General features: G+C 50.8%; 41 protein-coding genes and 3 pseudogenes. 24 read left to right on the forward strand and 20 right to left on the reverse strand.

Features of this window, described 5'->3' with window-relative positions:
• Positions 1 to 135: 135 nt before the first annotated feature.
• Entirely contained in the window at positions 136 to 417 is a 282-nt protein-coding gene (locus tag A9587_RS19425) for a DUF2574 family protein (protein WP_001516679.1), read from the reverse strand.
• A gap of 263 nt (positions 418 to 680) precedes the next feature.
• Complete coding sequence (gene apbC, locus A9587_RS19430) at positions 681 to 1,790, reverse strand: iron-sulfur cluster carrier protein ApbC (RefSeq protein WP_001005460.1); 1,110 nt, start codon at positions 1,788 to 1,790, stop codon at positions 681 to 683.
• A 132-nt stretch (positions 1,791 to 1,922) separates the two neighbouring features.
• On the opposite strand from apbC, the gene metG reads away from it, so the two are divergent.
• The 11 genes and pseudogenes from metG (at position 1,923) to A9587_RS19480 (ending at position 22,626) form a co-directional block, all read left to right on the forward strand.
• Positions 1,923 to 3,956 (forward strand): methionine--tRNA ligase, encoded by a 2,034-nt coding sequence (metG, locus tag A9587_RS19435; RefSeq protein ID WP_105263665.1) that lies wholly within the window; start codon positions 1,923 to 1,925, stop codon positions 3,954 to 3,956.
• 140 nt (positions 3,957 to 4,096) lie between these two features.
• On the forward strand, positions 4,097 to 7,903 hold the full coding sequence (locus A9587_RS19440; RefSeq protein ID WP_105263666.1) for a DUF4132 domain-containing protein: 3,807 nt from the start codon (positions 4,097 to 4,099) through the stop codon (positions 7,901 to 7,903).
• A gap of 12 nt (positions 7,904 to 7,915) precedes the next feature.
• Positions 7,916 to 8,062, forward strand: a pseudogene (locus tag A9587_RS25710) (WGR domain-containing protein); the annotation flags it as partial.
• A gap of 1,398 nt (positions 8,063 to 9,460) precedes the next feature.
• Positions 9,461 to 10,948 (forward strand): annotated as a pseudogene (locus A9587_RS25715) (DUF4132 domain-containing protein); the annotation flags it as partial.
• Between the two features lie 9 nt (positions 10,949 to 10,957).
• Positions 10,958 to 14,590 (forward strand): DUF4132 domain-containing protein YehI, encoded by a 3,633-nt coding sequence (gene yehI / locus A9587_RS19450; protein ID WP_105263668.1) that lies wholly within the window; start codon positions 10,958 to 10,960, stop codon positions 14,588 to 14,590.
• Positions 14,591 to 14,642: 52 nt separating this feature from the next.
• A complete protein-coding gene (locus tag A9587_RS19455) occupies positions 14,643 to 14,933 on the forward strand; it encodes a hypothetical protein (RefSeq protein WP_038355312.1) in 291 nt (96 codons plus the stop codon).
• A 602-nt stretch (positions 14,934 to 15,535) separates the two neighbouring features.
• Positions 15,536 to 16,624: an ATP-binding protein gene (locus A9587_RS19460; RefSeq protein WP_000107245.1), complete on the forward strand. Its 1,089-nt coding sequence runs from the start codon at positions 15,536 to 15,538 to the stop codon at positions 16,622 to 16,624.
• Positions 16,625 to 16,634: 10 nt separating this feature from the next.
• A complete protein-coding gene (locus tag A9587_RS19465) occupies positions 16,635 to 18,914 on the forward strand; it encodes a DUF5682 family protein (RefSeq protein ID WP_105263669.1) in 2,280 nt (759 codons plus the stop codon).
• Positions 18,907 to 20,043, forward strand: coding sequence for a vWA domain-containing protein (locus A9587_RS19470; protein WP_105263670.1), 1,137 nt, complete (start codon positions 18,907 to 18,909; stop codon positions 20,041 to 20,043). Before A9587_RS19465 ends, A9587_RS19470 begins: the two co-directional genes overlap by 8 nt.
• Positions 20,040 to 22,058: an SWIM zinc finger family protein gene (locus tag A9587_RS19475; protein ID WP_105263671.1), complete on the forward strand. Its 2,019-nt coding sequence runs from the start codon at positions 20,040 to 20,042 to the stop codon at positions 22,056 to 22,058. The genes A9587_RS19470 and A9587_RS19475 overlap by 4 nt, the downstream gene beginning before the upstream one ends.
• A gap of 106 nt (positions 22,059 to 22,164) precedes the next feature.
• Positions 22,165 to 22,626 carry a YehR family lipoprotein gene (locus A9587_RS19480; protein ID WP_001516693.1) on the forward strand — a complete coding sequence of 154 codons (462 nt, stop codon included), beginning with the start codon at positions 22,165 to 22,167 and terminating at the stop codon, positions 22,624 to 22,626.
• 41 nt (positions 22,627 to 22,667) lie between these two features.
• Here the strand turns inward: A9587_RS19480 and A9587_RS19485 are convergent, their stop codons facing one another.
• The 3 genes from A9587_RS19485 to btsS are packed head-to-tail and all read right to left on the reverse strand — an operon-like array spanning position 22,668 to position 25,586.
• Positions 22,668 to 23,138, reverse strand: a complete 471-nt coding sequence (locus A9587_RS19485) for a DUF1456 family protein (RefSeq protein WP_001516694.1) — start codon at positions 23,136 to 23,138, stop codon at positions 22,668 to 22,670.
• Between the two features lie 46 nt (positions 23,139 to 23,184).
• Positions 23,185 to 23,904 carry a two-component system response regulator BtsR gene (btsR, locus tag A9587_RS19490; RefSeq protein ID WP_001516696.1) on the reverse strand — a complete coding sequence of 240 codons (720 nt, stop codon included), beginning with the start codon at positions 23,902 to 23,904 and terminating at the stop codon, positions 23,185 to 23,187.
• On the reverse strand, positions 23,901 to 25,586 hold the full coding sequence (gene btsS / locus A9587_RS19495; protein WP_001516697.1) for a two-component regulatory system sensor histidine kinase BtsS: 1,686 nt from the start codon (positions 25,584 to 25,586) through the stop codon (positions 23,901 to 23,903). Before btsS ends, btsR begins: the two co-directional genes overlap by 4 nt.
• A gap of 225 nt (positions 25,587 to 25,811) precedes the next feature.
• Between btsS and mlrA the strand changes: the two genes are divergently transcribed.
• Both mlrA and A9587_RS19505 read left to right on the forward strand, forming a co-directional pair.
• Positions 25,812 to 26,543: an HTH-type transcriptional regulator MlrA gene (mlrA, locus tag A9587_RS19500; protein ID WP_001240391.1), complete on the forward strand. Its 732-nt coding sequence runs from the start codon at positions 25,812 to 25,814 to the stop codon at positions 26,541 to 26,543.
• A 59-nt stretch (positions 26,544 to 26,602) separates the two neighbouring features.
• Positions 26,603 to 26,710, forward strand: coding sequence for a protein YohO (locus tag A9587_RS19505; protein WP_001216965.1), 108 nt, complete (start codon positions 26,603 to 26,605; stop codon positions 26,708 to 26,710).
• On the opposite strand, the gene A9587_RS19510 is transcribed toward A9587_RS19505, so the two are convergent.
• From A9587_RS19510 to bglX, 5 genes are all read right to left on the reverse strand, one after another.
• Entirely contained in the window at positions 26,691 to 27,422 is a 732-nt protein-coding gene (locus tag A9587_RS19510; RefSeq protein ID WP_001516698.1) for an ABC transporter permease, read from the reverse strand. The genes A9587_RS19505 and A9587_RS19510 overlap by 20 nt on opposite strands.
• 4 nt (positions 27,423 to 27,426) lie before the next feature.
• Positions 27,427 to 28,353 (reverse strand): glycine betaine ABC transporter ATP binding protein YehX, encoded by a 927-nt coding sequence (yehX, locus tag A9587_RS19515; RefSeq protein ID WP_000569388.1) that lies wholly within the window; start codon positions 28,351 to 28,353, stop codon positions 27,427 to 27,429.
• Complete coding sequence (locus tag A9587_RS19520) at positions 28,346 to 29,503, reverse strand: ABC transporter permease (RefSeq protein WP_016248960.1); 1,158 nt, start codon at positions 29,501 to 29,503, stop codon at positions 28,346 to 28,348. Before A9587_RS19520 ends, yehX begins: the two co-directional genes overlap by 8 nt.
• Positions 29,504 to 29,509: 6 nt before the next feature.
• Positions 29,510 to 30,427, reverse strand: a complete 918-nt coding sequence (osmF, locus tag A9587_RS19525) for a glycine betaine ABC transporter substrate-binding protein OsmF (RefSeq protein WP_105263672.1) — start codon at positions 30,425 to 30,427, stop codon at positions 29,510 to 29,512.
• Positions 30,428 to 30,681: 254 nt separating this feature from the next.
• Positions 30,682 to 32,979, reverse strand: a complete 2,298-nt coding sequence (bglX, locus tag A9587_RS19535; RefSeq protein WP_105263674.1) for a beta-glucosidase BglX — start codon at positions 32,977 to 32,979, stop codon at positions 30,682 to 30,684.
• 195 nt (positions 32,980 to 33,174) lie between these two features.
• Here bglX and dld point away from each other — a divergent pair, with 195 nt between their 5' ends.
• Complete coding sequence (gene dld, locus A9587_RS19540; protein ID WP_000097358.1) at positions 33,175 to 34,890, forward strand: D-lactate dehydrogenase; 1,716 nt, start codon at positions 33,175 to 33,177, stop codon at positions 34,888 to 34,890.
• Between the two features lie 698 nt (positions 34,891 to 35,588).
• Here the strand turns inward: dld and pbpG are convergent.
• Positions 35,589 to 36,518, reverse strand: a complete 930-nt coding sequence (gene pbpG / locus A9587_RS19545) for a D-alanyl-D-alanine endopeptidase (protein ID WP_038355335.1) — start codon at positions 36,516 to 36,518, stop codon at positions 35,589 to 35,591.
• Between the two features lie 173 nt (positions 36,519 to 36,691).
• Complete coding sequence (locus tag A9587_RS19550) at positions 36,692 to 37,279, reverse strand: Yip1 family protein (protein ID WP_010379386.1); 588 nt, start codon at positions 37,277 to 37,279, stop codon at positions 36,692 to 36,694.
• Between the two features lie 169 nt (positions 37,280 to 37,448).
• Here A9587_RS19550 and A9587_RS19555 point away from each other — a divergent pair, with 169 nt between their 5' ends.
• Complete coding sequence (locus tag A9587_RS19555) at positions 37,449 to 38,018, forward strand: DedA family protein (protein WP_105263650.1); 570 nt, start codon at positions 37,449 to 37,451, stop codon at positions 38,016 to 38,018.
• 26 nt (positions 38,019 to 38,044) lie between these two features.
• Here A9587_RS19555 and mdtQ read toward each other — a convergent pair whose 3' ends face one another.
• Positions 38,045 to 39,484, reverse strand: a complete 1,440-nt coding sequence (gene mdtQ / locus A9587_RS19560) for a multidrug resistance outer membrane protein MdtQ (protein WP_105263649.1) — start codon at positions 39,482 to 39,484, stop codon at positions 38,045 to 38,047.
• 223 nt (positions 39,485 to 39,707) lie between these two features.
• On the opposite strand from mdtQ, the gene yohP reads away from it, so the two are divergent.
• Positions 39,708 to 39,791: a small membrane protein YohP gene (gene yohP, locus A9587_RS25155; RefSeq protein WP_000691708.1), complete on the forward strand. Its 84-nt coding sequence runs from the start codon at positions 39,708 to 39,710 to the stop codon at positions 39,789 to 39,791.
• A 180-nt stretch (positions 39,792 to 39,971) separates the two neighbouring features.
• Here yohP and dusC read toward each other — a convergent pair whose 3' ends face one another.
• Positions 39,972 to 40,919, reverse strand: a complete 948-nt coding sequence (gene dusC / locus A9587_RS19575; protein ID WP_105263648.1) for a tRNA dihydrouridine(16) synthase DusC — start codon at positions 40,917 to 40,919, stop codon at positions 39,972 to 39,974.
• Between the two features lie 273 nt (positions 40,920 to 41,192).
• Here dusC and A9587_RS19580 point away from each other — a divergent pair, with 273 nt between their 5' ends.
• From A9587_RS19580 to preA, 7 genes are all read left to right on the forward strand, one after another.
• Positions 41,193 to 41,591: a CidA/LrgA family protein gene (locus A9587_RS19580; protein ID WP_001516704.1), complete on the forward strand. Its 399-nt coding sequence runs from the start codon at positions 41,193 to 41,195 to the stop codon at positions 41,589 to 41,591.
• On the forward strand, positions 41,588 to 42,283 hold the full coding sequence (locus tag A9587_RS19585; protein WP_105263647.1) for a CidB/LrgB family autolysis modulator: 696 nt from the start codon (positions 41,588 to 41,590) through the stop codon (positions 42,281 to 42,283). Before A9587_RS19580 ends, A9587_RS19585 begins: the two co-directional genes overlap by 4 nt.
• Positions 42,284 to 42,412: 129 nt before the next feature.
• Complete coding sequence (cdd, locus tag A9587_RS19590) at positions 42,413 to 43,297, forward strand: cytidine deaminase (RefSeq protein WP_000553575.1); 885 nt, start codon at positions 42,413 to 42,415, stop codon at positions 43,295 to 43,297.
• A gap of 195 nt (positions 43,298 to 43,492) precedes the next feature.
• A complete protein-coding gene (gene sanA / locus A9587_RS19595; RefSeq protein WP_000920076.1) occupies positions 43,493 to 44,212 on the forward strand; it encodes an outer membrane permeability protein SanA in 720 nt (239 codons plus the stop codon).
• A gap of 2 nt (positions 44,213 to 44,214) precedes the next feature.
• Positions 44,215 to 44,454: a DUF2542 family protein gene (locus A9587_RS19600; protein WP_001516705.1), complete on the forward strand. Its 240-nt coding sequence runs from the start codon at positions 44,215 to 44,217 to the stop codon at positions 44,452 to 44,454.
• 196 nt (positions 44,455 to 44,650) lie between these two features.
• On the forward strand, positions 44,651 to 45,889 hold the full coding sequence (locus tag A9587_RS19605) for an NAD(P)-dependent oxidoreductase (RefSeq protein WP_105263646.1): 1,239 nt from the start codon (positions 44,651 to 44,653) through the stop codon (positions 45,887 to 45,889).
• Positions 45,883 to 47,118, forward strand: a complete 1,236-nt coding sequence (gene preA, locus A9587_RS19610; RefSeq protein WP_000956081.1) for an NAD-dependent dihydropyrimidine dehydrogenase subunit PreA — start codon at positions 45,883 to 45,885, stop codon at positions 47,116 to 47,118. Before A9587_RS19605 ends, preA begins: the two co-directional genes overlap by 7 nt.
• 104 nt (positions 47,119 to 47,222) lie before the next feature.
• Here the strand turns inward: preA and mglC are convergent, their stop codons facing one another.
• From mglC to folE, 6 genes are all read right to left on the reverse strand, one after another.
• Positions 47,223 to 48,233: a galactose/methyl galactoside ABC transporter permease MglC gene (gene mglC / locus A9587_RS19615; RefSeq protein WP_105263645.1), complete on the reverse strand. Its 1,011-nt coding sequence runs from the start codon at positions 48,231 to 48,233 to the stop codon at positions 47,223 to 47,225.
• Between the two features lie 15 nt (positions 48,234 to 48,248).
• Positions 48,249 to 49,769, reverse strand: a complete 1,521-nt coding sequence (mglA, locus tag A9587_RS19620; RefSeq protein WP_000255047.1) for a galactose/methyl galactoside ABC transporter ATP-binding protein MglA — start codon at positions 49,767 to 49,769, stop codon at positions 48,249 to 48,251.
• 60 nt (positions 49,770 to 49,829) lie between these two features.
• Positions 49,830 to 50,828 carry a galactose/glucose ABC transporter substrate-binding protein MglB gene (gene mglB / locus A9587_RS19625; RefSeq protein ID WP_105263644.1) on the reverse strand — a complete coding sequence of 333 codons (999 nt, stop codon included), beginning with the start codon at positions 50,826 to 50,828 and terminating at the stop codon, positions 49,830 to 49,832.
• Between the two features lie 278 nt (positions 50,829 to 51,106).
• Positions 51,107 to 52,147 carry an HTH-type transcriptional regulator GalS gene (gene galS, locus A9587_RS19630; protein WP_016248965.1) on the reverse strand — a complete coding sequence of 347 codons (1,041 nt, stop codon included), beginning with the start codon at positions 52,145 to 52,147 and terminating at the stop codon, positions 51,107 to 51,109.
• 141 nt (positions 52,148 to 52,288) lie between these two features.
• A complete protein-coding gene (gene yeiB / locus A9587_RS19640) occupies positions 52,289 to 53,446 on the reverse strand; it encodes a DUF418 domain-containing protein YeiB (protein ID WP_105263642.1) in 1,158 nt (385 codons plus the stop codon).
• Between the two features lie 16 nt (positions 53,447 to 53,462).
• On the reverse strand, positions 53,463 to 54,131 hold the full coding sequence (gene folE, locus A9587_RS19645; protein WP_001139613.1) for a GTP cyclohydrolase I FolE: 669 nt from the start codon (positions 54,129 to 54,131) through the stop codon (positions 53,463 to 53,465).
• Positions 54,132 to 54,388: 257 nt separating this feature from the next.
• Between folE and A9587_RS19655 the strand changes: the two are divergent.
• Positions 54,389 to 54,507: pseudogene (locus A9587_RS19655) on the forward strand (S-formylglutathione hydrolase); the annotation flags it as partial.

Here is a 54,507-nt window from a genome sequence, read left to right on the forward strand (position 1 = left end):
GTATTAAATATTTATCAAATCTATTAATTAATACGAATTACTGTAGCTGTCATTTTTAATATCAATAAAAAAGCTGAAATCATTCACATGAATGATTTCAGCTTTCTAAACTCTTTAACCCCGATATTGTCAGATTTAATCGTAGCGATTTAAAACGATTTGCCGTTTGTTCCCATTACCCGCAGCAACCAGCTCTGTCGTGACGCCTTTTACCGGTGAAGAAATCCGATGGCGGGAATCAACGCTTTGCAATACCTGACCGCAATGCTGTTGGGGCTGGCTATTAACAATATCCATACTGCATGTCGGGGGGCTGATCCTGCCATTGATAGTTAATGTGGCGGTATCTGATGAAAACGCGGGAGACGCCAATCCATAGGCGAGAAAAATAATTCCTGACAGCCAATACTTATTCATTGAACGTTATCCCTGTAGTAAAGGTTATGCCTGGATAGATTGAGTGCATAACAAACTATAGCTGTACATCCACTACACAGCCACGAAGGATGGTAAATGGGCATTGCCTGCACGATCAATCTACTTTGTTCAGTTTCGGACGAAGATCCGCAGAATATTCGCAGCATTAAAAAAGCTGTTCATTATAGCTGCAAAAATAAATACACCGCATCAATGTAACATTGCTGCGGTGTATGAAGTGTACCCAGAAAGGTTAATACGCGTTAGACTGCGCGGAAGGAGATCTCGCCAGGAATAACTTCTCCCTGCCAGTAGAGCTGGGCAGCAACGCGGTCAGCCAGTTGACGATAGATAGCGGTAAATTCGCTCTCTGGACGGCTGATAACGGTCGGTGTGCCTTTGTCGAGGTCTTCACGCAGGCTAATGTGCAACGGCATCTGACCCAGCAACTGCGTGTGATATTTCTCAGCCAGTTTCTCTGCACCACCGGTGCCAAAAATCGGCTCGTGGTGACCACAATTACTGCAGATATGCACGCTCATGTTCTCGACAATGCCCAGTACCGGCACTTCGACTTTCTCGAACATTACAATGCCTTTTTTCGCATCAATCAATGCGATGTCTTGCGGCGTAGTGACCACTACAGCACCGGTCACTGGAATATTCTGCGCCAGTGTCAATTGAATATCACCGGTGCCTGGCGGCATATCAAGCACCAGATAGTCCAGATCGGGCCATAAGGTTTCTTGCAACATTTGCATCAGCGCCTTGCTGGCCATCGGGCCGCGCCACACCATCGCGTTGTCGTCAGTGACCAGATAACCAATCGAGTTGGTTGCCAGACCATGAGACATAATCGGCGCCATGTGAGTGCCGTCCGGCGAGGTCGGACGCTGATTTTCTGCCCCCAGCATGGTTGGGATCGACGGGCCATAAATGTCGGCATCCAGAATGCCGACTTTCGCTCCTTCCGCCGCCAGCGCCAGCGCCAGGTTTACCGCCGTGGAGGATTTACCCACACCGCCTTTGCCGGAACTGACCGCGATAATGTTCTTCACGCCGTTAATTCCCGGCTGATTTTTAACGCGTTTCAGCGTGGCAATGCTATGCGACAGTTTCCAGTCGATAGCTTTTGCCCCGGTGATACGCAGCAATTCGGCGCTACATTGCTCTTTTAACTCTTCGAACGCGCTATGCCAGACGAACGGCATAACCAGTTCCACATGCAGCGTGTCGTCCATCCAGGCGACATGATGCAATGCTTTCAGCGTGGTGAGGTTATGCTTCAGGGTTGGGTGCTGAAAATTAGCCAGTGTCCCGGCGACCATTGCGCGCAAGGCTTCTGGTGATTTGGCCTGGGATTGTTCGTTCATCCCGACTCCTTATTTATATAGATAAACCATCAGCTAAATAGTTTACCTGAAGAAAATAGATAAGTACTTACTTAACATTTTCCCATTTGGTACTATCTAACCCCTTTTCACTACTAAGAAGTAATGCCTACTATGACTCAAGTCGCGAAGAAAATTCTGGTGACGTGCGCACTGCCGTACGCTAACGGCTCAATCCACCTCGGCCATATGCTGGAGCACATCCAGGCTGATGTCTGGGTCCGTTACCAGCGAATGCGCGGCCACGAAGTCAACTTCATCTGTGCCGACGATGCGCACGGTACGCCGATCATGCTGAAAGCTCAGCAACTCGGTATCTCCCCGGAGCAGATGATTGGCGAAATGAGTCAGGAGCATCAGACTGATTTCGCAGGCTTTAATATCAGCTATGACAACTATCACTCAACGCACAGCGAAGAGAACCGCCAGTTGTCGGAGCTTATTTACACTCGCCTGAAAGAGAACGGTTTTATTAAAAACCGCACTATCTCTCAGTTGTACGACCCGGAAAAAGGCATGTTCCTGCCGGATCGTTTTGTGAAAGGCACCTGCCCGAAATGTAAAGCGCCAGATCAATACGGCGATAACTGTGAAGTATGCGGTGCGACTTACAGCCCGACTGAACTGATTGAACCGAAATCGGTGGTTTCTGGCGCTACGCCGGTAATGCGTGATTCCGAACACTTCTTCTTTGATCTGCCCTCTTTCAGCGAAATGTTGCAGGCATGGACCCGCAGCGGCGCGTTGCAGGAACAGGTGGCAAACAAAATGCAGGAGTGGTTTGAATCCGGTCTGCAACAGTGGGATATCTCCCGCGACGCGCCTTACTTCGGTTTTGAAATTCCGAACGCGCCGGGTAAATACTTCTATGTCTGGCTGGATGCGCCGATTGGCTACATGGGTTCCTTCAAGAATCTGTGCGACAAGCGCGGCGATACCACCAGCTTCGATGAATACTGGAAGAAAGATTCCACCGCCGAGCTGTACCACTTCATCGGTAAAGATATCGTTTACTTCCACAGCCTGTTCTGGCCAGCCATGCTGGAAGGCAGCAACTTCCGCAAGCCGACCAACCTGTTTGTTCACGGCTATGTGACGGTGAACGGCGCGAAAATGTCGAAGTCTCGCGGCACGTTCATTAAAGCCAGCACCTGGCTGAATCACTTTGACGCTGACAGCCTGCGCTACTACTACACCGCGAAGCTCTCTTCACGCATCGATGATATCGACCTGAACCTGGAAGATTTTGTTCAGCGTGTGAATGCCGATATCGTTAACAAAGTGGTTAACCTGGCCTCCCGTAACGCGGGCTTCATTAACAAGCGTTTTGACGGCGTACTGGCAAGCGAGCTGGCTGACCCGCAGTTGTACAAAACCTTTACCGATGCCGCTGAAGTGATTGGCGAAGCGTGGGAAAGCCGCGAATTTGGTAAAGCTGTGCGCGAAATCATGGCGCTGGCTGACCTGGCTAACCGCTATGTTGACGAGCAGGCTCCGTGGGTGGTGGCGAAACAGGAAGGCCGCGATGCTGACCTGCAGGCGATTTGCTCGATGGGTATTAACCTGTTCCGTGTGCTGATGACGTATCTGAAGCCGGTTCTGCCAAAACTGACCGAGCGTGCAGAAGCATTCCTGAATACGGAACTGACCTGGGATAGTATCCAGCAACCGCTGCTGGCGCATAAAGTGAATCCGTTCAAAGCACTGTATAACCGCATCGACATGAAGCAGGTTGAAGCACTGGTGGAAGCATCCAAAGAAGAAGTGAAAGCCACCGCCGCGCCAGTTACTGGCCCGCTGGCAGACGATCCGATTCAGGAAACCATCACCTTTGATGACTTCGCCAAAGTTGACCTGCGCGTGGCGCTGATCGAAAACGCAGAGTTTGTTGAAGGTTCTGACAAGCTGCTGCGCCTGACGCTGGATCTCGGCGGTGAAAAACGCAATGTCTTCTCCGGCATTCGTTCTGCTTATCCAGACCCACAAGCGTTGATTGGTCGTCACACCATTATGGTGGCTAACCTGGCGCCGCGTAAGATGCGCTTCGGTATCTCCGAAGGCATGGTGATGGCTGCCGGTCCTGGCGGGAAAGATATCTTCCTGTTAAGCCCGGATGCCGGTGCTAAACCGGGTCATCAGGTGAAATAATTCCCCTTCAAGGCGCTGCATCGACAGCGCCTTTTCTTTATAAATTCCTAAAGTTGTTTTCTTGCGATTTCGTCTCTCTCTAACCTGCATAAATACTGTTAGCATCTGTATTCGACTGGATAAAAATACAGGGATGCAGAATGAGACAGTTTATCTATCAGGACGAAAAATCACATAAATTCTGGATGGTGGAGCCGCATGGCAACGAGCTGCATATCAGTTGGGGCAAAGTTGGCACCAACGGACAAAGCCAGATAAAAAACTTTGCGGACGCTGCAGCAGCGGAAAAAGCGGAGCTGAAGCTGATTGCGGAGAAAACGAAAAAAGGCTATGTGGAAGACGCTTCGGCAAATGTGAATCTCCCGCCAGCCACCAAAGCCAGAGTCACTCCTGAAGTTGAAACTCCTCCTGTAAATAAGAATAAATGCCCCTGGCTTGCTGATGATGCGACGATTCCGGTAACTGACGATATTAATCGATTTGCTTTTCCTCATCGCCGCAGGCCGAGAGAAATCGGTTACCTGTATAAAGATGGTGAAATATGGAAGCGCATCGCAGATAACACCAGGGCATATGACCCCGACAACAATTACCGCTCTTATCCTGAAAACTGGCAGCTAGCGTTTGCCGAGTTACAAAGGCGAATTCTGGATAATCAACAAACAGGGAGTGTGCAATCTGATGCTGCATTGCTCTGGAGTTTCTGGAACTCTTACTCTGCAGATGAACTGGTCGATGACTTAGTCATTCGCTGTGGACTGGAAACTACCGTTGAAATCGCTCTTCGTGCTCTTCAACTAAAATATAAACCAGTAAAAACCGACGTCACGACCATAATTCCTCCTGATCTCGAAGCAGAATCGCTACCGAGTTGGCATCAGCGTCTATGCCATTATCTTTCACTCGCTTCAGAAGATGAGTGGCAACGCTGTGTAGATAAAGTACTTACCGCCATTCCCTCACTCTCCCCAGCACGGCAACCTTTTGCGGCGCTACTGATCCCTGAACGACCGGATATCGCCAATGCTATGGCGCTACGTTATGTAGATCAAAACGTTCCGGCAATGACCTGGTTAAGTATGATAGCAAGCGATGACGTTGCCCTGGCTACGCTGGAAAAATATGGTTTCCCTCCACTGTATAATGATTTCCGCAATTATCTGGCTACGTTACTGGCAAATAATGGAGTGCACGGTGTAAGCCGAATTCTTCTCAAGCTACCTGTCGAGTATCCCGTAAAATACACAGACCTTTTCACTCACATACATGCCAACGCTGAAAATCTTGTCAAATGGTTATGGAAAACGAATCACCCGGATGCGATTCAAATTCTGATCCTTGGTGTAATTGGCAAGAAAAAGCACCTGGAATACTTAAGCAAAGCCTGCCAAAAACATCCCGCTGCGGCTATTGCCGCTTATGCAACTTTACTGGCAATACATGAAGATGCACAGTGGCGTAACGCACTTGTCAAACTGATTACCGCCACGCCAGAGTTGGTATGTGACGTTATTCCCTGGGTTAATGCTAAAGCGGCAGGCATATTATCTGAATGTCGTCCGCAACCTGTGACTGATGAATGTGAATATGCCACTGCGGATATGTTGCCGGAGCTGTTTACCGCTCCACCGTGGGTAATAAATAAGAAAAAGAATGCAATACCCGTATTTGATTTACCGGTGCTTCCAGTTCCTGCCGTCACTGATATCACACCAGGAATTACAGAGTTAATCAGTCATACTGACATATCCAGATTCAGTGAAATCGCGAAATTTCAGGCATCACAGCAAACATTATTTACCGATCTGCCACTAATTGAAAAGGAAAGCTGGGAAACGTCTTTCATCCCTTTAACGCCAGAACAGCAAATCCTTTGGCGACTGGGGTTTAAGGAATGGCGCAGAACCGGAGAAGAACAATACGAAAAAAAAATAATGCCACAAAGCGCAGTTGATGCCCTGTTACGTTTCGATTTCCCCGCGCTGAAAGCAGAGTTTGCGCAATACCATAACAAAGGAAGCAGACACTGGCAGTTGTACGCGCTCTGCTTCCTACCCACTCAGCATGCTATTTATTTTCTCAATCAAATAATTAATGAAGAGCAATTCTCCGGCGAGAGAGAAATTCTGGCGATTTTTGGTGACGCGGCCATTCCTGCGTTTATGAAATGTCTGCAACGTAAGCCACAACAGTTGTGGATATTCACCCTTTTCCTGGGCGTCAGCGAATTAGCATTACCGATGGCGCAGCGATTACAGAAAAAAATGTCTGCTGAAGATGCCCGAAAATGGCTGGTTAACTTCCCACGCCATGCAACCGCCGGGCTACTTCCTGTGGCACTGGGCAAACCGTGCAAAAATCAGGAATATGCCCGCCAGGCGCTCCGCCTGCTAGTGAACTTAAACCAGCGGGAAACGATTGAGGAAATCGCCCAGGGGTATAATCAACCTGATGTTTTAGCTGCGCTGGCAACATTATTTGATAGCGACCCGCTGGAAGAATATCCCGCTAAAATCGCCCCACTGCCCGGCTTTTATCAGTTCAGCTTATGGCGCAGACCACGGCTTAAAAGTAACAACCTGCCTCTACCAAATGACGCTATGCGCCACCTCGGCACAATGTTGAGCTTTCCTCGCGACATTACCCCCTACGCTGGGCTGGCGATCATCAAAGAAACCTTCACCCGCGAATCACTGGCTGACTTTGGCTGGGATCTCTACACGGCATGGACAGAAGCTGGCGCACCCGCAAAAGAAAACTGGGCATTTACCTCGCTGGGGATTTTAGGCAATGACGACACCGCGCGTAAACTAACCCCGCTCATCCGCGCCTGGCCGGGTGAATCCCAGCATAAACGGGCAGTATCCGGACTGGATGTGCTAGCCAATATCGGTAGCGATATTGCGCTGATGTTGCTTAATGGTATTGCGCAAAAGATTAAATTCGTTGCATTACAAGAACATGCCAGCGACAAAATCAACATGGTCGCTGAAAATCGCGGACTGACAATGGCCGAACTGGAAGACCGCCTGGCACCGGATTTAGGGCTTGATATCAACGGCTCGCTGACACTGGATTTCGGCTCACGCCAATTCACCGTTGGTTTTGATGAAACCTTAAAACCCGTCGTGCGCGACGAAAACGGCAAAGTTCTGAAAGATTTACCTAAACCCAACCAGAGTGATGATAAAACACTGTCAACTGACGCAGTTATCCTCTTCAAACAGTTGAAAAAAGATGTTCGTGCTATCGCCAGCCAGCAAATTACCCGTCTGGAACAAGCCATGTGCCAGCGCAGACGCTGGACGGCAGAGCAGTTCCGTCTCTTTCTGGTGGAACATCCGCTGATGTGTCACTTAACCCGACGGCTGTTATGGGGAGTATATAACGATGAAAACACCCTTATAGCCTGTTTCCGCGTGGCAGAAGACAGCACCTACAGCGATGCACAAGATGAGCTATTCACGCTGCCAGCAGGAAACATCGGTATTCCGCATGTGCTGGAAATTCCCGCTGAATCCGCCGCTGCATTCAGGCAAATTTACGCTGATTACGAACTGCTTCCCCCCTTCCAACAGCTCGATCGTGGTAGTTATCGTCTTGCTGATAATGAACGTAGCGCCCACGAACTGACGCGCTGGCAAGGACGTCTTTGCCAGGCCGGTCGCATTGTCGGACTGGAACGCCGAGGCTGGCAACGTCTGGAAGAAAGCGGCAGTGTTTATGCGATGCGCAAATCTACTCCTTATGGCGATCTCGAACTTGAAACAGAACCTTTTTCATTGATTTACGGCGAAACGGGATATGGCGACCTGCTACCTGTTGAAAGCGTAAAAATGACTTCACCAGGGGAACGCTACAGTACACAGCCCTCGCTCACGTTCTCCGCGCTTGATGCCATCACCGCCAGCGAACTGATTAACGATATTGAATCACTGTTTGATTAAAAGGACTTTGCAATGAAAACCTATATTTATCAGGACGAAAAATCACATAAATTCTGGGCGGTTGAGCAGCAAGGCAACGAGTTGCATATCAGTTGGGGTAAGGTCGGCACCAACGGGCAAAGCCAGGTCAAAAACTTTGCGGACGCTGCGGCGGCGGAAAAGGCAGAGCTGAAACTGATTGCGGAGAAAACAAAAAAGGGATACGTGGAACAAGCGGAGACAAATGCTAAATTAACAGCGGTGTCAGTGAAAAAAGAATCTGTCGCAGCGAAAAAACAGGAAGACACCATAAATGATCATCAGGTAGCGGCGAACAATTTTCCCTGGTTAGCAGACAACGATCCCATTATTCTTCCCCCAAATATTGCTCGCTATGCTCTCAGCCACCGCCTTTGGCCGGGAGATCCGGTAAAAAAACCAACCCAACCTGAGAAACAAAATTTAATTTCTCGGCTGGCAAATCGAACCTACAACTATTATAAGAATCTGACTTTCGATTACAGCTCATGCTCCGATGAATGGAGTAATGCCATCAGTCAGGCAATCAGCTTAATTAATGCACGAAAGCCTGAGATGTCTGCACGTACTATGGCTGTACTTACCTTACTGGAAATTTGTTTTTGTCAAAGCTGGAATGATGAAACCTCATCCGAGTTGTTGGATGAAATTGTAAGCACCTTCGGTATTGAATACGCAACTGAAACTGTCATCTACTGGTGGCAAATTGATTTCGATTTTGATTATAAAAAGGAACATTTGACCTTCTTTATTAATAATTCAGATTACAGCCAGGATAACTATAGAAGGAATAGAGACAACTTTAGTTTACGTCTGCGTAAACATTTATCGCTGGCTGAAGAGGAAGTCTGGCAAAATTGCATTGCCAAATTACTCGTTGCGTTGCCGCATATATCACTCTATCGCCAGCCGTTAATTGCCATTTTAATACCTGAAATACCCGAAGTGGCCCATGATATCGCACGCCAGTTGCATCAAGTGATGAACATTCCACAACTGGAAATGTTAAAACTTGTAGCGACAGATCCACAAATACTGGAAATATTAGAGCCATATCAGGATACTAATGTATTTGGAAGAAGTTGGTCTGCCACTGTACTGCAAGAACAAGGCATCAAGGCTCTTACTCGCCTGCTTCCCTATGCTGGAGAAGATAATTGCGGTGACGTACTGAAATGTATCAATCATCCGCTGGCTGTTACGGGACTCATAGACGCCGCAGATTATAATAAACGTTGTTATGACCGACTGATAAAAAGTGCCGAAAGTTTTCCTTCTGCCACAATAGCGGCATTAGCCGAAGCATTAATAAAAAATAACGATCAACGTAAACATACTTTGCTGGTTTCACTACTTAATGCAAATCCTTTATTGGTCGAAAAATTAGGCCAATGGCTATCGTCACAAGCTGCGAAATTAGTACATCAATGTCAACAATTGCTGAATAGTCGCGATGAAGATTTCGCAAACTCAGAAATTCTGCCAACGGTGTTAGTCTCGCCGCCGTGGGTGGTTCGAAATAAAAATGACGACAACAGTCCTTTGGCTAAATACCCGGCGAAAATTCCCTCTTTACCGCTATTTTATCAACCTTCGTTATGGACACGCCCGGTACTAAAAAATAGTAGCAAGATATTACCAGATAACGCCCTCCTCCACCTCGGTGAAATGCTTCGCTTCCCTCAGGAAGAAGCACTGTATCCGGGATTATTACAGGTGAAAGATGCCTGTACCCCAGACTCACTGGCTGAATTTGCCTGGGATCTGTTTATCGCCTGGCAGACTGCTGGCGCGCCGTCGAAAGAGAGTTGGGCATTCAGTGCGTTAGGTGTTCTCGGTAACGATGACACCGCCCGCAAACTAACGCCGCTTATTCGCGTCTGGCCTGGCGAATCCCAGCATAAACGCGCCACCGTCGGGCTGGATATTCTCGCCGCTATCGGCAGTGACATTGCCCTGATGCAACTTAACGGTATCGCCCAGAAGCTGAAATTCAAAGCATTGCAGGAGCGGGCAAAAGAAAAAATTGCCAGCATTGCCGAAAGCCGCGAACTGACAGTAGCAGAACTTGAAGACCGGTTAGCCCCGGATTTGGGGCTGGATGATAACGGCTCCCTGCTGCTGGATTTCGGCTCGCGTCAGTTCACCGTCAGCTTTGATGAAACCCTAAAACCGTTTGTGCGCGATGCGTCCGGCAGTCGCCTGAAAGACCTGCCCAAACCGAACAAAAGCGATGATAAAACGCTGGCTGCCGATGCCGTTAACCGCTTTAAACTGCTGAAAAAAGATGCCCGTACCGTCGCCGCTCAACAGGTAGCAAGGCTGGAATCAGCCATGTGCCTGCGCCGCCGCTGGGCAGCGGAAAACTTTCAACTCTTCCTGGTTGAGCATCCGCTGGTTCGCCACCTAACCCGTCGCCTGATTTGGGGCGCGTATAACACCGACAACCAGTTGCAGGCCTGTTTCCGCGTGGCGGAAGATAACAGCTACAGCACCGCTGACGATGATCTCTTCACTCTCCCAGAAGGTGATATAGCGATTGGTATCCCTCACGTTCTGGAAATATCACCGACGGATGTCGCCGCTTTTGGTCAGCTTTTTGCCGACTACGAACTGTTACCGCCATTCCGCCAGCTTGATCGTAACAGTTACACCCTGACAGAAGCCGAACGCAATGCCAGCGAACTGACCCGCTGGACAGGCAGAAAATGCCCGAGCGGTCGGGTGATGGGGCTGGCAAATAAAGGCTGGTTGCGTGGCGAACCGCAGGATGCAGGCTGGATCGGCTGGATGATCAAACCTCTGGGCCGCTGGTCGTTAATCATGGAAATCGATGAAGGTTTTGCTGTAGGCATGTCGCCAGTCGAACTCAGCTCTGAGCAACTCTTAAGCAATTTATGGTTATGGGATGGAAAAGCAGAGAGTTATGGCTGGGGAAGAAATTCTGCACAGGAAGCACTGTTCTCCGTGCTCGATGCCATCACCGCCAGCGAGTTGATTAACGACATCGAAGCACTGTTTGAATAAGGAAAGAACATGAACAAGGAATTACTGTGGCTGGCGGACGACGCGCAACTGGAACTGAAATTTAAAAAAGGCAAAACGCCGCTAAGCCATCGCCGCTGGCCGGGCGAACCGGTGCCCGCTGTCACTGAAAGTCTCATTCAGACATTAGGAGATGAATTACTACAACAAGCAGGCAAGAAGCAAAATATCACCTGGCATTACGATAAATGTTCACTGGAGTGGCAGTCCGCCATCCAGCAGGCGATCAATTTGATTGGTGAGCATAAACCGTCAATCCCAGCCCGCACAATGGCGGCTCTGATCTGTATCGAGAAAAATGATAGCCAGCAATTACTTGATGAAATCGTGCAAAAATATGGGCTGGAATATGCGACGGATGTGGTGATAGCGCGTCAGTTCATTGTACAGAGTTATCATGCTGATCCATCAACAGTGTGTTTAATGACACCGAACGAGAATACGGGCTATGGCTATCGCTCAGAGACTTATAGCAATTTCGATTTTCGTCTGCGTAAACATCTTTCACTGGCAGAGGAAAATTGCTGGCAGCGTTGTGCCGACAAACTCATTGCCGCACTGCCAGAGATCCCCATAGTTCGCCGCCCTTTTATTGCGCTGCTGCTTCCGGAAAAACCAGATATAGCGAATGAGCTTGCCAGCCTTGAAAGCCCATCAACGAGTTTTTACTCAAAGGAGTGGTTAAAGGTCGTTGCTACTGATAATACGGCGGTAAAAAAACTCGAACGATACTGGAGCCTGGACGTATTTAGCGATCGTGAAGCCAGTTATATGTCGCATGAAAACCACTTCGGTTACGCTGCCTGCGCGGCCCTTTTACGCGAACAGGGAATTGCAGCCGTTCCCCGCCTGGCGATGTATGCTCATAAAGAAGGCTGTGGCAGCCTGCTGGTACAAATAAACCACCCGCTGGTCATCCGCATCTTGCTACTGGTGGCTGATAAAAATAAACCCAGCCTGCAGCGTGTTGCCAAATACAGTAAAAATTTCCCCCATGCAACGCTCACTGCACTGGCAGAACTTATCGCGCTGGAAGCACCACCTGCTCGCCCCGGTTATCCGATTATTGAAGACAAAAAACTGCCCGCACAGCAAAAAGCACGTGATCAATACTGGCGTAATCTGTTGCAAACATTGATTACATCGCAGCCACAACTGGCAGATGAAGTGAAGCCCAGGCTAAGTACAAAAGCACAAACCGTGCTGAATAGTTTTTTATCCGTGCCGCCGAAATCTGCCATTGATAGCCCTGATAGCAGTGCTCTGCCTGAAATTTTGGTTTCACCTCCGTGGCGTAGTAAGAAAAAATCGCCGCAACCACGTCTTGATTTGGTTCCGCTCGAATTAACGTCACAAGTCTACTGGCAACCGGGCGAGCAAGAGAGGCTTGCCACCACAGAGTCTGCCCGTTATTTCAGCACGGAATCACTTGCAGAACGCATGGAACGAAAAAGTAGTCGGGTTGTACTACAGGAGCTGGGTTTTGGGGATGATGTATGGCTGTTCCTGAATTATATACTGCCCGGCAAACTGGATGCAGCACGCGAATCATTAGTACTTCAGTGGCATTACTACCAGGGCAGAGTCGAGGAAATCAACAATGGCTGGCATTCTCCGGAAGCAAAATCAGCAGAACAGGCGCTTCGCAGCGGCGACGTTGAAACGTTAATTGACATCTGGGAAAAGGACAATCATTCGCCTTATCATCAGGAAAAGAGTGTCTGGAATCTGTATTTATTGGCACTGCTTCCGCGTGAGATGGCAGTGACTTTCTGGCTGCGTATCAATGAGAAAAAGCATCTGTTCGCGGGTGAAAACTATTTTCTCAGCATCCTCGGTTTGGATGCATTACCCGGTCTGTTGTTGGCTTTTTCACATCGTCCAAAAGAAACATTTCCGTTAATTTTAAATTTCGGCGCAACAGAACTGGCGCTGCCCGTTGCCCGCATCTGGCACCGCTTTGCCACTCAGCGTGATCTGGCACGCCGATGGATTTTACAATGGCCAGAACATACGGCTACCGCACTTATTCCTCTCGTCTTTACTAAGCCCGGCGACAACCGCGAAGCCGCATTACTTGCCCTGCGTTTACTGTATGAACAAGGACATGGCGAATTACTGCAAACCGTGGCAAACCGCTGGCAGCGTGCTGATGTGTGGCCTGCCCTGGAGCAATTGCTTATACAGAACCCATTGGAAATTTACCCACCACGCATTCCGAAAGCCCCTGATTTCTGGCATCCGACAATGTGGCGCAGGCCACGGCTTATCAATAATAATCAGCTTGTTACCGATGATGCTCTGGAAATTATTGGCGAAATGCTGCGCTTTACTCAGGGTGGGCGTTTTTATAGCGGACTGGAACAATTGAAAACGTTCTGTCAACCGCAAACGCTGGCCGCTTTTGCCTGGGATCTGTTTACCGCCTGGCAACAGGCTGGAGCCCCCGCAAAAGACAACTGGGCATTTCTGGCGTTAAGTCTCTTTGGCGACGAAAGCACGGCACGGGATCTGGCGACGCAGATCCTCACCTGGCCACAGGAAGGAAAATCTGCCCGTGCTGTCAGTGGCCTGAACATACTTACCCTGATGAATAATGATATGGCGCTGATACAACTGCACCATATTTCGCAACGAGCGAAATCGCGTCCTTTACGTGAAAATGCGGTGGAGTATCTCCAGTTGGTCGCGGAAAATCGCGGGTTAAGCGAGGAAGAGTTAGCGGACAGATTAGTCCCAACACTGGGCCTTGATGACCCGCAGGCGTTGATTTTTGATTTTGGTCCACGGTTGTTTACCGTTCGCTTCGATGAAAACCTCAACCCAGTTGTCTACGATCAGCAAAACGTTCGCCAGAAAAGTGTTCCACGGTTGCGAGCCGATGACGATCAACTGAAAGCGCCCGAGGCACTGGCCCGATTAAAAGGGCTAAAAAAAGATGCCACTCAGGTGAGCAAAAACCTGCTCCCGCGTCTTGAAACTGCCCTGCGCACCACCCGACGCTGGCCGCTGGCAGATTTTCATTCTCTCTTTGTTAATCATCCATTTACTCGCCTGGTTAGCCAGCGACTGATATGGGGCGTTTATCTGGCAAATGAACCGCGACATTTACTCAACGCCTTTCGTGTGGCCGCAGAGGGGGAATTCTGCAATGCACAAGATGAGCCAATTGACCTGCCTGCGGACGCTCTGATTGGCATTGCGCATCCGTTAGAAATGTCAGCAGAAATGCGTGGTGAATTTGAACAACTTTTTGCCGACTACGAAATTATGCCGCCTTTTCGCCAGTTGGCGCGGCGCACGGTACTGCTCACTCCTGACGAGTCAACCAGTAACAGCCTGACTCGCTGGGAAGGTAAATCCGCTACCGTTGGGCAACTTATGGGAATGCGCTACAAAGGCTGGGAGTCAGGCTATGAGGACGCATTTGTCTATGACCTGGGCGAGAACCGGCTGGTCCTTAAGTTTTCACCCGGTTTTAACCACTACAATGTTGATAGCAAAGCGCTAATGGGCTTCCGTTCTCTTCGAGTGTATCGTGACAATCAATCTGTCACTTTTGCTGAACTCGATGTGTTTGATTTGAGTGAGGCGTTAAGTACTCCAGACGTCATTTTCCACTAACACACAGCGGGTAGTAACAGAACTGCCCGCTGTCTGACAACTGAGAAAATCCATGATCGTGCAAAGTGAACTGGTCGCTATTTACGACTATCAGATTATTGATCCTGAAGAACCCTTTTCCTTCCGACTTGAAATCCATAAATACGCTAAATTATTTACTGGAACGGTCTATCGACTGGAACGATTCCGGCTACGTCCAATATTTAACCAACGTGAACAAGAAGATGCAGACCCGCTAATAAATGATGCTTTGATTTATATAAGAGATGAGTTTATTGATGAGCGAAAATTACGAGGTAAATCACCAGAAACTATAATGGAAATTTTTAATGGTGAACTATAGAATATATTCAACCAGTAAATAGAATAATAGTTTATTAAAGGAGGAAGCGGTATTCCCCCTTAGATGCGTTTCAATTTTCCCGTTACTTCAACAAATCAATCAACCGTAACAGAACCACTAATAACTCCAGTACGGCAATAAGCACGGTTAACTTTTGTGTCAGCGTGTCCATCCGCTCTCCTTATTAAGGAGCGCAATACCAGCACCTTACCCTTACACTGCCTGTCGATACTGGTTTACGTATGTTGGTACGAAACGTTGCTCTCCGGATCAGGGCACCGCCTGCGGCACCACCCGTTCGGCAGCCAGGACTTAAAATTGGTCCGATCCGGCACAACCTCCCAACGGGCAGGATTATAAATATCATTCACTGAATTGCAATGGAGCGTGGATATGATTATAATTTATTCGTTGGTGCGAAATATTGCATAATCAGTAACTTAGCGTCAAAGTAGTAAATAAAAGAACCTGCCTCACCAGCAGGTTCTTTTATTTACTGTGTTCTGCTTTCCTGATATTTTCCACTCAATCAATTAATGCGTTAAACATTTATTGCGCGTAAAATACCGTTTGTTTTATTAATACATTTCAGGGATGAATATATGTCAACGCAGAATAATCTTCTGCAGCGTCCGCCTGCTGCTGTGTTATACGCCGATGAACTGGCAAAATTAAAACAAAATGATAACGCACCTTGCCCGCCCGGTTGGCAGCTAAGTTTGCCTGCAGCGCGTGCTTTTATTCTTGGTGATGAGACGAAAAACATCAGCCGTAAAGTCGTAATAAGCCCTTCTGCTATTGAACGCATGTTAGTGACTCTCGCCACCGGGCGCGGTTTAATGCTGGTCGGGGAACCGGGTACGGCCAAATCTCTCCTTTCTGAATTGCTCGCAACGGCCATTAGCGGCGATGCCGGTTTAACCATTCAGGGCGGCGCATCAACCACCGAAGACCAAATCAAGTACGGCTGGAACTACGCTCTGCTTATCAACCACGGTCCGTCAACAGAAGCGCTTGTCCCGGCTCCGCTTTATCAAGGCATGCGCGATGGCAAAATCGTCCGTTTTGAAGAGATAACGCGTACACCGCTGGAAGTGCAGGACTGTCTGTTAGGCATGCTTTCTGATCGGGTGATGACGGTGCCGGAACTGGCCGGTGAAGAAAGCCAGCTTTATGCTCGCGAAGGCTTTAACATTATTGCCACCGCCAATACCCGCGATCGCGGCGTCAATGAAATGAGCGCCGCGCTCAAGCGTCGCTTCGATTTTGAAACCGTCTTTCCGATTATGGATTTCGCCCAGGAACTGGAACTGGTCGCCAGTGCGTCAGCGCGTTTACTGGCCCATAGTGGCATTCCGCATAGGGTGCCTGACGCAGTACTGGAGCTGCTGGTACGCACGTTCCGCGATCTGCGGGCCAACGGTGAGAAGAAAACGTCAATGGATACCCTGACGGCCATTATGTCCACCGCCGAAGCCGTTAACGTAGCGCACGCCGTGGGCGTCCGCGCCTGGTTTTTAGCAAATCGCGCGGGTGAACCTGCCGATCTGGTGGACTGTATTGCTGGCACCATCGTCAAAGACAACGAAGAAGATCGCGCTCGTCTGCGCCGTTACTTTGAACAGCGCGTTGCCACACACAAAGAAGCTCACTGGCAGGCTTATTACCAGGCTCGCCACCGCCTGCCGTGAGGAAAGATGCATGAGTGAGCCGTTAATTGTCGGCATCCGGCACCATAGTCCGGCCTGCGCCCGTCTGGTGAAATCGCTAATTGAAAGCAAGCAACCGCGATACGTGTTGATTGAAGGACCGGCCGATTTTAATGACCGGGTAGATGAACTGTTTTTAGTCCACCAGCTTCCGGTAGCCATATACAGTTATTGTCAGTATCAGGACGGTGTTGCCCCAGGGCGCGGTGCCTGGACCCCATTTGCCGAGTTTTCACCTGAGTGGCAGGCGCTACATACTGCCCGCAGCATCCAGGCACAAACCTGGTTTATCGATTTACCTTGCTGGGCACAGAGTGAAGAAGATGAAGATGAACCTGTTGCGGCTAATGACCATCAGGCCTTACTGCTACTCGCTACCAGTATGGATAACAGCGATACCCTGTGGGATCACCTGTTCGAAGATGAAAGCCAGCAGTCCACACTTCAATCCGCTCTGGCGCAATACTTTGTGCAACTTCGTGGTAATGATGCGGGTGATTCGGTAAATCGCCAGCGCGAAGCCTTTATGGCCCGCTGGATTGCCTGGGCGATGCAGCAAAACAACGGCAATGTATTAGTCGTCTGCGGTGGCTGGCATGCCCCTGCACTGGAAAAATTGTGGCGCAAATATTCTCAGGAAGAGAGAAAACCCAGGCTGCCCTCATTACCGGATGCAGTGACCGGTTGTTATCTGACGCCATACAGTGAAAAGCGCCTTGATGTGCTGGCGGGATACCTTTCAGGAATGCCTGCTCCGGTCTGGCAAAACTGGTGCTGGAAATTTGGTTTGCAACGCGCAGGTGAGCTGTTACTTAAAACGATTCTTACCCGTTTGCGCCAGCACCACTTACCCGCATCTACCGCTGATATGGCTGCCGCGCATCTACATGCGATGGCACTGGCACAATTGCGCGGTCATACACTGCCGTTACGCACTGACTGGCTGGATGCTATAGCAGGATCGCTGATTAAAGAAGCCTTGAACGCGCCGTTGCCGTGGAGCTATCGCGGCGTTATTCATCCCGATACCGATCCGATCCTGCTAACGTTGATAGACACATTAGCGGGTGACGGATTCGGTAAACTTGCCCCCTCCACGCCACAACCGCCTCTGCCAAAAGATGTCACCTGCGAACTGGAACGTAGCAAAATCACTCTTCCATCCGACCTGACGTTGAATCGCTTTACCCCCGATGGACTAGCGCAAAGTCAGGTGTTACATCGGCTGGCAATACTGGAGATCCCGGGGATAGTGCGCCAGCAGGGAAGTACACTGACGCTTGCGGGTAACGGTGAAGAACAATGGAAATTAACCCTGCCGCTTAGCCAACATGCGGCATTGATTGAGGCCGCCTGCTTTGGTGCCACACTCCTGGAAGCCGCACGCAATAAATTAGAAGCCGATATGCTGGACACAGGAGGAATCGGCAACATCACCACATGTCTTAGCCAGGCGGCGTTAGCTGGTCTGGAGTCCTTCAGTCAGCAATTACTGGAGCAACTCACATTATTAATCGCCCAGGAAAATCAGTTTGCCGAAATGGGCCAGGCGCTGGAAGTGCTTTATGCCTTGTGGCGTCTGGATGAGACTGGCGGTATGCAAGGGGCGCTAATACTGCAAACCACACTGTGTGCGGCGATAGATCGAACGTTGTGGTTATGTGAATCCAACGGCAGGCCGGACGAAAAAGAATTTCACGCCCATTTGCATAGCTGGCAGGCGCTGTGCCATATCCTGCGCGATCTCCATTGTGGCATTCAACTGCCAGGTGTTTCGCTTTCCGCCGCCCTGGCCTTACTGGAGCGCCGTAGTCAGGCGATTCATGCCCCGGCGCTGGATCGCGGCGCGGCTCTCGGGGCGCTGATGCGTCTGGAACATCCCAACGCCAGTGCCGAAAGCGCACTGGATATGCTGGCGCAATTATCCCCGACTGAGTCAGGCGAAGCCCTACATGGTTTGCTGGCGCTGGCTCGCCATCAACTGGCTTCTCAGCCTGCATTTATCGCCGGTTTCAGCACTCATTTGAATCAACTTAGCGACGCCGATTTTATTAACGCTCTGCCCGATTTACGTGCAGCGATGGCCTGGCTACCGCCTCGAGAACGCGGGGCGCTGGCGCATCAGGTGCTTGAGCATTACCAACTGGCGCAGCTCCCCGTCCCGGCACTGCAAATGCCGTTACATTGTCCACCGCAAACCATTGCTCATCATCAACAACTGGAACAGCAGGCACTGGCGTCACTGCAACACTGGGGAGTTTTCCATGTCTGAACTGAACGACCTTCTGACTACCCGTGAGCTACAGCGCTGGCGATTGATTCTTGGTGAAGCGGCTGAAACTACCCTTTGCGGTCTTGATGGCAACGCCCGACGGATAGACCACGCCCTGGAGTGGCTATACGGGCGCGATCCTGAGCGCATTCAACGCGGTGAACGGCACGGAGGGCTGGGCAGTTCAACTCTCACAACGCCCGAGTGGATCAATGATATTCACACGCTCTTCCCACAGCAGGTAATTGAGCTACTGGAAAGCGACGCCGTGCTGCGCTACGGCATAGAAGATGTGGTGACAAATATTGAAGTGCTGAAACGTATGCAACCTTCCGAAAGCCTGCTACGCGCCGTATTGCACACTAAACATCTGATGAATCCCGAGGTGCTGGCAGCCGCTCGCAAGATAGTGCACCAGGTTGTTGAAGAAATTATGGCGCGGCTGGCCAAAGAAGTTCATCAGGCTTTTTCTGGTGTGCGTGACCGCCGTCGCCGCTCGCATATTCCCCTGGCGCGCAATTTCGATTTCAAAAGTACCCTGCGGGCCAACCTGCAGCACTGGGCCCCCAAACGCGGCAAGTTGTATATCGAATCACCCCGCTTTAACAGTCGCATTAAGCGCCATAGTGAACAATGGCAACTGGTTTTACTGGTCGATCAAAGCGGATCGATGGTTGATTCAGTGATCCACTCAGCAGTGATGGCGGCCTGTTTATGGCAATTACCCGGCATTCGCACCCATCTGGTGGCATTTGATACCAGCGTCGTAGATCTCACTGCCGACGTTGCCGACCCGGTAGAGTTATTAATGAAAGTGCAACTGGGCGGTGGAACGCATATCGCCAGTGCAGTGGAGTACGCCCGTCAACTTATTGAACAACCAGGTAAAAGCGTGATTGTTCTGGTAAGCGATTTTTATGAAGGCGGAACATCGTCATCACTCATCCACCAGGTGAAGCAGTGTGTTCAAAGCGGCATCAAGGTGCTGGGGCTGGCGGCGCTCGACAGCACAGCAACCCCCTGTTATGACCGGGATATGGCCCAGGCATTGGTCAATGTCGGTGCACAAATAGCTGCCATGACGCCGGGTGAACTGGCTTCCTGGCTGGCGGAGAATCTTCAGTCATGAATTCACTACGCCCGGAATTATTAGAACTGACGCCACAGGCACTGACAGCGTTAAGTAATGCCGGTTTTGTTAAGCGCAGCCTTAAGGAACTGGAAAATGGCAATATCCCAGAAATTAGCCATGAGAGCGGCACACTGATCGCCACTTTCAGTGACGGTACACGCAGCCAACTGGCAAACGGTCAGGCTCTGAAAGAGGCCCAGTGTAGCTGCGGGGCCAGCGGCATGTGCCGCCATCGCGTGATGTTGGTGTTAAGTTATCAGCGACTTTGTGCTACCCCTCAGCCCACGGAAAAAGCAGAGGAATGGCCCCCGGCAATCTGGCTGGAAGAACTGACTACCCTGCCCACTGCCACGCACAAACGCGCACAATCCCTCGCCGCCAAAGGTATAACTATTGAACTGTTCTGCGCGCCAGGCGAAATTCCCTCTGCCCGCTTACCGATGAGCGATGTGCGTTTTTATTCCCGCAGCAGTATTCGTTTCGCCCGTTGTGACTGCATTGAAGGAACGCTGTGCGAACACGTGGTACTGGCAGTGCAGGCATTCGTCCAGGCCAAAGCACAGCAGGCAGAATTTTCTCATTTGCTCTGGCAGATGCGCAGCGAACAAATCGCATCAAATGACGCTCCATTTGCCAGCGATGAGGGCAAAGCCTGTCGTAAATATGTCCAGCAATTAAGTTACGCGTTATGGCTGGGGGGGATCAGCCAACCGTTAATTCATTACGAGGCTGCATTCAGCCGCGCCCGGCAAGCGGCAGAAGCCTGCAACTGGCGATGGGTAAGTGAATCGCTACGGCAACTGCGTGCCAGCGTTGATGCGTTCCACGCCCGCGCCAGCCACTATCACGCAGGAGAATGTTTGCGCCAGCTTGCAGCATTAAACAGTCGGTTAGCCAGTGCACAAGAGATGGTACGACGTGACTGTGTCGGTGAAGTACCGCCCATGCCGTGGCGCACGGTCGTTGGCGCAGGGATTGCCGGAGAAGCAAAACTGGATCATCTGCGGCTGGTGTCATTAGGTATGCGTAGCTGGCAAGACTTCCAACAGTATGGTTTACGGATCTGGTTCACCGACCCCGACACCGGTAGTATTTTACACCTTTCACGCAGTTGGCCGAGAAGTGAACAGGAAAACGCGCCTGCGGCAACGCGTCGGCTATTTACCTTTCAGGCAGGGGCGCTGGCGGGAGGGCAAATCGTCTCACAAGCAGCGAAACGCAGTGCCGAAGGTGAGCTGTTGTTAGGTACGCGCAACCGCTTAAGCAGCGTCGTTCCACTGTCTCCGGATGCGTGGCAAATGCTGAGTGCGCCGCTGCGCCAGCCGGGAATCGTAGCGTTACGGGAATACTTACGCCAGCGCCCGCCAGTCTCCGTTCGCCCGCTTAATCAGGTGGATAATTTATTTATTCTGCCTGTGGCTGAGTGTATTTCACTTGGCTGGGACAGCAGCCGCCAGACACTGGATGCGCAGGTAATCAGTGGCGAAGGCGAAGATAATGTGCTGACGTTATCACTGCCAGCCTCTGCCAGCTCACCCTTTGCCGTTGAACGCATGGCGTCCCTGTTACGACAGCAAGATGATCCCGTGTGTCTGGTTTCTGGATTCGTCAGTTTTACCGAAGGACAGTTAACGCTGGAGCCACGGGTGATGATGACGCAATCTCGCGCCTGGGCGCTGGATGCAGAAACTGCGTCTGTGGCACCGCTACCTTCCGCCAGCGTTCTTCCTGTGCCGTCCACCGCTCCTCAGTTGTTGATGCGCTGCCAGTCATTATTAATTCAGGTGCTACATAACGGCTGGCGCTATCAGGGGCAAAGTGTCATCAGTCAGGTCGGCTTGCTGGTAAATGAGTTGACCGGGGAGGGCTTTTACCGGCTGGCACATTTGTTGAATCAATTGCGTACTACAGAGGGAGAGGCTCTGGGTGAAACATTAAACAACTGCGTTTTACTCTGCGAACAGTTGTTACTGATGCTTGAGCAACAAGGGGGGAAAAATGCTTTTTATTAAGAGTTCTACTCCATTTCCGGACTGCTCAAGACGAGGTATAAAGAATATTCTATAGCGCCCTGGTGAGAGTCACCAGTTTTCTGATCTTGATAAAATGGAGTTTTACATGAAGGCTTTCAACAAGCTGTTTTCCCTCGTTGTTGCATCTGTTCTGGTTTTCTCTCTCGCTGGCTGTGGTGACAAAGAAGAATCAAAGAAATTTAGTGCCAATCTGAACGGTACTGAAATTGCCATTACCTATGTCTACAAAGGCGACAAGGTACTTAAGCAATCTTCAGAAACTAAAATTCAGTTCGCATCCATCGGTGCGGCTAACAAAGAAGATGCAGCTAAAACGCTTGAGCCGTTAAGCGCAAAATATAAAAACATTGCTGGCGTTGAAGAAAAATTAACTTTTACAGATACTTACGCACAGGAAAACGTAACTATCGATATGGAGAAAGTTGATTTTAAAGCCCTGCAGGGTATTTCTGGCATCAACATTTCTGCTGAAGATGCCAAAAAAGGCATCACTATGGCGCAAATGGAACTGGTGATGAAAGCCGCAGGCTTTAAAGAAGTGAAATAATCTGTCGGCGGCCATGTTCTTACATGGCCGCCATATCCGTCTTAGCTTTTCTTCACATGCTGGCGCGCTGCCAGCCCTCGCAGAAAATAACGCAAGAATTGATCACCGCATTCGCGGAAGTTTTTATGATCCGGTGCGCGCATCATTGCAGTAATTTCCGGCATGGAAACACGGAACTGCTGTTCGGTGAGGATCGCCAGAATGTCATCGGTTTTCAGCGAAAACGCGATGCGCAATTTTTTCAGCACAATGTTGTTATTAATACGACGTTCCGGTTCCAGTGCCGGTGCAGACTCATCCCTGCCGCGTTTTTCATAAATCAGGCCATTCAGGAATGAAGACAAAATAATGTCCGGGCAACGTTGAAATCCCTCTTCGTCTTCTTTACGCAGCCAGATAGCGATCTGATCGGCGGTAGCTTCAACATTGCTCAGCGCGAGAATACGCACCAGGTCGTTATTATTGGCTTTTAAAATGTAGCGCACGCTGCGCAGAATATCGTTACTTAGCATGAGGCCTTCAGGTGTTGATGAGGCAAAAAGCCATTTTAGCAGTCTTTTACAGGCCAATCGCCTCTTTTAAACTTTTCAGATAACGACGGCTGACCGGAACGGTTAAGCCATTACGCAAAATCAACTCCGCCTGGCCGTTATCCTCCAGACGAATCTCCTGCAAATGCGCGAGGTTAACCAGATACTGCCGATGACAACGCAGTAGCGGCGTACGACTCTCCAGAGTGCGTAAAGTCAGTTCAGTGAAGCCCTCTTTACCTTCGTGACTGGTGACGTAAACACCGCTCATCCGACTGCTGACAAATGCCACATCTTTCATTTGCAGCAAATAAATACGGCTGTGACCGGTACAAGGGATAAATTTCAGTCCTTGCTGATTCTCCGACAACAAGGAAACATCCTGCTTGCTGCGTTCCTGACGCAGGCGGGTCAGGGATTTCTCCAGCCGCGCTTCATCAATCGGCTTCAGTAGATAATCAAAAGCATGTTCTTCAAAGGCTTTAATGGCGTATTCATCAAACGCAGTCAGAAAAACGATATATGGACGATGTTCCGGGTCGAGCATCCCCACCATTTCCAGACCACTGATGCGCGGCATCTGGATATCGAGAAACAGCACATCCGGGCGCAGTTTATGCACCGCGCCAATCCCTTCCACGGCGTTTGAACACTCACCGACGATTTCAATATCGCTCTGCTCTTGCAAAAATACGCGCAGGTTTTCCCGTGCTAACGGTTCATCATCGACAATTAAGACTCTAATCATGCCTCATCCCTCCATGGCAGTCGTAACGTTATTCGGGTGTAACTATCAGGCTCACAGGCGACGCTGATCCCATAGTCATCGCCAAACCGTTCACGTAAACGCTTATCCACCAGATTCATCCCCAGCCCGCTGGCATTGGTTACCGGTTGATACAAACCGGCATTATCTTCGATCTCCAGCATTAAATGTTGCCCTTCACGGCGCGCGCTAATTGCCACTCTCCCGGTATCCAGTAGTTGCGATGTCCCATGTTTAATGGCGTTTTCGACTATCGGTTGTAGGGTAAACGCGGGCAACTGCTGCTGGGATAATTCCTCCGGAATAGAAATATTGACCTGCAAGCGCGACTGAAAACGCGCCTTTTCAATTTGCAGATAAGCGTTCACATGTTCAATCTCGTCAGCGAGAGTAACAAACTCCGAAGGCCGCTTTAAGTTTTTGCGGAAAAAAGTAGAAAGATACTGCACCAGTTGACTGGCCTGCTCACTGTCGCGGCGGATCACCGCTTTAATGGTATTAAGCGCATTGAACAGGAAATGGGGATTCACCTGGGCGTGTAACAGCTTGATTTCCGACTGCGTAAGCATCGCTTTTTGCCGCTCATACTGCCCGGCGAGGATCTGCGCCGAAAGGAGTTGTGCGATCCCCTCACCCAGCGTGCGGTTGATCGAACTGAACAGGCGGTTTTTCGCTTCATACAATTTGATGGTTCCCACCACCCGCTGATTTTCGCCACGCAATGGAATAACCAGCGTTGAACCTAACTTGCACTGCGGGTGCAGAGAACAACGGTAAGGCACTTCGTTGCCGTCGGCGTACACCACTTCGCCGGTTTCTATCGCTTTTAAGGTGTACGTAGAAGAGATTGGCTTACCGGGCAGATGGTGATCATCGCCAATTCCGGTAAACGCCAGCAGTTTCTCACGATCGGTAATCGCCACCGCCCCAATATCCAGCTCTTTATAGAGCACTTGCGCCACTTTCATGCTGTTCACTTCATTAAAGCCCTGGCGCAAAATCCCTTCTGTCGAGGCTGCCACTTTCAGCGCCGTGGCAGAAAAAGCCGAAGTGTATTTTTCAAACATCGCGCGCTTATCAAGCAAAATGCGCATAAACAGCGCCGCGCCCACGGTGTTGGTTACCATCATCGGCGCAGCGATATTACTCACCAGACGCACGGCGTCTTCATAAGGTCGGGCAATCGCCAGAATAATCAGCATCTGCACCATTTCCGCGACGAATGTAACAGCACCTGCGGTAATCGGATTAAAGACTTTATCGGTGCGCCCGCGACGGATCAGGATGCTGTGTACCAGCCCCCCGAGCAAACCTTCGACGATGGTCGAGATCATGCAACTCAGCGCGGTCATGCCTCCCATCGAGTAACGATGTAACCCGCCGGTCAGACCAACCAGCCCGCCCACCACCGGGCCGCCCAGTAAGCCGCCCATCACCGCGCCAATCGCCCGGGTGTTGGCAATAGAATCGTCAATGTGCAGCCCGAACCAGGTGCCCATGATGCAGAAGATGGAAAAGACGATATAGCAGAGAAATTTATGCGGCAGACGAACCGTGACCTGCATTAATGGTATGAATAATGGCGTTTTACTCATTAACCACGCGATAACCAGAAAAACGCACATCTGCTGAAGCAGCAGCAACACCAGATTAAAATCGTACATACCCGCAAACCACAGATCCCTTAAACATGCGTAACATACATTGCCTGCGTTTAACTTTCTTTGAACTCTTGCAGAAAAATGAGAATTCGTGATTACGATCACTCAAAACAATCTGGCAAAAACAAAATCACCCTGAAGATGAACAAAAAACGGGCAAAACTACCTGGTTCGCAAAACTACGTCTAAAGTTAAACCGGGACCTCGCGAGCAAGGGTGGTAGGATGGATGGCGCTTTACACAATTGGTGAAGTGGCGTTGCTTTGTGATATCAATCCTGTCACGTTACGCGCGTGGCAGAGACGTTACGGATTGCTGAAACCACAGCGGACCGACGGCGGTCATCGCCTGTTCAACGATGCGGATATCGACCGGATCCGGGAGATCAAACGCTGGATCGACAACGGCGTGCAGGTGAGCAAAGTCAAAATGCTACTCAGTAATGAAAATGTTGATGTGCAGAACGGCTGGCGCGATCAGCAAGAAACTCTGCTTAATTACCTGCAAAGCGGCAATCTGCAAAGTCTGCGAATGTGGATCAAAGAGCGCGGTCAGGATTATCCCGCTCAGACCCTCACCACACATCTGTTTATTCCTCTGCGCCGACGGCTTCAGTGTCAGCAGCCAACCCTCCAGACGTTGCTGGCGATCCTTGATGGCGTGTTGATCAACTACATCGCCATTTGTCTGGCCTCGGCACGTAAAAAACAGGGCAAAGATGCGCTGGTCGTCGGCTGGAATATTCAGGACACCACCCGCCTGTGGCTGGAAGGCTGGATCGCCAGCCAACAGGGATGGCGTATTGATGTTCTCGCTCACTCGCTCAATCAGCTACGCCCGGAACTGTTCGAAGGCCGAACATTATTGGTATGGTGCGGTGACAACCAGTCTCCCGCCCAGCAGCAGCAACTTACCCACTGGCAAGAGCAAGGACATGATATTTTCCCGCTTGGCATTTAATGATTCGTTAACAAATGCGCTTTACTGTACAATCCTTTCGTTAACATAAGGAGTGCATTATGCGCATAGCTAAAATTGGGGTTATCACCCTGTTCCTGTTGATGGCGTTAGGCGGTATCGGTGGCGTCATGCTCGCAGGTTATACCTTTATTTTGCGTGCTGGCTAAGTCGCTGCACCAGCCGTTCAAACAGGCGGTCTACGATGATCGCCGCCAGTGCCACCAGCAACGCCCCCTGAATGACATAAGCGGTATTAAATCCGCTAAGTCCGATGATGATCGGCGTTCCCAGCGTGCTGGCCCCGACCGTTGAGGCGATGGTCGCCGTGCCAATGTTGATAATCACCGAAGTCCGCACGCCAGCCAGAATCACTGGTGCGGCCAACGGTAACTCCACTTTACGCAATCGCTGACTCCGGCTCATTCCCATACCTTTGGCAACGTCTGTCACGCTATCATCAATCGCTCCCAGTCCGGCAAGTGTCGCCTGTAAGATGGGCAATACACCATAAAGGATCAGCGCAATAATCGCTGGCTGCAGACCAAACCCCATCACCGGAACGGCAATCGCCAGTACCGCTACGGGTGGAAAAGTCTGCCCAACGGCGGCTATGTTTTCCACCATCGGGCGAAACTCCGCGCCCCACGCGCGAGTGACCGCAATTCCTGCACCGACGCCAATAGCCACGGCAAACAAACTTGAGATCCCCACCAGCCAGAAATGGGCCAGCGCCAGGGAAGCAAAACTTTCTTGCTGATAAACAGGCCGCGGCAGTTGTGGGAATAAGGCACCGAACAGCGGCTGGCTGTATGGCAGCCAGAAAATCAGCGCCACAAACAGGGCAATCAACCAGAAAAGCGGATCGCGCACTATTTTCATGCGATTACGCCTCCATCAGCAGATCCTGAAAATGCAGTGTGCCGCAAGGTTGGCCTTGAGCGTTAACCACCGGCAGCACTTCACAGCCACGGGCGACAAACAATGAGAGTGCATCACGTAGCGTCATCTCTTCTGCCAGCGCCTCACCTTCAGCACGTTCGTTGCGGCGCACATAATCGGTCACACTGCGTAACGATAACAGGCGCACGCCCAGCTCGCTGTGACCAAAAAACTGGCGCACAAAATCATTCGCCGGACGGGTAAGCATCGCCAGCGGATTGCCCTGCTGCACCACTTCACCATGATCCATCAGCACCAGATGCTCCGCCAGGCGCAGCGCCTCATCGATATCGTGAGTCACCAGCACAATGGTGCGCCCCAGCAAACGGTGAATGCGCGTCATCTCTTGTTGCAACGCGCCGCGCGTTACCGGATCCAGTGCGCCAAACGGTTCATCCATCAGCAAGACTTGTGGATCGGCAGCCAGTGCACGGGCAACCCCCACGCGCTGCTGCTGACCGCCGGAAAGCTGATGCGGATAACGCTCGCGTAAATTTGCCTCCAGCCCCAGTAGCGCCATTAATTCGTCGATACGATCGTCAATTCGCGCCCGCGACCATTTTTGTAATTGCGGTACGGTGGCGATATTTTGCGCCACGCTCCAGTGGGGAAATAAACCTATCGACTGAATGGCGTAGCCCATTCGGCGGCGCAGCTCCAGCACTGGCAGCGAACGAATCTCTTCTCCGGCAAAACGGATCACGCCACTGTCGTGCTCCACCAGGCGGTTGATCATCTTCAGAGTGGTTGATTTACCGGAGCCTGACGTGCCAATCAGCACCGAAAAGCTCCCCTCCTGAAAATTGAGATTGAGATCGTTAACGGCCTTTTGCGTGCCGAACTGTTTGCTGACATGGCTAAATTCAATCATGACTTTTCACCTTCAGCAGTGCGATAACCAAATCGAACAGCGCGTCGATCAGCACCGCCAGTACAATCACCGGGATCACCCCCAGCAACACTAAATCAATGGCACTGCTTAACAGTCCCTGAAAAACCAGCGCACCAAAACCGCCCGCGCCAATTAACGCCGCAATCACCGCCATACCGACGGTCTGCACCATTACCACCCGCAGACTGCGCAGAAATACCGGCAGCGCCAGAGGTAACTGGACATGAAGGAATCGCTGCCCCCCGCTCATGCCCATTGCTCTGGCGCTTTCCAGCACATCGCGCGGGATCTGGTTCAAGCCCACTACCACGCCGCGCACCAGCGGCAACAAGGCATAGAGCACCAGGGCAATCAATGCTGGCGTCATGCCTGTTCCTGCTATGCCGAGCGTCCCCAGCCACGGAAAGGTAGCGGCCAGTCCGGCAAGCGGTGCGATCAACAAACCAAACAGCGCCACCGAAGGCACGGTCTGAATGACATTGAGTAAAGAAAAAATCGCCCCCTGCCGCGCGGTGGAAAAGTAGCACCAGACGCCCAATGGTACGCCGATAACCAGCGCAGGCAGTACCGAACCAAACAGCAGTGCCAGATGTTGAGCCAGTGCATCATCGAATACATCCTGACGGTTGGCATACTCTTTCATTAACGAAAGATCGTTAAGCGTGCCAGAGAACAGTAACCACAACGGAATAATGGCGATCTGAATATGCAGCAACCAGCGCCATAGCGGATGCGTGGAAATTCGCCGGATAGCATCGCTACAGGCCAGCAGCGCCAGCGCCGCAGCCAGCCAGAAGCCACTGCCGAGGCTGGTACGCGCCAGGGCGCTACCACTTTGCGCCAGTTGCGTCGCGGCTTTTCCTGCCCCCCATACCAGCAAAATAAACACCAGTTGCGCGAGGAGAAAAGCAAAAATGCTGCCTTTTCTTCCGGGAACGAAACAAGCAGTCAGCCATGCGCAACCAACGCCCACCAGCATCCAGATGGTTTGCGGCCACAACTGCCAGAGTTGTCGACCTTCACCAGAAACTAATCGGTTAGGTGCGTAACTGATAAACGGCAACGCCGCTGCTATTGCCATCAGTAACAGCAGCAACGCCAGAACAGAGTTAATACGAAGATGCGCCACGGGAAATTACTTCGTCCACCCTTTTTGTTTCAGGTAGTCGGCAGCCACTTTTTTCGCGTCCAGCCCTTCTACAGCAATACTGGCATTCAATTGCTGCAACGTCTTTTCATCGAGGCTGGCGAAGACAGGCTGTAGCCACTGCGCCATTTGCGGATACTCTTTCAACACCGACGCACGCACCACTGGCGCAGGCGCGTAAATTGGCTGGACACCTTTCGGATCGCTTAATGTTTGTAGCCCCAGCGCTGCTACCGGGCCGTCAGTACCGTAGGCCATCGCCGCATTAACGCCGGACGTTTGCTGGGCTGCGGCTTTAATCGTTACTGCCGTGTCGCCACCTGCCAGTGACAGCAACTGATCCTGATCGAGTTTAAATTCATAGGCTTTTTCAAAAGCGGGCAGCGCATCGGCACGTTCAATAAACTCTGCCGAGGCCGCCAGTTTAAAGGTGCCACCGTCTTTCAGATAACGACTGAGATCGGCAAGCGAAGTGAGTTTGTTTTTTTCTGCCATATCCTGACGCACGGCGATGGTCCAGGTGTTATTCGCAGGTGCGGGCGTCAGCCAGATTAACTGGTTTTGCTCTGCATCGAGTTTTTTGACCTTCTCGTAGCCTTGTTGCGCGTTTTTCCATGCCGCATCGTTTTCATCTTTAAAGAAGAAAGCACCATTGCCGGTGTATTCCGGGTAAATATCCAGTTCGCCCGAAGTAATCGCCCCGCGCACCACTGGCGTGGTGCCAAGCTGGACTTTATTTACCGTGGGAACGCCGTGGTTTTCCAGCACCTGCAAAATGATGTTGCCGAGCAGTGCGCCTTCGGTATCGATTTTCGAACCGACTTTAACGGGGGAAGCCGCCTGTAGCGGCAGGCTCACGGCGGCTATCAAAACCAGTGAACCGGCCTGGAGCTTTGAGAGTGGCATGATGCTTTCCTCATTCTTTTACTGTTGTTTTCAGAGAATTAAGAAAAAAGCATAGTTGATAATGACGGGATTAGCCTGACAGGACGAATTCAGTGGCAGAATCAGATAAATACTGAAGAGGGAAATACTGCCCGCGTTTTTTGCCGGATGCGGCGCGAGCGCCTTATCCAGTCTACGGGGTGTTTGCAACCTGTAGGCCTGATAAGCGCAGCGCATCAGGCAAAGGGCGCAAACGTCGCGCCCTTCATAAAGAGTTACAGCAACTCAAACTCGCCTTTCTTAACGCGTGCGGAATCAGTGCCGATAAAGACGTTGAACTTGCCGGGTTCGGCGTCATATTTCATCTGCTGATTCCAGAACTTCAACGCCTCAATATCGATCGGGAAGCTGACGGTTTGGGTTTCACCCGGTTTCAGGGTGATTTTCTCAAAGCCTTTCAGTTGTTTCACCGGACGGCTCATGGAAGCCGTCACATCCTGCAAGTACATCTGGACAACCGTCGCCCCTTCGCGTTTGCCGGTATTTGTCACCTGCACGCTGGCGGTCACTTTGCCGTCACGCTTCATGGTCGGCGCAGAAAGTTTCACATCAGAGACGGTGAAAGTGGTATAGCTCAGACCATAACCGAACGGATAAAGCGCCCCGTTTGCTTCATCGAAATAACGTGAAGTGTATTTGTTTGGCTTGTCGGCGTTATACGGACGCCCCGTGTTCAGATGGCTGTAATAAACCGGGATCTGCCCGACAGAACGCGGGAAGGACATCGGCAGCTTGCCAGACGGGTTGTAATCGCCAAACAGCACATCGGCAATCGCATTCCCGCCTTCAGTACCGGCAAACCAGGTTTCCAGAATCGCGTCGGCTTGCTGATCTTCTTTCACCAGCGCCAGCGGGCGACCGTTCATTAACACCAGCACCAACGGTTTACCAGTGGCTTTCAGGGCAGCAATCAAATCGCGCTGGCTTTGCGGGATGGTGATATCGGTACGGCTGGAGGCTTCGTGCGCCATCCCCTGAGCTTCACCGACCACAGCCACCACCACATCAGCTTGTTTCGCGGTCTGCACCGCTTCATCAATCATCTCTTGCGGCGAGCGCGGATCGACTTTTACCGCTTCTTCATACTGATTCAGGAAGTCTATAATGCCTTTATCACTGGTAACGTTCGCCCCTTTGGCGTACAGCACTTTACCGTTTTCACCAACGGCATTTTTAATCCCGGTTAGCACAGTCACGGATTGATCGACGACACCTGCTGCCGACCAGCTTCCCATTACGTCACGTTTGCTGTCTGCCAGTGGGCCAACCACCGCAATGGTTGCCGATTTTTTCAGCGGTAACGTTTCGAGACGGTTTTTCAGCAACACCAGGCTTTCGCGCGCCACTTCACGTGCTTCTTTGCGGTGCAAACGGCTTTCGGCATTGGTATCCGCCGGGTCAGACTCTTTCGGCCCAAGATGGCTGTACGGATCGTTAAACAACCCCATATCGTATTTAACGTTCAACACGTGGCGAGTGGCGTCATCCAGTTCTTCCATCGTCACTTTGCCGGATTTGATCAAACCAGGCAGATACTTCGAGTAATACTCGTCACTCATGCTCATATTGATACCGGACTTAAGCGCCACCCGCACCGCATCTTCCGGGTCTGCCGCCGTGCCGTGTTTGATCAGCTCTTTGATTGCACCATGATCGGAAACCGTGATGCCTTTAAAACCCCACTGATCGCGCAGAACATCTTTCAGCAACCAGGAATCGGAAGTTGCCGGTGTACCATTGAGCGAGTTCAGCGCCACCATCACCGCGCCGCTGCCTGCATCCAGCCCCGCTTTGTACGGCGGCATATAATCATTAAACAGACGCTGCGGACTCATATCGACGGTGTTGTACTCTTTACCGCCTTCTACCGCACCGTAAGCAGCGAAGTGTTTAACGCTGGTCATCACCGAGTAGCGATCTGCCGGACTTTTGCCCTGCATCGCTTCAACCATAGTTTTACCCATAATTGAGGTGAGATACGTATCTTCGCCAAAACCTTCGGAAGCTCGTCCCCAGCGCGGATCGCGCGAGACGTCGACCATCGGCGCCCAGGTCATGTTCAGGCCATCGTCTGCCGCTTCATAAGCTGAAACGCGCCCCACGGTTTTCACTGCATCGAGGTTAAAAGAGGACGCCAGACCAAGGCTAATCGGGAAAACGGTACGCTGACCGTGCAGCACGTCGTAGGCAAAGAAGAGAGGAATTTTCAGGCGGCTTAGTTCCATCACCTGATCCTGCATGGCGCGGATATCCTGGCGAGTCACGGTGTTAAAAATCGCCCCCACCTGCCCATCTTTGATCATCTCGCGGATCGCCTCTTTCGGGTTATCCGGGCCAACGCTGATTAAACGAAGCTGACCAATTTTCTCATCAACCGTCATTTTCTTGAGCAGATCGGTGACGAATGTATCCCGCGCTTCGGGCGTTAATGGATGGTTGCCGAACAAATCATCCGCCAGTGCTGGTTGTAGGGCCAGACTCACCGCGATACCTACTGAACATAGCCATTTCATATGGATTTTTCTTCCTCTGTTGCCCGACGTGGCAGCGAAAATGGTGCAAAAACCGTAGTTTGCCATAAGCATGATGGAGAGAGAAAAAGAATGCTCTGTTTATTGTCTGAATTTTCAAAATATTCACTCGCTGAATTGTCGTACAAGGCGCTATTCTAGTTTGTGATGTTTTTTCGCCACCACAAGGAGTGGAAAATGTCTTCCATGACAACAACTGATAATAAAGCCTTTTTGAATGAACTTGCCCGCCTGGTGGGTCATTCACACCTGCTCACCGATCCCGCAAAAACGGCCCGCTATCGCAAGGGCTTCCGCTCCGGTCAGGGCGACGCGCTGGCCGTTGTTTTCCCAGGCTCGCTACTGGAGTTGTGGCGGGTACTGAAAGCCTGCGTCACCGCTGACAAAATTATTCTGATGCAAGCCGCCAATACCGGCCTGACCGAAGGCTCCACGCCAAACGGTAACGATTATGATCGCGATATCGTTATCATCAGCACCCTGCGACTCGACAAACTGCACGTTCTCGGCAAGGGTGAGCAAGTGCTGGCATATCCTGGCACCACGCTTTATTCGCTGGAAAAAGCCCTGAAACCATTGGGGCGCGAACCGCACTCGGTGATTGGTTCATCCTGCATTGGCGCATCAGTCATCGGGGGGATCTGTAACAACTCCGGCGGCTCGCTGGTACAGCGTGGTCCGGCGTATACCGAAATGTCGTTGTTCGCGCGCATTGATGAAAACGGCAAACTGACGCTGGTCAACCATCTGGGGATTGATCTGGGCGAAACGCCGGAGCAGATCCTCAGCAAACTGGATGACGATCGCATCAAAGATGACGATGTACGCCACGATGGCCGCCACGCCCACGATTATGATTATGTTCACCGCGTGCGTGACATCGAAGCCGACACCCCCGCACGTTATAACGCTGACCCGGATCGACTGTTTGAAGCCTCCGGCTGCGCCGGTAAGCTGGCGGTATTCGCGGTACGTCTCGACACTTTCGCAGCAGAGAAAAATCAGCAGGTGTTTTATATCGGCACCAATCAGCCGGAAGTCCTGACTGAAATCCGCCGCCATATTCTGGCCAATTTTGAAAATCTGCCGGTTGCCGGGGAATACATGCACCGGGATATCTACGATATCGCGGAAAAATACGGCAAAGACACCTTCCTGATGATCGATAAACTTGGCACCGACAAGATGCCACTCTTCTTTAATATCAAAGGGCGTACCGATGCGATGCTGGAAAAAGTAAAATTCTTCCGCCCGCATTTTACCGACCGTGCGATGCAGAAATTCGGCCATCTGTTCCCCAGCCATTTGCCCCCGCGTATGAAAAGCTGGCGCGATAAATATGAACATCATCTGCTGTTAAAAATGGCGGGCGATGGCATTGGCGAAGCCAAATCCTGGCTGGTGGATTATTTCAAACAGGCGGAAGGTGATTTCTTTGTCTGTACGCCGGAGGAAGGCAGCAAAGCATTTTTGCACCGTTTCGCAGCAGCAGGTGCGGCAATTCGTTATCAGGCGGTGCATTCCGATGAAGTCGAAGACATTCTGGCACTGGATATCGCTCTGCGTCGTAATGACACCGAGTGGTATGAGCATTTGCCGCCGGAGATCGATAGCCAGTTAGTGCATAAACTCTATTACGGCCATTTTATGTGTTACGTCTTCCACCAGGATTACATCGTTAAAAAAGGTGTGGATGTGCATGCGTTGAAGGAGCAGATGCTGGAACTATTGCAGCAGCGCGGCGCACAATATCCCGCCGAACATAACGTTGGTCATTTGTATAAGGCACCGGAGACGCTGCAGAAGTTTTATCGCGAGAACGATCCGACCAACAGTATGAACCCGGGGATCGGTAAAACCAGCAAGCGAAAAAACTGGCAGGAAGTAGAGTAAATACGGCTGGATGCCTGATGCAGATGTAGGCCAGATAAGATGCGCAGGCATCGCATCAGGCACGGGCACCTAATGCCGGATGCGGCGTGAACGCCTTATCCGGCCTACGGACGCGTCACGTTTGTAGGCCTGATAAGATGCGCAGGCATCGCATCAGGCACGGGCACCTAATGCCGGATGCGCCGTGAACGCCTTATCCTGCCTACGGACGCGTCACATTTGTAGGCCTGATAAGATGCGCAGGCATCGCATCAGGCACGGGCACCTAATACCGGATGCGCCGTGAACGCCTTATCCTGCCTACGGACGCGTCACGTTTGTAGGCCTGATAAGATGCGCAGGCATCGCATCAGGCACGGGCACCTAATACCGGATGCGCCGTGAACGCCTTATCCTGCCTACGGACGCGTCACGTTTGTAGGCCTGATAAGATGCGCAGGCATCGCATCAGGCACGGGCATCTAATGCCGGATGCGCCGTGAACGCCTTATCCTGCCTACGGACGCGTCACGTTTGTAGGCCTGATAAGATGCGCAGGCATCGCATCAGGTACGGGCACCTAATACCGGATGCGGCGTGAACGCCTTATCCTGCCTACGGACGCGTCACGTTTGTAGGCCTGATAAGATGCGCAGGCATCGCATCAGGCTCGGGCACCTAATGCCGGATGCGCCGTGAACGCCTTATCCTGCCTACCCTTAATCGTTCTGAGCCGTCTGCCCAGCCGCCATCTGGGCGGCTTTTTGTTTTTTATAGCTCAACGCCGCTGCCGGAACAGGCATCACTTTGCCGGTTTCAATCCACGTGCGTAAACGACTCGCATCGGCAAAATGGGTATATTTGCCAAATGCATCCATCACCACCAACGCCACCGGTTTATTATTGAAGACCGTACGCATTACCAGGCAATGCCCCGCCGCATTAGTAAAACCGGTTTTGGTTAACTGGATATTCCAGTTATCGCGATACACCAGGTGGTTAGTATTACGGAATGGCAAGGTATAAGCCGGGTTTGAGAAGGTCGCCATCTCTTCGCGAGTGGTACTTAACTGACCAATCAACGGATACTGTTTGGTGGCAATCAGCAGTTTGGTTAAATCACGGGCAGTTGAAACGTTATGCACCGACAATCCGGTCGGTTCAACGAAGCGCGTGTTGTTCATTCCGAGAGATTTCGCTTTCGCATTCATCGCATTAATAAATGCGTTATAGCCACCAGGATAATGGTGCGCCAGGCTTGCCGCTGCGCGGTTTTCTGAAGACATCAGCGCCAACAACAGCATCTCTTTGCGGCTGATTTCGCTGTTCAGTCGCACGCGCGAATAAACGCCTTTCATCTCTGGCGTCTGGCTGATATCCACTTTCAGTTTTTCATCCAGCGGCAATCGTGCGTCAAGCACCACCATCGCAGTCATTAATTTGGTAATTGAAGCAATCGGACGCACCAAATCCGGGTGGTTCGAATAGATCACTTTGTTGGTATTGAGATCAACAATCATCGCACTACCGGAGGCAATTTCCGGCTGCGAAGCTGTAGTCGCGGCTGCCGTTTTGGCAACGGCCTGAGGCGCAAAAGGCACAGCCAGCATCAGGGCCAGGCTAAATAAAGAAACTCGAAATTTCGGCATGATGAGCATTCAGATAGTGGTTCACGCGCATGGGTTGCGCACCGCCGGAGTAAGGATTTACTGAGGCTGGCGAGGCCATCATAACGAGCAAAAAGTGCGATCGTCAAAGGAGAATCGTGAGGAAATGCTGCATTGCTGATATTTACGCCAGCAATGCAGCACAAAAGAACTTTCTAGAACAGGCGATAACCGTAACCCCACAGAATAACGGTAATGGCGAGCAGCACTTCCAGCACCAGCACGCCAATCGCCAGTGTCGAACTGGAGAAGCTAAGACCTTCCTCTTTGTTGATATTCAGAAAGCTTGGAATACCGAGATAAAGCAGATAGCCGGTGTAAAACAGCGCCACCGTTCCCACCAGCGCACACAGCCAGACCAACGGGTAAAGCGCCACCAGGCCGCTTAAAAACAGCGGTGTTGCAACGTAGCCCGCGAAAACCATACAGTGCGCAAGCGACGGGCGCTGTGGGTAATTGCGTGCCATCCACCAGATGACCCGTCCCATCACTGCCACCCCAGCCAGCATAACGCCATAAAACAAGACAGCCAGCGCCAGTCCGGTAAACCAGGATAACTTCAGGATAGTGCCATCGCCAAAATTCCAGCCGATTTGTGTAGTGCCAATAAAGGCGCAGATCACCGGGATCGCCGCCATCAGCAGAACGTGGTGGGTGTAGTGATGAGAAATCGTTTCGTTTTCACGATTAATCACCTGCATTTCACGATCGGGATGGGAAAACAGTCCCCAGACATGGCTCATACCGCCCCCTTGTTGTGAGTTCATGAACCTGACAGTTCAAGTATAAGTCAGCTTGTGGTTGTTTTTTGTTCTGACGCAAAATTTGCGTCGCGTGATAAAACGCCTTCTCCTGCGTAAACAATTCACAGGGTGTATGCTTACAGACAATCAAACGGAGACAGACCGATCTATGGATCTCAATACACTCATCTCACAATATGGTTATGCCGCGCTGGTGCTCGGTAGTCTGGCAGAGGGTGAAACCGTGACATTGCTGGGAGGCGTTGCGGCACATCAGGGATTATTAAAATTCCCACTGGTGGTTCTTTCTGTGGCGCTTGGCGGCATGATTGGCGACCAGGTGCTTTATCTGTGCGGACGGCGATTTGGCGGCAAACTGTTACGCCGTTTATCAAAACATCAGGACAAAATTGAGCGCGCACAAAAGCTGATCCAGCGTCATCCTTATCTGTTTGTCATCGGCACGCGTTTTATGTACGGCTTTCGGGTGATTGGCCCAACGCTAATTGGTGCCAGCCAGCTCCCACCGAAAATCTTTCTGCCACTGAATATTCTCGGCGCGCTGGCCTGGGCGCTGATTTTTACCGCTATTGGTTACGCGGGAGGCCAGGTGATTGCGCCGTGGCTGCACAATCTCGATCAGCATTTGAAACACTGGATTTGGTTGATTCTGGTCGTGGTTCTGGTGGTTGGCGTGCGCTGGTGGCAGAAACGGCGTGGGAAGAGAAACGCTGGATAAACCTAACGTCCCCACAGGCATACTCATCAGCTACGTTTATAACCACCACCCAGCGCACCGGTGAGCTGAATGGACGCATCCAGCCATTGCCCTTGCAAAAGCAGACCGTTCGCCCGTTCACGGAGCGCCGGGATTCGGGCTTCGCTGATGCGAGAACCTGCGATGATACCTGCGTTAAAACGCGCCTGCGCCAGACCAACTACCCGCAGGGCATCGCGCTCAATTTGCGCCTGATGCTGATTTTTCTCCGCCAGTGTCTGAACCTGAGTTGCTGCCCGCGCCACGTCATTCACCGCTTCAACCACCGCTTTGTTGTAACTGGCGATCGACAAATTGCTTTCGGCTTTCACAATATCAAGGTTGGCGTTAAGACGACCACTATCGAAAATAGGTAGCGTCAGACCTGCCGTAACGCCCATTTGCTGCGCAGAATGACGGAACAAATCGCTTAAGTGCAGCGCATCTTGTTGCAGAAAGGCCATCAGGTTGATGTCGGGGTAAAAGGCAGCTTTTGCCGCATCGATGGTGCTTAAGGATGATGCAACGTACCAGTGTGCCGCCTGTAAGTCTGCCCGGCGAGCCAGCAAAGAATAGCCCAGGTCGTCAGGAAGTTTGCTTTCCACTTTGGGCAGCGCAACCGGATGCAGTTTTAAGGCGCTCATCTGGCTGTTAGTCAGCGCAGTTAGCCGCGCCTCAATAATTTTCATTTTCCCCGCGACATCGTTGAGCTGTTGCCGGGTTTTGCTGGCATTGATATCGGTTTCGACACCTTCAACCGACGAGGTAATGCCGCGCAGATATAACTGGCGGTCGGTCGCGATAATCGTGTTCTGCTCTTTTTCGATTTGCTGCAAGACAGTGTTTAAAGCTGCCAGGGTTTGCCACTCCCAGTACAAACGAGCCACACTGCCTGCCAGCAATTGCCGGGTCTGCTCGCGTTCTGCCGCCTGCGCTTTTACCGTACCGAGGCGCGCAGTCACTTCCGCCCGATTCTTTCCCCAGATATCGAGATGCCAGCCCGCCATTAAACCAAAGGTGCCGTTGGTGTACCAAGGGCCGGTAGTGCCTGCGGCAGGATCGTCCAGGGCAAACGGCCCCATTAACCCTTCTGCCGACATTTTTTGCCGTTCCATATCCGCAGAAAAATCGAGCTGTGGACCATCCTGGGCGGCGACGGCCTTCGCCTGTGCTTCAGCCAGTTGAATGCGCTGTTCAGCAACCTGCATATCCGGCGCATTCTGTATGGCATTATTAATTAAGGAAGTGAGTTGATTATCGTGATATTCCAGCCACCACTGACTGTCCGGCCAGCCGTTTTTCAGAGATACCGGTAATGCGGTGTCAACATGTGTGGCGGGCGTTTGCTGGCTTAAAGCCTGGTGTGTTTCATGCATAGGCGCACACCCGGCCAGAGTAAGTAACAACGGAAAACAGGCGATTGCCGGATAAAAGGAATCACGATTCATGGGGGAGTAATCAGGTAAGAAAAGGTGCGCGGAGATTACCGTGTGTTGCGATATATTTTTTAGTTTCGCGTGGCAATACATCAGTGGCAATAAAGCGACATATTCAGAAAAATATAAAGTAAGTGAATGATATTCTCCGATTTATCTTAATTCTTTATGAATGGCGGCAAAGGGTTTTGTTTTTTCCTATACTTATTTAGCACTCACAAATAAAGGAACGCCAATGAAAATTATACTCTGGGCAGTATTGATTATTTTCCTGATTGGGCTACTGGTGGTGACTGGCGTATTTAAGATGATATTTTAAAATTAATTAATGTCATCAGCTCCGAAAATAACGAGGATATTTCAGTCTCTCATCCTGTTGCGCCCCTGTCATGTACATTGCTTCATATAATCACTGGCGCAAGGAGCACGCAGGGGGTGGATAATCACCTCCTCCCCCTGCCCCCCGGCTTATCCCTTATGGCTATCGGGTCGATGATTTTTAGAGTTTTTCTATATCAATCGCCTGAATAGCCCTTGCAATATCAGGGGAATTATTCAACACCCGAACATGATGAAATAAATCCGTTGCTTCATCATATTCTTTACGCAAATAACTCAACCACTGCTTAATCCGTGCGACGTGATATAACCCGGTATCGCCCTGTTTTTCCAGACGGGTATATTTTTGCAGCAATGCAACGACCTCCGGCCACGGCATCCGCGGTTCGTTATATTTCACCACTCGGCTCAGGTTAGGAATATTAAGCGCCCCACGCCCAATCATCACCGCGTCACAACCGCTGATAGCCATACATTGTTGCGCACTCTGCCAGTCCCAGATTTCTCCGTTGGCAATAACCGGAATGGCCAATCGCTGACGAATATCGCCTATCGCCTGCCAGTCGATATGCTCCGCACGGTAACCCTGCTCCTTTGTCCGCCCATGAACGACCAGTTCCGTAGCCCCAGCCTGCTGGACAGCATCGGCAATTTCAAACTTCTTATCACCGCTGTCCCAACCAAGCCGCACTTTCACACTGACGGGTAAATGCGCCGGTACAGCTTCGCGCATCGCTTTTGCACCCTGATAGATAAGTTCAGGATCTTTGAGTAACGTTGCCCCGCCGCCACTGCCGTTAACCGTTTTCGACGGGCAACCGCAGTTGAGATCCACGCCCCAGGAACCCAACTCCACCGCACGGGCGGCGTTCTCTGCTAACCATTGCGGGAACTGCCCCAGCAGTTGTACCCGCACCAGTGTCCCGGAAGGCGTTCGACTGGCGTTTTGCAGCTCAGGACAAATGCGATGAAAAACTTTTACCGGCAGCAGTTGATCCACCACGCGGACAAATTCGGTGATGCACAGATCGTAGTCATTAACTTCGGTCAGTAATTCACGCACCAGGGAGTCAAGCACACCCTCCATCGGTGCCAGTAACACACGCATATCATCACCCGCAAAAAAATGAGGCGCTATGGTAGCGCCTCCGGTCAACGGATTAAAGGTCTGCAGAGAGGGATTGCTGCAAACTACAATCCCTCTCTATGCTTGATGTATGGCTGGCGCGCTTTCTGATCTGCAAAAGTATGGTATGCCTGAGTTCGCTGCTCACATCGTCATGCCCTGGCGCGAAAAATAAGCGATGTTTTCTTAATGTGATCGGTAGCACATTTTACAGATTAATTGTATGATGAATCCATCTCATCTGGGGTGTTGATTATGAGTAAGACACTGAACATTATCTGGCAATATTTACGCGCTTTTGTCCTGATTTATGCCTGCCTGTATGCAGGCATTTTCATTGCTTCCCTGCTACCGGTAACCATTCCGGGCAGCATCATCGGGATGCTAATCCTGTTTGTCCTGCTGGCCTTGCAAATTCTTCCGGCGAAGTGGGTCAATCCGGGGTGTTACGTACTGATTCGCTATATGGCACTGTTGTTTGTGCCAATTGGCGTAGGCGTAATGCAATATTTTGATTTGCTACGCGCACAGTTTGGCCCGGTGGTGGTTTCCTGTGCCATTAGTACGCTGGTGGTTTTTCTGGTGGTGAGCTGGAGTTCGCACCTGGTACACGGTGAACGTAAAGTCATAGGTCAGAAAGGATCAGAAAAATGATGGCGAATATCTGGTGGTCATTACCGCTGACATTGATTGTCTTTTTTGCCGCCCGCAAACTGGCAACACGGTATAAGTTTCCGTTGCTTAACCCGTTGCTGGTGGCAATGGTGGTGATCATTCCTTTTTTAATGCTGACCGGCATCTCTTACGACAGCTACTTTAAAGGTAGCGAAGTGTTAAACGATCTGTTGCAACCGGCGGTGGTCGCACTGGCCTATCCTTTATATGAACAACTGCACCAGATCCGCGCGCGCTGGAAATCCATCATCACTATCTGTTTTATCGGTAGCGTGGTCGCGATGGTGACGGGGACTTGCGTAGCATTGTTGATGGGCGCTTCACCGGAAATCGCTGCATCAATATTACCGAAATCGGTTACCACACCAATTGCGATGGCCGTTGGTGGCAGTATTGGCGGTATTCCGGCAATCAGCGCGGTTTGTGTGATTTTTGTCGGTATTTTGGGTGCGGTGTTTGGTCATACGCTACTCAATGCGATGCGTATTCGTACCAAAGCAGCGCGTGGCCTGGCGATGGGGACGGCCTCTCACGCCCTCGGAACAGCGCGCTGTACCGAGCTGGATTATCAGGAAGGCGCATTTAGTTCGCTGGCGTTGGTGTTATGCGGGATTATTACCTCGCTGGTTGCACCATTTCTTTTCCCGATTATTCTGGCAGTAATGGGCTAAAATTTGCGATGCGTCGCGCATTTTTGATGTAAGTTTCACGCGTTGCATAATTAATGAGATTCAGATCACATATAAAGCCATAATGGGTTCGTAAACTGTTATCCCATTACATGATTATGAGGCAACGCCATGCATCCACGTTTTCAAACTGCTTTTGCCCAACTTGCGGATAACTTGCAATCTGCACTGGAACCCATTCTGGCAGATAAGTATTTCCCCGCGTTGTTGACCAGAGAGCAGGTCTCTTCGCTGAAGAGCGCAACGGGGCTGGACGAAGACGCGCTGGCTTTCGCACTGCTACCACTGGCGGCGGCCTGTGCCCGCACGCCATTGTCGAATTTTAATGTTGGTGCCATTGCGCGCGGCGTGAGTGGAACCTGGTATTTTGGTGCCAATATGGAATTTATTGGCGCAACAATGCAGCAAACCGTTCATGCCGAACAAAGCGCAATCAGCCACGCCTGGCTGAGCGGTGAGAAAGCGCTCGCGGCCATCACCGTTAACTACACACCTTGTGGTCACTGCCGTCAGTTTATGAACGAACTGAACAGCGGGCTGGATCTACGCATTCATCTGCCGGGCCGCGAAGCGCATGCGCTGCGTGACTATTTGCCGGATGCCTTTGGGCCGAAAGATCTGGAGATTAAGACACTGCTGATGGACGAGCAGGATCACGGCTATGCGCTGACTGGCGATGCGCTTTCTCAGGCGGCAATTGCCGCGGCCAACCGTTCGCACATGCCTTACAGCAAGTCTCCAAGCGGCGTGGCGCTGGAATGCAAAGACGGTCGTATTTTCAGTGGTAGCTATGCTGAAAACGCCGCATTCAACCCAACTCTACCGCCGTTGCAGGGCGCATTAATTCTGTTAAATCTCAAAGGTTATGATTACCCGGATATTCAGCGGGCGATTCTGGCAGAAAAAGCCGATGCGCCGCTGGTTCAGTGGGATGCAACCTCGGCAACGCTGAAAGCTCTCGGTTGTCACAATATCGACCGCGTGCTTCTCGCTTAAGCCCGGTGCCGGATGCGGCGTGAACGCCTGATCCGGCCTACAGAGTGCAAAATTTCGTAGGCCGGATAAGCGTAGCGCATCCGGCATTTCTACTCACCCTGGTGTCGAAAATCCCGGCAAACAGTTTGCCGTTTCTTGCGCAAAGCCCACAGGTAAAGTAGCCTGATTGAAATTCCCCAAGATCGAGTTTTCAGCATGTTAAAGCGCGTGTTCTACAGCCTGTTAGTCCTGATCGGCTTGCTGCTGTTGACAGTGCTCGGCCTCGACCGCTGGATGAGCTGGAAAACTGCGCCTTATATCTACGATGAATTGCAGGATCTCCCCTACCGCCAGGTCGGCGTGGTACTTGGCACGGCAAAATATTATCGTACTGGGGTGATTAATCAGTATTACCGCTACCGTATTCAGGGTGCAATAAATGCCTATAACAGCGGTAAGGTGAATTATCTATTACTTAGCGGTGATAACGCATTACAGAGTTATAACGAACCGATGACCATGCGCAAAGATTTAATTGCCGCTGGCGTCGATCCGGCTGATATTGTTCTCGACTACGCCGGTTTTCGTACCCTGGATTCCATCGTGCGTACACGCAAGGTGTTCGATACCAACGACTTCATTATTATTACTCAGCGCTTCCACTGTGAGCGGGCATTATTTATCGCTCTGCATATGGGTATTCAGGCGCAGTGTTATGCCGTACCGTCACCAAAAGATATGTGGTCAGTACGTATTCGCGAATTTGCCGCCCGCTTCGGTGCGCTGGCTGACCTTTATATTTTTAAACGTGAACCGCGCTTTTTAGGACCACTGGTCCCTATTCCGGCAATGCACCAGGTGCCCGAAGATGCGCAGGGTTATCCCGCCGTCACGCCAGAACAGTTACTTGAATTACAAAAGAAACAAGGAAAGTAGTTATGGATGTTCAGCAGTTTTTTGTCATTGCCGTTTTTTTCCTTATCCCGGTATTTTGTTTTCGCGAAGCATGGAAAGGCTGGCGTGCTGGCGCAATTGATAAACGGGTTAAAAATGTGCCGGAACCGGTGTATGTCTGGCGTGAAAAAAATCCCGCTCTCTTCTTTGCTTATATAGTGGCGTATAGCGGCTTCGGTATTTTATCCATCGGTATGATTATTTATCTTATTTTTTACCGATAATATTATTTCTCGCCCACTGTTAACTATTGAGAATAATTATTATTTCCCCCGCTAAGCTGCGGATATAACATTCTGAACCGCAGCTATTTGTGAATCTTTTCACAGTTTAAATTCCCCCGCACGCTTAGCCTTAATATCAGCACGTTATATTTACTATACGTTCGCCTTAATTACCCATAGCATTAAGGAAGATCACATGCCGCAACAAAATTATCTGGATGAACTCGCTCCGGCTTTTACGCCTTTACTGGCGATTAAAGAAGCCTCTCGTTGTTTATTATGCCACGACGCCCCTTGCAGCCAGGCGTGCCCGGCGCAAACCGATCCGGGAAAATTTATTCGCTCAATCTATTTTCGTAATTTTAAAGGCGCTGCCGAGACTATTCGCGAAAATAATGCCCTCGGTGCCGTTTGTGCCAGAGTGTGCCCCACAGAAAAATTATGCCAGAGCGGTTGTACCCGCGCAGGTGTCGATGATCCGATTGATATTGCTCGCTTACAGCGTTTTGTTACTGATTTCGAACAACAAACCGGAATGGAAATTTATCAACCGGGCAGTAAGACGCTTGGTAAAGTAGCGATTATCGGTGCTGGCCCTGCTGGGCTGCAGGCCAGCGTGACGCTAACCAACCTGGGTTACGACGTCACGGTTTACGAAAAAGAAGTACAACCAGGCGGCTGGTTGCGTAACGGCATTCCACAATTCCGTTTGCCGCAGTCGGTGCTGGATGCGGAAATCACCCGTATCGAAAAAATGGGTGTAACTATTAAGTGCAACTGTGAAATTGGCAAAACGCTCTCGCTGGAGCAACTGAAAGCAGAAAACCGCGCGGTACTGGTAACCGTGGGGTTATCGCGTGGTTCCACCCTGCCGCTGTTTGAGCATAGCGACGTTGAGATTGCCGTCGATTTCCTGCAACGCGCACGCCTGGCACAAGGCGATATCAGCATTCCACAAAGCGCATTAATTATTGGCGGCGGCGATGTCGCGATGGACGTTGCCAGTACGCTGAAAGTTCTCGGTTGTCCGGCGGTGACCTGCGTGGCGCGTGAAGAGTTAGATGTGTTTCCGGCAAGCAAGAAAGAGTTCACCGGTGCTCAGAAATTGGGGGTATCGATTATCGATGGCTTTACGCCTGTGGCGGTAGATGGCAATAAAGTGACGTTTAAACATGTTCGTTTACCGGGCGAGCTGACGATGGCGGCAGACAAAATTATTCTCGCCATCGGTCAACATGCCGAACTTACCGCTTTTGCTACACTGGAACCCCAACGTAATACTATCGAAACGAAAAATTACCAGACCCGTGACCCGCAACTGTTTGCCGCTGGCGATATTGTTGAGGGTGATAAAACCGTGGTCTATGCCGTGAAGACCGGGAAAGAAGCCGCCGAGGCGATCCATCACTATTTAGAGGGAGCTTGCTCATGTTAACGAAAGATCTTTCTATTACCTTTTGCGGCGTGAAGTTTCCCAACCCGTTCTGCCTCTCTTCTTCGCCAGTAGGCAATTGCTATGAGATGTGTGCCAAAGCCTACGACACCGGCTGGGGCGGCGTGGTATTCAAAACTATCGGCTTTTTTATCGCTAACGAGGTTTCGCCACGTTTTGATCATCTGGTGAAAGAAGATACCGGTTTTATTGGCTTCAAAAATATGGAGCAGATTGCCGAACATCCGCTGGAAGAGAATCTGACCGCTCTGCGTCGGCTGAAAGAGGATTACCCGGACAAAGTGCTGATCGCCTCGATCATGGGAGAAAATGAGCAACAATGGGAAGATCTGGCGCGTCTGGTGCAAGAAGCTGGCGCGGATATGATCGAATGTAATTTCTCCTGCCCGCAGATGACTTCTCATGCGATGGGTAGCGATGTCGGGCAAAGCCCGGAACTGGTAGAGAAATATTGTCGGGCGGTGAAACGTGGTTCAACGCTGCCGATGCTGGCGAAGATGACGCCGAATATCGGTGATATGTGCGAAGTGGCGCTGGCGGCTAAGCGTGGCGGTGCAGATGGCATTGCAGCGATTAACACCGTTAAATCCATCACCAATATCGATCTGAATCAGAAAATCGGTATGCCGATCGTTAACGGTAAATCGAGTATTTCCGGTTATTCCGGTAAAGCGGTGAAACCGATCGCCCTGCGCTTTATTCAGCAAATGCGCACGCATCCGGAGCTGCGCGATTTCCCGATCAGCGGTATTGGCGGCATTGAAACCTGGGAAGACGCGGCAGAGTTTTTATTGCTCGGCGCGGCTACACTGCAAGTGACCACCGGAATTATGCAGTACGGTTATCGGATTGTGGAAGATATGGCGAGCGGGTTATCGCATTATCTTGCCGATCAGGGATTTGACTCGTTACAGGAGATGGTGGGTCTGGCGAATCACAATATTGTCCCGGCGGAAGATTTAGACCGCAGTTATATCGTCTATCCCCATATCAATCTTGATAAGTGTGTCGGCTGCGGGCGCTGTTATATTTCCTGCTACGACGGTGGTCACCAGGCGATGGAATGGGATGAGAAAACACGCACGCCACATTGTAATACCGAGAAATGCGTCGGTTGTTTGCTTTGCGGTCATGTTTGCCCGGTTAGCTGTATTGATCTCGGGGAAGTGAAGTTTAAGAAGGGAGAGAAAGAACATCCGGTAACGTTGTAGGACGGATAGTAGGGCGGATAAGACGCACCAGCGTCGCATCCGACATTTGACACCGACTGCCGGATGCGGCGTAAACGTCGCATCCGGTAATGCCCAAATTCACATCACTTCTTACGCGCGTACTTCAGGGAATCCAGCGCCACGGCGAAGATAATGATCGCCCCTTTGATGATGTACTGCCAGTACGGGTTGACGCCGATATAGGTCAGACCGTAGTTGATGACCGTAAAGATAATGACCCCGGTCACCACGCCAACGACCGTACCCACGCCGCCGCTAAACGATACACCGCCCACCACGCACGCCGCGATAGCATCCAGCTCATACATAAAGCCGAGGTTGTTGGTGGCAGAGCCGATACGTCCGGCTTCTAACATCCCACCAAAGGCATAGAACACGCCAGACAACGCATAAATCATCAGCAGATTCAGGCCGACGTTAACACCAGAAACTTTCGCCGCTTCCGGGTTGCCGCCAATAGCAAAAATATTCTTGCCGAAACGGGTTTTGTTCCACAGCACCCAGACAAACGCCACGGCAATCAGCGCGTAGAAGGTGATGTAAGATAGCCGGAAACTCCCCAGCGCAATAAACCCCTGGGCAAAGGTGGAGAAGCCGCTATCAAAACCGGAAATCGGTGACGCACCAACAAAGTCGTAATAGAGCGAGTTGATACCGTAGACGATAATCATCGTGCCGAGCGTGGTAATGAACGGCGTCACGTTGAGGTAAGCGATAATCAGACCGTTGATCAAACCGATAACCGCGCCAATGGCACAGACTATCAGAATAACCAGCGCAATCGGCATGGTCGCCATTTCGGGGAATACTTTGTTGGCGTTATCCATCGATTGTAACAAGGTAGCCGCCACCACCGCCGCCAGCCCTACCTGACGACCAGCAGAAAGGTCAGTTCCCTGGGTGACAATTAACCCTGCCACGCCGAGCGCGATAATAATACGCACCGATGATTGGGTAAGAATATTACTTAAGTTCAACAGACTTAAGAATGTTGGGTCCTGGAAAATAATAATAGCCAGCAAAACTAAAAGAACGACGTAAATACCACCTTCTTTCAGGTAAGTAAGAAAACTTTTCTTATTTAACGCACTCATGGGAAGCCCCTAATCTTAAAGGTGCAAAGACGCAAGACGCAGAATTTCGTTTTGCGTTGTTGTTTTTGTATCGACAATGCCGGAAACGAGACCATTGCTCATTACCAGAATACGGTCCGTTATCCCTAACAACTCTGGCATTTCAGAGGAGATAATAATTATCCCCTTGCCTTTTTTCGCCAGCTCGGCAATTAATTGATAAATTTCAAACTTCGCGCCAACATCAATGCCACGCGTCGGTTCGTCGAGCATTAATATTTCCGGTTGCGTTAGCAGCCAGCGCCCAATAATGACTTTTTGCTGATTACCGCCGGAGAGTGAACCAATTTGCGTACGATGACCCGGCGTTTTTACCCTCATCGAATCAATGACCCACTGGGTGTCGCTTTTCATCCGCGAATTATCCAGCAGCCCCACTTTGTTTTTGTAGTTGCGAATATTAGAAATTAACGAGTTAAAGCCAATATCCAGGTAAGCATAAATCCCCGTTGAGCGGCGCTCTTCGGTGACCAGCGCGAACCCATGGTTAATGGCTTCGTTGGCATTATGGTTATTAATCTTTTTGCCGTGCAGTGTAATGGTGCCGGAAGATTTCTCACGGATCCCAAACAAGGTTTCGACAATATCGGTACGTTTCGCACCTACCAGCCCGGCAATACCGAGGATCTCCCCTTTATGCAGATCAAACGAGACATCGCGAATTGACGGCTGACGCAGTGACGTCAGGTTACGCACTTCAAGGATCACTTCGCCAGGTTTGTTTTGCTTATCCGGGAAACGCTGATTAAGAGAACGGCCAACCATCATGGCGATGATCTTGTCCATCGTCAGCCCCGCCAGCGGCTCGGTAGCGATCCACTGTCCGTCGCGCAGTACGGTGACTTCATCACATAACTGGAATATCTCTTCCATTTTATGCGAGATATAGACAATACCGCAGCCGCGTTCTTTTAATTTACGAATAATGGTAAACAGATGATTGACTTCTTTTTCAGTTAATGAAGAAGTTGGTTCATCCATAATGACTATTTTCGCGTTATAGGAAAATGCTTTGGCGATTTCAATCATCTGCATTTGTGAAACGGACAACGTACCAACGCGCGCACGCGGATCGATATCAATATCCAGTTCGTCAAATATCGCTTTGGTTTCGCGGTACATTTTATCCTGGTCGACAAACATCCCTTTGGTGGGATATCGCCCCAACCACATGTTGTCCATGACCGAACGCTGTAATACCAGGTTTAACTCCTGGTGTACCATCGAAATACCATTTTCCAGGGCTTCTTTGGCTGAGTGAAAATCGATTTCCTTACCCTGGAATAAAATAGTGCCGGAGTCTTTTTGATAGATACCAAACAGGCATTTTAATAATGTCGATTTTCCTGCGCCATTCTCCCCCATTAACGCATGAATGGAGTGTGGTCGCACTTTTAAATTAACGTTATCAAGTGCCTTAACGCCTGGAAAAGACTTGTTGATACCGCTCATTTCCAACAAGTATTCTCCTGATGACGGAGTCGTTGAGCTGACCATATAATTTTACCTTGTTGGCCATACAATAAGGGCGCAGTGAATGACTGCGCCCAATCAGTCTTATTTCTTGCTGAATTTAGCCAGATTGTCTTTATCTACGCCAACATAAGGAACGCGGACAACTTTATTGTCGATTTTCCAGTTGGTGCCGTCAGCGGCTCCCTTGCCATCAGCCAGATTTTTCGCCAGATCAAAGGTCGCTTTCGCCTGGTTGTTAGCATCGTTCAGCACGGTGCCAGCCAGTGCACCAGATTTCACCAGTGCCAGAGCTTCTGGCAGCGCATCGACGCCAAACACCGGAATGCTGGACTTGTTGTGTGCTTTCAGAGCTTCAACCGCGCCCATTGCCATCGCATCGTTGTTTGCGATAACCACTTCGATTTTGTTGGCGTTCGGGCCAGACAGCCAGGCGTCCATCTTATCTTTCGCCTGAGCGGTATCCCACATTGCGGTATCTAACTGTAACTGTTCAGTTTTAATGCCTTTGTCGTTTAGCTCTTTGATGACATACGTAGTGCGCGCTTCTGCATCCGGATGACCCGGTTCGCCTTTCAGCAGTACGAACTGAATCTGACCGTCTTTGTTGAGATCCCAACCCTGATTCGCCGCCCAGTGTTTAGCAATCAAATCGCCCTGAATAATCCCGGATTCTTTCGAATCGGTGCCAACGTAGTAGGCTTTGTCGTAACTATCCAGCGCCTTACGGGAAGGTTCTTTATTGAAGAAAACGATTGGCACGTTTTGTCCGCGCGCTTTCTCAATCACCGTACCCGCAGCAGCCGGGTCAACCAGGTTGATTGCCAGCGCCTTCACCCCTTTCGCCAACAGCACGTCAATCTGATCGTTCTGCTTGGACTGATCATTCTGTGAATCATTCATCAGCAACTGGACGTCTGGCGCGGCTTTCGCATCTTGTTCGATAGCCTTACGCACTACAGACATAAAGTTATCGTCATATTTATAAATCGTCACACCAATACGGGTATCAGCAGCGTGTGCAGCGGCACCGAATAACATGCTGGCCATCACAGCAGACAGGGTTAACACCTTCTTATTCATGGTATCTCCGGTTTTTCTTATGCAGGGTAGTGCTTGAGATAAATGCTCGGCGGGGCAGTATGGTTAATGAAGTGTTACTGAACGCCGAAGCTCACGTTTTAAAATTCGTTCTTCCATGTCCGGTAACGCTCCAGAAAACAGCTTTAATTGTTGTTATGACGCTATACCTCGATAAAAGTGAATTTCCACTGTTACACATAGGTTACAACGTTAAAACGGTGCAATCATAACCACTGCATTGTTAACATACTGTGAAATCACTCACAGATTGAAAGCGGTTACATCGCGTGATTTGTTGAGTTAGTGATCGCCGCCGCATTCTGGCGTATAGCAACAGAATGACGACGCACTAACGTCGGCATAAAACAGTGACTGGCACGCAGATCAATGTTGCCTGCGGCCCCCTGTAATGCCAGTTCGGTGGCCATTTTCGCCATTGAAGCAATGGGATAACGTACGGTTGTTAACTGCGGGTCGGTGTAACGGGCGATGGGGATATCATCAAAACCGATGATCGAGAGATGTAACGGGATAGCAATACCATTGTCTTTTAACGCTGTCAGTGCGCCAGCGGCCATATTGTCGTTATAGGCGAACACCGCGGTGAGTTGCAGATTACGCCCCAGCAGTTCAACCATCGCAGCTTCGCCGCCGGGCATATCTGGCGTACCGGTGCCGATCCAACTCTCTGGCGGAATAATATCCTGCTCTTTCAGCGCGCTCATCCAACCGGCTTTGCGCATCGCGTCATCTTCAATACCGTGGCTGGAAGAAAGATAACCGATACGCTGATGACCGTTATTCAGTAACATGCGCGTCGCCATTCGGGCACCGCTGATATTATCCAGGCAGACGCAGCGATGGGCGTAACCCGGCACAACGCGATTGATTAACACCATGCCGGGAATGTTGTCCATAAACTGCACCAGTTCGTCGTCACTTAACGCTTTTGAGTGAACGATCAACGCATTACAACGCTGGCGGATTAGCACCTCAATGGCGTGCCGCTCTTTTTCCGCTTCATGATAGCTATTGCCGATTAGCACATATTTCTGGTGTTGCTGGGCGACAAGATCAACGGCTTTCACCAGCGCACCGAAAAAGGCGTCGGAGACATCCATCACCACCACGCCAATAGTCTCGCTCACCTGAGTTGCCAGCGCCTGGGCATTGGCGTTTGGTCTGTAGTCCAACTCGCTCACTGCTTTCATAACCGCTTCACGCGTGTCCGCACTTACCAGAGCGCTGTTATTTAGCACCCGGGAAACCGTTGCCACAGAGACGCCAGCCTGACGCGCTACATCACGAATGGTGATCATATTCACTACCTGTTGTGAGATTGCAGTAAGTTACTGCTTGCTGGCGGCTATTTTGTCAGCACTGAATACAGGACTTCGTGAATCGAGTCACAGCAATGGAAACGGTTACAACCATTTTGTTAATGAATGTGATCCAGATCGTTATCTGGATGTTTTGGATAATGCAGATCCGGCAGCGCGCAAGGTTAACTGACGCCATAACCATTCTACCGGCCCCTGGCGGAAGTAACGCAACCAGATAACAGAGAAGAGAATATTCGCCAGCCATACTGGAATAACAAACACCAGCAGTTCCAGACGGTCAAACTGCATAAACAAACCGAGGTGGTAAAACAGTGTGGTACAAATCAGCGTTTGCAGCAGGTAGTTGGTCAGCGCCATCCGCCCAACGCAAGCAATCGCCAGCACCAGCTTAAAGCGGCTTAATTGCGGCCAAAAGCCGAACAGTAACGAGGCATAGCCAATCGCCTGAAATGGCGCACTCAGTTCTCGTGGCATCTGGAGTAAGAAGGCGCACCAGCGATATGCCCAGTCCAGCCGCCATTGTAGTGCGATAGCAGGAAGGTTAATCATCACCCCAATTGCCACCAGCACAAAACCGGTACGGCGATAGTGGCGCAGGCTGTACTGCCCTTTCAGCCAACCACTACGCATCAATGCCGCGCCAATCAACATCATCCCCGCCAGTTGCCAGCCATACTGCGCTCCCAGGGCCAGCAAACTGTTCCCTACCCCGTCGGCGCGGTTACTGATGGCTTCAACGCCGCCGTGAAGTTTCCAGTATTTTTCATACAAAATGGCGGATGCATCCGGTGTCCAGGCACGGCTGGTCTGGCTATCGGAAATCACCCCCAACAACAGCAAAACACCAAGCCCTATCAGATAAAGCATGACGCCGGTGTTAAACAGGCTTTTTACCGATGGCGCATCGCGCACCAGTCGCCAACTGATTAAGCCCACCAACCCGTAAGCCAGCAGGATATCGCCGTCCCAGAATAATAAACCGTGAATAAAGCCCAGCAAGACCAGCAGTGTTAGACGTGACTGGATCCAACGTCTGCCACGCGGCAGCAACATTTGCAGACCGGCACCAAACAGCAACGCAAAAAGCGTGAGGAATTTCACCTGGCCGATAAGATCGAGAAAAGCCCAGCTCCAGGCATCCTGCGGTGTAATGGTGCCGTACCAGGCGGGATTGAGATAAGCCGCCTTTGGGAGTCCAAAGGCGCTGATGTTGAGAAGCAGGATCCCCAGAATGGCGACGCCGCGAACAAAATCGAGCGTGACGTTGCGCTCCATGGTTCCTGCCTTTTAATCAGTTGTGATGACGCACAGCGCGCAAAAACTCGTGGCGCGTATTCTGACTGGATTTGAACAAACCACCGAGGGAAGTCGTTGTCGTGGCGCTGGTCGCGTCGCGAATACCACGCGCTTTTACGCAGTAATGCACCGCGTCGATAGAGACCGCCACGTTATTGGTGCCCAGCAGCGTTTGTAGCGCAATGAGAATTTGCTGGGTCAGACGTTCCTGTACCTGCGGACGCTGGGCAAAGAACTGCACAATGCGGTTAATTTTCGACAGGCCGATGACCGAATCTTTCGGGATGTAGGCCACCGTCGCTTTGCCATCAATAGTGACAAAATGGTGTTCACAAGTGCTGGTCAGGGTGATATCGCGCACGGTGACCATTTCATCGACCTTCATTTTATTTTCAATGAGGGTGATTTTCGGGAAGTTGGCGTAATCCAGACCGGAGAAAATTTCATCGACATACATTTTGGCGATGCGATGCGGCGTTTCCATCAAACTGTCATCAGCCAGGTCGAGATTCAATAACTGCATGATTTCGGTCATATGACCGGCAATAAGGCTTTTGCGCGTTTCGTTATCCATTTCATGCACGGGCGGGCGTAGCGGTGTTTCAAGTCCTCGCGCAACCAACGCTTCATGAACCAGGGCCGCTTCTTTACTGAGTGATGGCATTTATGATTTCTCCTGCAGGTGTGACGCCTCCGCCCTGCGTGGGGGCAAAGTTATTAAGCTGATTCGCAGCCTGATTATTGTGCGTGAGGTGGCGCACATAATCCAGTATTCACAGCGATAATTATTGTAATTGCCGCTGCCTTTCAGCCGTAGATGTTAAAACATCGTTATGCATATGCGGAAGTGAAAGTTACTCACAACACACTGAATAAACGGTATGATGAAAAAATTGCAAACAACATAACAAGGAGCCACGCATGGAAATGCTCGAAGAGCATCGCTGTTTTGAAGGCTGGCAGCAACGCTGGCGACATGACTCCAGTACCTTAAACTGCCCGATGACGTTCAGTATCTTTCTCCCACCGCCCCGCGATAA

Origin of the sequence: Escherichia sp. MOD1-EC6162 (assembly GCF_002965125.1) — a bacterium.
GTDB classification, from domain to species: Bacteria; Pseudomonadota; Gammaproteobacteria; order Enterobacterales; family Enterobacteriaceae; genus Escherichia; species Escherichia marmotae.

Bases quoted from the DNA above. Each gene is read 5' to 3' on its own strand.
- galS (WP_016248965.1), bottom strand. From the start codon at position 52,147: ATGATCACCATTCGTGATGTAGCGCGTCAGGCTGGCGTCTCTGTGGCA.
- yeiB (WP_105263642.1), bottom strand. From the start codon at position 53,446: ATGGAGCGCAACGTCACGCTCGATTTTGTTCGCGGCGTCGCCATTCTG.
- A9587_RS19600 (WP_001516705.1), top strand. From the start codon at position 44,215: ATGGATGTTCAGCAGTTTTTTGTCATTGCCGTTTTTTTCCTTATCCCG.
- A9587_RS19480 (WP_001516693.1), top strand. From the start codon at position 22,165: ATGAAGGCTTTCAACAAGCTGTTTTCCCTCGTTGTTGCATCTGTTCTG.
- apbC (WP_001005460.1), bottom strand. From the start codon at position 1,790: ATGAACGAACAATCCCAGGCCAAATCACCAGAAGCCTTGCGCGCAATG.
- A9587_RS19510 (WP_001516698.1), bottom strand. From the start codon at position 27,422: ATGAAAATAGTGCGCGATCCGCTTTTCTGGTTGATTGCCCTGTTTGTG.
- A9587_RS19455 (WP_038355312.1), top strand. From the start codon at position 14,643: ATGATCGTGCAAAGTGAACTGGTCGCTATTTACGACTATCAGATTATT.
- pbpG (WP_038355335.1), bottom strand. From the start codon at position 36,518: ATGCCGAAATTTCGAGTTTCTTTATTTAGCCTGGCCCTGATGCTGGCT.
- A9587_RS19605 (WP_105263646.1), top strand. From the start codon at position 44,651: ATGCCGCAACAAAATTATCTGGATGAACTCGCTCCGGCTTTTACGCCT.
- A9587_RS19460 (WP_000107245.1), top strand. From the start codon at position 15,536: ATGTCAACGCAGAATAATCTTCTGCAGCGTCCGCCTGCTGCTGTGTTA.
- preA (WP_000956081.1), top strand. From the start codon at position 45,883: ATGTTAACGAAAGATCTTTCTATTACCTTTTGCGGCGTGAAGTTTCCC.
- A9587_RS19505 (WP_001216965.1), top strand. From the start codon at position 26,603: ATGCGCATAGCTAAAATTGGGGTTATCACCCTGTTCCTGTTGATGGCG.
- yehX (WP_000569388.1), bottom strand. From the start codon at position 28,353: ATGATTGAATTTAGCCATGTCAGCAAACAGTTCGGCACGCAAAAGGCC.
- A9587_RS19585 (WP_105263647.1), top strand. From the start codon at position 41,588: ATGATGGCGAATATCTGGTGGTCATTACCGCTGACATTGATTGTCTTT.
- dld (WP_000097358.1), top strand. From the start codon at position 33,175: ATGTCTTCCATGACAACAACTGATAATAAAGCCTTTTTGAATGAACTT.
- A9587_RS19555 (WP_105263650.1), top strand. From the start codon at position 37,449: ATGGATCTCAATACACTCATCTCACAATATGGTTATGCCGCGCTGGTG.
- sanA (WP_000920076.1), top strand. From the start codon at position 43,493: ATGTTAAAGCGCGTGTTCTACAGCCTGTTAGTCCTGATCGGCTTGCTG.
- A9587_RS19485 (WP_001516694.1), bottom strand. From the start codon at position 23,138: ATGCTAAGTAACGATATTCTGCGCAGCGTGCGCTACATTTTAAAAGCC.
- btsR (WP_001516696.1), bottom strand. From the start codon at position 23,904: ATGATTAGAGTCTTAATTGTCGATGATGAACCGTTAGCACGGGAAAAC.
- dusC (WP_105263648.1), bottom strand. From the start codon at position 40,919: ATGCGTGTGTTACTGGCACCGATGGAGGGTGTGCTTGACTCCCTGGTG.
- yohP (WP_000691708.1), top strand. From the start codon at position 39,708: ATGAAAATTATACTCTGGGCAGTATTGATTATTTTCCTGATTGGGCTA.
- folE (WP_001139613.1), bottom strand. From the start codon at position 54,131: ATGCCATCACTCAGTAAAGAAGCGGCCCTGGTTCATGAAGCGTTGGTT.
- osmF (WP_105263672.1), bottom strand. From the start codon at position 30,427: ATGCCACTCTCAAAGCTCCAGGCCGGTTCACTGGTTTTGATAGCCGCC.
- A9587_RS19580 (WP_001516704.1), top strand. From the start codon at position 41,193: ATGAGTAAGACACTGAACATTATCTGGCAATATTTACGCGCTTTTGTC.
- mdtQ (WP_105263649.1), bottom strand. From the start codon at position 39,484: ATGAATCGTGATTCCTTTTATCCGGCAATCGCCTGTTTTCCGTTGTTA.
- A9587_RS19440 (WP_105263666.1), top strand. From the start codon at position 4,097: ATGAGACAGTTTATCTATCAGGACGAAAAATCACATAAATTCTGGATG.
- metG (WP_105263665.1), top strand. From the start codon at position 1,923: ATGACTCAAGTCGCGAAGAAAATTCTGGTGACGTGCGCACTGCCGTAC.
- mlrA (WP_001240391.1), top strand. From the start codon at position 25,812: ATGGCGCTTTACACAATTGGTGAAGTGGCGTTGCTTTGTGATATCAAT.
- A9587_RS19465 (WP_105263669.1), top strand. From the start codon at position 16,635: ATGAGTGAGCCGTTAATTGTCGGCATCCGGCACCATAGTCCGGCCTGC.
- mglA (WP_000255047.1), bottom strand. From the start codon at position 49,769: ATGGTCAGCTCAACGACTCCGTCATCAGGAGAATACTTGTTGGAAATG.
- A9587_RS19550 (WP_010379386.1), bottom strand. From the start codon at position 37,279: ATGAGCCATGTCTGGGGACTGTTTTCCCATCCCGATCGTGAAATGCAG.
- A9587_RS19475 (WP_105263671.1), top strand. From the start codon at position 20,040: ATGAATTCACTACGCCCGGAATTATTAGAACTGACGCCACAGGCACTG.
- cdd (WP_000553575.1), top strand. From the start codon at position 42,413: ATGCATCCACGTTTTCAAACTGCTTTTGCCCAACTTGCGGATAACTTG.
- btsS (WP_001516697.1), bottom strand. From the start codon at position 25,586: ATGTACGATTTTAATCTGGTGTTGCTGCTGCTTCAGCAGATGTGCGTT.
- A9587_RS19470 (WP_105263670.1), top strand. From the start codon at position 18,907: ATGTCTGAACTGAACGACCTTCTGACTACCCGTGAGCTACAGCGCTGG.
- bglX (WP_105263674.1), bottom strand. From the start codon at position 32,979: ATGAAATGGCTATGTTCAGTAGGTATCGCGGTGAGTCTGGCCCTACAA.
- mglC (WP_105263645.1), bottom strand. From the start codon at position 48,233: ATGAGTGCGTTAAATAAGAAAAGTTTTCTTACTTACCTGAAAGAAGGT.
- yehI (WP_105263668.1), top strand. From the start codon at position 10,958: ATGAACAAGGAATTACTGTGGCTGGCGGACGACGCGCAACTGGAACTG.
- mglB (WP_105263644.1), bottom strand. From the start codon at position 50,828: ATGAATAAGAAGGTGTTAACCCTGTCTGCTGTGATGGCCAGCATGTTA.
- A9587_RS19425 (WP_001516679.1), bottom strand. From the start codon at position 417: ATGAATAAGTATTGGCTGTCAGGAATTATTTTTCTCGCCTATGGATTG.